Here is a 57,671-nt window from a genome sequence, read left to right on the forward strand (position 1 = left end):
CTGGCCTGCGTCCGCTCAGCATCTTACCGGATACGAGCCATCTGGAGCGCCAATTAACGAGGTCCGATGCGGCGACACTTCAGCTGCTGATGGTTCATGGTCAGCTGACGATGTCTGAGCTGGCCGAGCTTTTGGGGGCGCCCCTAAGCACAGCAACCAGCATTTCTAAACGGCTTGTCCGCAAAGGTTACCTTTCCCGAGAGAAATCCGAGTCCGATCAACGGATAATCGTCAATCGATTGACACCAGCCGGCGCTTCGGTTGCTGCCGAAATGGTGGAGCTAATGGAGGAGGCGTTCTCTCGAGTCCAGTCTGCGTTAACCCCGGAAGAGATTCAGCAGTTCATCGGTCTGGCTCTCAAGGTCGCTAAATCGCTGCAGCAGGAAACTGAGCCGGTTGACCAAAACAGGGTACCCGATGTTCGATCGATAGAGATAGAAGGCGAATAATAGAAATTTTTTTACTCTATTACTACGAAATCGTATTAAATGTCGGAGGTGGATCTATGCGAATCATTATTTATACGGGTAAAGGCGGCGTAGGGAAGACGAGTATCGCGGCGGCGACTGCCTACCAGCTTGCGGAGGAAGGGAAGCGGACTATTGTGCTCAGCACTGATGCGGCCCACAGCTTATCGGATTCGTTAGGAATCCGGATTGGCGGCGAGCCCCAGCAAATCAATGACCTTCTATGGGCCCAGGAAATTGACAGCCTGAAGGAAACAGAAAGACATTGGGGCAGGGTCACCCGTTGGTTTGCCACTTTTACACAGTGGGCCAAGCTGGATGATATCGCTACGCAGGATTTGATGATTTTCCCCGGCTTTGAAGAGCTGTTCAGCTTGCTGCGAATTAAGGAGCACGTGGAAAGCGGTCGTTATGACGCCATCATCGTCGATTGCGCGCCTACGGGGGAGACGCTGCGTCTGCTGAGCTATCCTAATTTACTGCGCTGGTGGGTGCAAAATATTTTTCCATACGAACGCAAGCTGTTAAAGGTGGCACGACCAATCGTCAAGTTAACGAAAGGACTGGAGCTTCCCAATGACGAGACGATGGAAAGCCTGGCCCACGTTGTTCTGGAGCTGGAGCAGCTTCAGAAAGTCATTCTGGATTCCCAAAGGACATCGGTGCGCCTCGTACTTAATCCGGAGAAAATGGTCATCTCCGAAGCGAGGAGGGCTTTCACTCATTTGAATCTGTATGGATTTCATACCGACGCCGTCATTGTCAATAAGATCCTTCCCAAGGAGGCGGCCGAAGGCTATCTGGCTCAATGGCAGAAGATCCATCAATCCTACGAACAGGAAATTGAAGATTGCTTTCGTCCACTGCCGATTCTGAAGGTTCCGTTGATGAGCAGGGAAGTGATAGGCAGAGAAATGCTGGGACGGGTAGCGGCTGCCGCGTTTCCTGAAGGGCAGTGCGGAAGCATGCTCTATCACGGGAAGACGGAGGAAATTGACAAGACCGAAAGCGGTTATGTGATGACCCTCGCTTTGCCGTTTGCCGAGAAGCAGCAGGTGAAGCTGAATCAGAAGGGAGACGAGCTTACTCTTCAGGTGGGCAGCTACAAGCGAATTGTGACGCTGCCCCGAATGCTTCTTAGCCAACAGGTCAGAAGCGCTAAGCTTGCGAATGGCCGATTGACGATATATTTCAATGAGAACGAAGGGGATGAGGGACAATGAAACAGCGATTCCAACAGTCCGATTTGGAGCAAATAGCGGGTCATTTAGCCGACATTCACCAGCTAGTCTCAGACAGGCTGATTCCTGAAGCGAGCCGGGCGCATTGGAGGAGAGCGGAGATAGAAGCAATGCTTGGAATCCGCTCGTGGCTAGACGATAAAATAAATCGAATAGGGAAAGAGCAACGCAATTCGCCGTTCAAGGCCTCCCAGAAGTCCAGTAGACAATCTTCCTCGCAGTCAATCCCGATAGAAGAAGAGACCGATTAAATAAAGAGACCTTTAACGGAGAAAGGTTAAGATGGAAATCATGACGGATAGCACCAAGAAGGCTTAAGGAGGAGATGATTGAAGTGTCCAGGATCTTGATGCCGGTATCCGGGCGTTCGACTTGCCAACGTTATCAATTAAGGTTACTATGCCTAAGATAGGTTAAAATGAAAGGTCGCCATAAAGGAGCTCAGGTTGCTCATGAATATGAAAGTTTATGTTTTGGCGCTATCCGCTTTCGTTGTAGGAATGGTTGAATTAGTGATTGGCGGGCTTTTGCCGCTCATTGCCCGGGATTTACAGATTTCCGTCAGCGCCGCCGGGCAGCTGATCACCGTCTTTGCGCTTGTCTTGGCGATTGCCGGGCCGGTTATGCTGGCCCTGACCTCGCGAGTGGAACGCAAAAAACTGTACCTATGGTCGCTGTTCCTTTTCTTTATTGGGAATCTTCTGGCGTTTATCAGCCCGAATTATGAATGGCTTATGGCATCGCGTGTTTTCACGGCTTTTAGTGCGGCCCTGATCATTGTGCTATCGTTGACGATCGCAGCTAAAATCGTTGATGTCCAATATCAGGCAAGAGCTCTAGGCATCATTAGTATGGGGATCAGCGGAGCCTTGGTGCTGGGCGTTCCGGTGGGCGTATTAATCGGGGATGCCGTTGGCTGGCGGGCTCCCTTCCTGCTCATTGCTTGTTTAACAGGGATCGTCATGGTCATCATTTATCGCTTTCTGACGGCCCTTCCCCCGGAGAATAGAACTCCTTTAATGAAGCAGCTCGCTTCATTAAAAAGCTTCAAGATAGCCAGCGCCCATCTTGTAACCGTTCTGATGTTAGCGGGCCATTACAGTCTTTATGCCTACTTTACTCCATTTTTGCAAACGACGTTGCAGCTGGATTCGTTATGGATCAGTATCGCTTATTTTGTTTTCGGAGTCGCGGCTGTCGTAGGAGGCGGAGTAGGCGGTTGGCTGTCAGATCGTTGGGGAGCAGGCAGAAGCATTCTTCTGGTGGTGTCCTTGTTTGCGCTAACCCTGTTTTTATTGCCCTTCTCCACTTATTTGCCGTTAGCATTCCTGGCAGGCTTAGTGGCTTGGGGGATGTTAAGCTGGGCGCTCAATCCGCCTCAGCAAAGCTATTTAATTCAGACCGCCCCGGAATCTTCGAAAATTCAACAAAGCCTCAATACGTCGTCCCTGCAAATCGGAATTGCTTTAGGATCAGCCGTTGGCGGGCTAGTGGTCGGCGTGTATCCTGTCATGTATAATGCTTGGTTTGGCGCCGGCTTCGTTATCCTAGCTCTGCTGTGTGCCGCCTACTCGCTAACCAGGACGATGCCTGTCAGCCATTATGGAAAAGTCTCCTAGCGGAGTGTTTCAAGGAAGCATGGGGATCTAAATGGATTTCATGCAGCTAGTTTGCTCCGTTTGAGGTTAAAAACGAAAACTAAATGGAAAACCTCCATCTATTTTAGGCCAAAAGAGGGGTGCCAGGAAAAAAACTCCATTTTAAATGCAGTTTTTCCATCTAATTTGTCCATTTACGCCATTCGCTTCAATTTACCTACATAAAATACAGTTAGACGCTACCCTTTACCCTTCTCCCAGGCGAAAAAAAGTAAGGTACCTGATCTCTTCGCTTCTCCAGTCACTGCAAGGTTTACAGCCGATTTTCGCTCTGGTCGAGTAGACGTGAGCCTCACGACTCACGCCCCTCATAGATCCGTACGTGCCCAAGTCGGGATAGAATTTCAGCTGCGCCTATAGGTTTCCAATACATCTGTTCCTACATTATCATTGACAGTGAGATTGTAGGATACCTACTGTCGGCATTTTTTTTTTCTTCTTACCATCGAAGAATTTCAGTGTTTATCTACCTATCACGTTTTCTGAAGCCTCCCTGCGATCCCGGACGGTCGGATTTCCCGAGTCCGGTTCTGGTCTTGGCTCTGCACCCATTTGCCACGGCTAAGCCTTCCTGCATGCCATTTGGTTTAAGTTTTAGCCAACATACGCCTCTATGACATGTAGTTTACTTATCCGCTAGCTTCTCAATCCTTACTGAAGGTATCGACACTGAGTTCGATTTGATGTATTTTGTTGAAGCCACCAAGTACCCAGAGCCCCTTTGCCCATTATTGACTGGAATGGTTTGATACCATTTCATTGGAAATTACCCCAACTTCATCACTACTACGGGCTCATGCGCCAGTCCTAAATCCTCCCATCTCTTTCGTCTCCCTTATAAGACGGGTCTTTGCAGGTTGTTGCTAATCCCTGCTGGAAGTAGGACCTTCCCGAAGTTATCTCTGCAATCATTCGAAAGGTGCTTGTACCCTTACCCCGGGAAAGGTTTGCAGTGCTTTTGTCCATTTCTTCCTGCAAACTGCCAGCTTTTCCTCACCTTAAACAGGATTTGCCTTTCCGATATGGTTCCGAACGCAACTTTGCGGAACGCCGTATTTCGAGGCTGCAGTAATTCCTTTATGTTCAGGCTCCTATCTTTGCTCGATCCCCTAGTTGCTCCCACCTTCTATGAGGCGGCAAGACCTTTTTCGCCGCGCAGTACTTGGTTTGTTACCTCTCCAAGCAGCGGTATAGCTACGTACCCGTGTATGGACAATTGGTACGACCGGACTTCCACCGGTTTGATTGCAGCCTTATCGGCTGCTCCTTAAGGCATACGGCTCCTCATATCATCATTTACAGAATTGCAATGATTAGCCATAGATACTCACATAAATTTTGGGCTCAGGTAAAGGGTTACGTTTCAGAAAGAGGTTAAATTTGTCATACGTGAAGCTTCTTCTCTGGCTTCTGCGATTCAACCATTTAAATAATGCTTTGGTAATCTGAAATTTGTATACGGACAGCGCTCGGCTATTGTCGGTGATCCCATAATAGCGGTAATGTCCTGTTAGCTTCGCCCGCATCGTTTTCATTAATTCCTTCACGTCTTGATGGCGTTCTGCTTTCAACCATTCTTTGAATCCTCTCACTTTCGACTTAAACTTCTTTCCGCTTGTTTTCCTCTTTACTCTGAATTTACCCTTGCTGCTTTTGCTGCAATAGTGAGTGAATCCTAGAAAGTCAAACGTCTTGGGCTTCCCCAGTCCTTTTCGTTTTCGGTTTTCTTCGGCGAAGCGTCCAAATTCCAGAATTTTCGTCTTCTCTTCTGCAATTTGCAGGTCGAATTTGGCCAATCGCTTGATTAGTGCTGCATAGAATCGTTCTGCATCGTCCTTGTATTGAAAACAGCATACGTAATCATCGGCATATCTGATCATACTTGCTTCGCCGCGGCACGCTCTCTTTACTGCGATCTCAAACCATAAGTCCAAAGCATAATGCAGATAGAGATTCGCAAGTATCGGTGAAATCAGGGACCCCTGAGGAGTGCCGGTTTCAGTCGGTTCCCACGTGCCCTGTTCCATAACCCCGGCTTTCAAAAAGCGCCAGATCAGCCTTTGAATATTAGGGTCTGCTATTCTCTCCCCAAGGAATTTCATGAGCCATTCGTGATTGACATTCGTGAAGAAACTACGGATGTCAGCATCCACGATGTAGCTGGTTTTTCCATACTCGATGATGCGATTCACTGCTTTCAGCGCATCGTGGCAGCTTCTTCCTGGTCGGAAACCGTAAGATAGGTTTAGAAAATCCTGCTCGTAGATGGCCTGTAGAATCTTGTTCAATCCCAACTGCACGATTTTGTCCTCATAAGAAGGGATGCCGAGCGGTCTTTTGCTCTTTTCATCCTTTGGTATATATGTTTTTCTTACGGGCTGCGGTTGGTAGCTTTTCCTTTTTAGCCGTTCTACCAGGTCCTTGATGTTGGATTCCAGATTTTCCTCGTATGCTGCTTTCGTGACTCGATCGACACCTGTTGCTTTGCTGCCATCCAGTTCCCGATGGCATTGTGTCAGCAGTTCCTCGTTCAAGAGGTGATACAGCGATGTGAATTGCTCTTTTGGCTTTTCTTTTGCAATCTCTGCTATTCTTGCTAGTTTTGTTTGCATTTTTCGACCTACCCCTGTGTGTAGAAAATGTGTCTCTATCAAGAGTGATGATATGTCACTGCCTTCCCTCTACCGACGTTACTCGGTTTCATCGGTAGTACGCAGTGATCCGACTCCCTGTCCATCATTTGACATCCTCCCTTATGATCGGTTGTTTGTCATACTTCTTCAGAAGAATAGGCAGGGCCTCCCAAGTTGCTGTGAAGTCATTGTATAGCATGCCTGGCTCTACGACCCCGGGAGAGCTCATTCATCCTCGCCCTTGACGCATGAATGAGTGTTGTCTTCCGTACTTTCGAAAACGTCGACCTCTCCGTTTTACTCTTTTCGTGGCTCAATCACTTTCAGGCCTACTACCTGACTGTCTACGCTTAACGTTTAGAATTACTTCCAGCCATCCAAGACTCGCTATTGGTGGCTTGGCTTTGCCTTTCCAAGCAGGATTTCCACCTGCTAAACTTCACAACCTAGGCTTGGTCGCACCGAAAGTTGAGTTATAAAATTATAGTTTATCAACACATCCTTCTAAATTAAATGAAATTCTTCAGTCAGTGAATAGGGCATTCACTGGCTTTTTTACTAAGTATTTACAGTAATTTCCTTCCTGCACGACTCTGAGTCTGGTCTGTTCATCTATTTATTACGTCATATATAAAATAATGTTGCTTTATATAGAGTGTAATAATATATTTATTACATACTATATAAATGGGGGGTGAATAGATGAGAATCGGATTAAGTGGAACCGGAAGGATTGGAAGATTGTGCATTCGAAAGCTGTTGTCCGCTCCGAATCGTACTCTTGAGCTGGCCGTTATCAACTCTACCAGTCCTGTCGCTACCTTGGCGCATTTGCTCAAATATGATTCCGTCCATGGCACTTGGGATGCGGAGGTCAGTTGTGACGAAACCGGCCTTATAGTGAATGGCCGTCATTTGCCGGTTATTTCGGAGTGGCAGCCTGAGCAAATTCACTGGAAGCATTACAATGTGGACCTGGTTATTGATGCTACAGGGAAATTCAACGATCGTGACGGAGCAAACAAGCATTTGCTGGCGGGGGCCGAGAGGGTGTTGGTTACAGCTCCCGGACGCGGGATGGATTTGACCGTAGTCATGGGGGTCAATGAACAGCTCTATCATCCGGAGAGTCATCGCCTTCTATCGACAGCCTCTTGTACAACGAATTGTATAGCTCCGATTCTAAATTTGTTGGACCATACGTTTGGTGTGCGTAGGGGCTGGATGACGACTGTCCATTCATTTACTAGCGATCAGAATCACCTCGATAATCCGCATAAAGATCTGCGACGAGCCCGCTCCTGCACGAATGCAATTATTCCGACCTCGACTGGAGTGGGCAAAGCTCTAGCCGACATTCTTCCTCATCTGGCTCCGCATTTGAAAGGGCTTTCGGTTCGGGTTCCTACCCAGAATGTTTCTTTGCTGGATCTGCAGGTTCAGCTAGCTTGCAAGCCTGGGCCTACTGACATCCGGGAATGCTTTCAACAAGCTGCACAGGGGACGCTTGGAAAGTATGTAGGCTATAATGAGCTGCCGCTTGTATCCTCCGACTATATCGGGAATGAGAAATCGGCGACGGTGGACGGCCTGAGCATGATGCTTAACGGGGATCAGTTGAAAATTTTAGCGTGGTACGACAATGAGTGGGCCTATTCCTGCCGGGTCATTGATTTTGCCATGCACATGGCCGAAACCGGGTACAGCAGCAGAAAAGTGACATGCAGCTAAAGTATGATTTATTGTTAAGGGAGGGAGTAAGAAAACGAGCCTATATTTAGGGCTGACGCGGCCAGTGAGCTTTTTGCTTGCTGGTTTTTTCGTTGTGAAAGTAAGCCAACTATCGAAAATCCGTAAATAGTAAAGCCGAGTATGACAATGTAAAAATGCGTATATTGAGCGGGGGGGTCAGCCCGATTATAATAGTTGCAAGAAACCGGTTTCTTCAAAGAATACGAAATATGGGGGAAAGAGATGAATCGCATATGGAAAACGGGTACGTCCATTTCATTAGTTATGGCCTTGGGGATTGTGACCGCCTGCGGCAGCCAAAACACATCGCCAGGCGAGAATGCTCAGGGTCAGCCAGTGAAGTCTAATGAGGCAATTGCCGATCCAACGGCCAAGTATGATCCTCCCATTGAAGTGACGACGGTGCGGGCAGTATCGAACATCCAGTTCGACGACGGAGAAACGATCGATCATAATGCTGTCTATGACGCCTACGAGCAAGATCTCGGCATTAAGATCAAAAATAAGTGGGTCTCGGACAAATATTCGGAGAAGTTGAAGATCAGCATCGCATCGAACGATATCCCCGATTTTTTCAAAGTATCGGCTAGCGAGCTGCAGCAATTATATGAAGCGGATATGATTATGGATCTTACGGAAGTGTTTGAGCAGTACGCTACCCAGACAACGAAGGACTGGTTCCGGCTTGATGGAGGCCGTCAATTAAGTACGGCTACCTTTGATAACCAACTAATGGCCATTCCAGCAACGGATAATCCGTACAACTCCTCCAACTATTTATGGATTCGCCAGGATTGGCTGGACAAGCTCGGTTTGCCGGCACCGCAAACGATGCAGGACGTGCTGAACATTGCGAAGGAGTTCGCGGTCAAGGATCCGGGAGGAAGCGGTAAAAATTATGCATTCGCGATCAACGGCAGCTTTATTAAAGGCGGAGCTTACGACTTGCAAGGCTTCTTTAACGGTTATCATGCCCATCCGGGGATTTGGGTCAAAGATGACGACGGCAAGCTGATATACGGTACAATCATGCCCGAGATGAAAGAAGCTCTAAAGCAATTGCAGGAATTGTACAATGCGGGTCTGATCGATCCGGAATTCTCAGTGAAGGACGGCGACAAGGTCAATGAATTGGTTGCCGCCAACCAGATAGGAATGGCGTATGGAGCCTTCTGGCTAAGTATTTGGCCGCTTCAGGCCGCAGCGGTGCAGAATAAGCAATTGGTGCAGGATTGGCAGGCGTTCCCGATCGTCTCGGTGGATGACCAGCCGGCGAAGAGCTCAACCGACACCGGTGTAAGCTCCTACTATGTCATATCGAAAAAAGCGAAAAATCCGGAAGCCGTCATTAAAATTATTAATAAATGGATCGAAGTTCAGATGAACCTGACAGACGATAATAAAGTATACATGTTCGGCAAGTCCGGAATCGATAAGAGCGCGTTGTTGTGGAAGATTAACCCGACCGTCTTCTTTGCCCAGGACGAAAATCTGCCCGCTGGCCAATTGCTGCCGCAAGCGATCGAAGCAAAGGACCCGTCCTTAATCGGCCCCAACCCCGAGATGAATTCCCGATACAAACGAGTGGAGCAATATTTGGCAGGAGACACGAACATGTGGAACGAATGGGCGATTTCCAAGCCGGGCGGTTCCTTTGCCATTATGCATCAATATCACGAAGAGAATCGTTATCAGATGGACGAATTCTACGGTACGTTAACGCCAACCATGCTCGAGAAAAAAGGCCTGCTGGATGAAAAGGCAAAAGAATTTTTCACCAAAATCATCATGAACAGCATCCCTGTGGACGACTTCGATAAATTCGTTGATGAGTGGAATAAGCTTGGCGGGGAGCAGATGACCCGGGAAGTCAATGAATGGTACGAAACCGTGAAGAAATAGCAAAGGGTAAGTGTCCGGGAAGCACGAATCAACGTTTTTCGGGCACTTTTCAATCTCTACGCTTACGGTCAATAAGGAGAGTGAAAGATGTTCAAGTTTTGGATGAGCGAGAAATTTCCTCTGCATCTGATGCTGCTGCCAAGCTTGGTGATTTTGGCGGTTTACAGCTACTGGCCAATGGTCGGAGTCTCCATTGCCTTCCAGAAATATATTCCTACCAAAGGGATCTTCGGTTCTCCCTGGGTAGGTTGGAATCATTTCGAGTATTTATTTCAGCTTCCTGATACCAAGCGGGTCATTATCAACACACTGGCTATCGCTTCGATGAAAATTGTAGCTGGATTGATTGTGCCGATCATCGTTTCCTTACTCTTGAACGAAGTGAGAAAGAACGTGTTTAAAAGAACCTTTCAAACGCTTGTCTATTTGCCCCATTTTCTGTCCTGGGTCATCCTCGGCGGAATATTAATTGATCTGCTCTCGCCTTCACACGGATTGGTTAATCAATTTTTGGGTGTGTTCGGCATTCAGCCGATCTTCTTTCTCGGTGACAATCACTGGTTCCGTTTTATTCTGGTAGTTTCCGATGTATGGAAAGAGTTCGGCTTCAATACGATTGTTTACTTGGCTGCACTGACGGGGATTAATCCTGCCTTATACGAAGCCGCCGAGATGGACGGCGCCAGCCGTCTCAGGCAGACGTGGCATATTACGCTTCCCGGCATGCTGCCCATCGTCATTCTGATGGCGACGCTCAGCCTGGGCAACATTCTGAACGCCGGCTTCGACCAAGTCTTCAACCTGTACAGCTCAACTGTCTACGAAAGCGGCGATATCATTGATACATTGGTGTATCGTCTCGGTATTTTGCAAGCACAGTATGGGCTCGCAACCGCAGTCGGACTGCTGAAGTCCGTCGTATCTCTGATCATGATTTCCTGCTCCTATTTTCTGGCCTATCGGTTTGCCAACTATCGGATTTTTTAAAGAACAGGGGGTAATAAAACGTGGTATCCCGATTATCTACGGGCAGCAAACTATTTGCGGCTTGCAACTATACTTTCTTGTTGCTGCTCTCTGTAGCTTGCGTGCTGCCGCTCATCCATATCTTGGCGCTTTCACTTAGCTCGGGGGCCGCGGCATCTGCCGGCATCGTCAAATTTTGGCCCGTCGATTTTACAACTTCGGCCTATGAAAATATTTTAGGCAAGAAAGAGTACGTTACTGCCTTCTCGGTTTCTATCCAACGGGTTGTGTTGGGAACGGGACTCAATCTGCTCCTGACTGTGACAGCGGCCTATCCTTTATCCAAAGAATCTTCCTATTTTCGTTATCGAACTTTTTATGTATGGATTTTTGTAATCACGATGCTGTTTAGCGGCGGGCTAATTCCGTGGTTCATGACGATTAAATCAACGGGATTGTTAGATACGATTTGGGCATTGATTATTCCGTCGGCGGTCCCTGTGTTTCATGTCATTTTACTGTTGAATTTTTTTCGCAGCCTGCCGAAGGAACTGGACGAATCGGCCAGAATGGACGGAGCCGGGCATTTTACAATCTTGTGGAAAATCTTCGTTCCGTTGTCTCTACCGGCTCTGGCCACGATTACCCTATTCAGTATGGTGGGGCACTGGAACAGTTGGTTTGACGGCTTGATCTTGATGAATAATCCGGAGAACTACCCGATGCAGACCTTCCTGCAGACGATCGTTATCAGTAAAGATCCGCGGTTTTTGTCTGCCCAGGAAGCGGAGTTGCTGCAGCAAATGTCCGACCGGACGAGCGCAGCGGCTCAAATTTTTGTTGCGGCTCTGCCCATTCTGTTAGTTTATCCTTTCCTGCAGAGATTCTTTGTTAAAGGAATTGTGATGGGCAGCGTGAAGGAATAAGCTATATAATTGAACTAAAAAATTGATAGATCATGGAGTGGAGAAAGAAAGATGCTTCCAGGGCGAGTTTTGGCTTTGTATTCCTACTATCCGAGGGCCCATCCCATAAATAAGGAATCTGTTGGTTCGGGGTTCCCGAAAAGTAAATGGAAATCAATTCGAATCCAATCTACACTTTTGGGGGAATGAGTATGATGTTTGAAGCTTCGGAGGCACTTTCCTTCGGAACGGAATGAGCGCTTTCTTTAGTGTCACATAAATAGAATAACAGCTAGACGGTGATGGAAGGGGAGGGCGCAGGATTGAGAGGATTATATAGGTCATCACCGATATTTCTTCGCTTAATAACGGCTTTTATAGTTGTCTTGGTCCCTTTATTTCTCATTATGCTTACCATCATCGATAAAGGAAAGCAGGATTTGCAAAATAAAATTTCGGAATCTATTGTAAGCAAAAATTTGAACGCATTGCAGTCATTGGAATTTGAGAATGAGAGAATGCTGCGGCTTCTGCTGGAGTTTGTGTTGGATAAAGATTTGCTCGAATTGGCTGCGAGCGGAGATCAAATGGACGGGTATGAGAAGATCGACAAGATCAAACAGATTCAACGCCGCCTCCATCTTATCAAGCAGTCGAGCCCCTTTATTGCTGAGGTTAAGACCTACGTTCCTTCCATTGACCGGACGATCCTCAGCACCGAGTTTCTGACCTCGGTACCTGTCACGGAGATGGCGGCTATGACGAAGGTGAGCCCCGAGCATGAGGGCTCCTGGAAATTCTGGGACGAGCGGGTCTGGATCCGGTTTTATTATGGAGGTACGAAGAATAGCGAGCCCTTATTCGTCCAGAGCATCGAACTTGCGCTGCCACAGCTGCATCAGACGCTGCTGAACGTTCACGGGGAAATGGGGGGGACGGCGGCCTTCATACATGCGTTTGAAGGATGGTCCATCTCCATCGAGGACGATCCGGAGCTGACCGGATGGTTATCCGCTTATTTGCAGTCTCGGCAGGAGGAGGCAGGGATTGAATCGGTCACCTATCAGGACGAGCCCTATTGGGTTGCCTATCGTTATTCTCCATCCATTGGGATTTTTCTGGTCGATTTCGTTCCCGAGAGAAGTATTCTGGGAGAAATGAAAAAATATGAAGCGAGACTGTGGATGCTGTTCCTTGCCTCATTGGCGCTAATCGTTCTTTTCTCCTACTCTATCTATCGGATTATTCACCGGCCTTTGAGAAAACTGCTGTTGCAATTCAGAAGTACTCGTCATGGCCACTTGCAGCCCATGGAGCTGCCGAGCCACGAGGATGAGTTTGCCTACCTGTATAAAGGTTTTAACGATATGGTTGAGAGATTACAAGAGCTGATCAGTGAGGTGTACCAGCAGAAGATCATCAGTCAGCGTCATGAATTGAAACGGTTGCAGTCGCAAATTAACCCTCATTTTCTATATAACTGTCTGTTTGTGTTAAATCAGCTTATTTTATCGGGAGATATGGAAACGGCGTATCGGTTCTCGCTTTCTATCGGGCAATACTTTCAATTTATGACCAAGGACGGGGCTGATGAAATTCCGCTCGAATTAGAGCTTGCTCACAGCTGCACATATGTCGAGATTCAAAAAATATGCTTTGCCGATCGCGTCGAGGTATGCTTCTCCGATTCTGTCCCGTGCAGCCAACCGGTAACCGTTCCTCGCTTAATCCTTCAGCCAGTGATCGAGAACAGCTATAAATATGCTTTTGGAAATAAGCGTTCCGGTGGCCGGCTTCGTATTCATAGCGCGACGGAAGGGACGTTCCTGTCTATAGTTGTGGAGGATAACGGAGATCAACTGAGCGATGATGAAATTGTCAACTTAAGTGAGCGAATTACCGGCTTCCCGGCGGAAAACGAAGATATATCGGGACTGCATAACGTCCATAGGCGAATTCAACTGAAGTTCGGACAGCGAAGCGGACTTGTGCTAAGCCGGTCGCATATGGGCGGCTTGCAGGTGAAGCTCCTGCTCGAGTGCAAACCATAGGTCCATCGATTCGGTTGTCCTAAAAGGAATAACTATTTGGGAATTTCCATCTGTCGGACACACTTTTAGTACTAGGCGGGATATAGATGATGTATCGTTTATTGATCGTGGATGACGTTCCGATCATTGTTGATGGCTTGACGGACTTGCTGTTGGAGCAAGAACGCTTTGACGCTGAAATCTATCAGGCGTATTCCGGGATGGAAGCGGTTGAAATCTTGAAAATCCATAAAATCGATGTAGTCTTGTCCGATATAAAAATGCCGAATATGGAAGGCATTGCTCTGCTGCGCGAAATCAAATCGCAATGGCCAGGCTGCAAGGTCATCTTCCTGACCAGCTATAACGATTTCGATTACGTTCAAAGCGCTCTAAGCTTGGGGGCGTTTGATTACATTTTGAAGACGGAAGAACAGGCCAAAATTGTGCGTGTCGTATCCAGAGCTATCGAGGAATTGGAAGAGGAATTTTCCTCGAAGAAGCTTGTGGAGAAGGCGGAGCACCATATGCTGATGGCTATCCCGTCGCTGCAGATGGAATTCATGAGATCGCTATTGTACGGGAAGAGGAGAGACCACGAGCGGATCGAAGCCTATTTCTCGGAAATACAGCTTCCCCTTCACGGGAAGGATCGGGCATTACTGCTGATGGCACGCATCGATAGCTGGCGCGATATTTCGATGAGACCTGACCAAGAGCTCCTCGTCTATGCCGTCCAGAATATTACAGAAGAGTGTTTGGGGCCAAATGTCGCCTTCTTTGCCATCGTATATGATCAGTCCCGGATTGTCTGGTTCATCCAGCCTAAGAAGACCGATCCGTCTGTATATTCGGAAGAGGATAGGTGGCAGCGGACGTTCTATTTCGTCAAAGGAACATTGGAAACGGTTCAGAACGCGTGCCGGCAATTGCTGCAACTGCCTGTTTCCTTCGTATTAAGCAGGCAGCCATCCGAATGGACAGCTGTTTCTGAGAAGTTCGATCAACTGCTCTCGTTATGGGTTCAAGATATTGGCCTGCAGAGCGAAGTGCTGCTGGTGGAAGGTGACCGGCCGACTCCCCCGCATCTATCGGCGGATAACGTTGGCAAAGCAGTAGGATTCTCTTTGCAAAGGAAAATGCAGCTTCTTGGATATCATCTGGAGAATGGTGAGGTTGAATCGTTCTCTACTGAGCTTTCAGCCGTTTTGCAAAGTTTGAAGTACGAGGACATTCATGATTTTGTCAAAATGGAAATTTACCATTCGGTCTCCTCCATCCTGATGTCTTATATGAACAGACACGGTTTGATGCATAAGGTGATCAATCAGATTCCGGTTGGCAAGCTGCTGAATACAAGCGAAATTGCTTCCTGGGTTGATTTGGCCGACTACTTTCAGCGGCTGGCGGAGCAGATCCTGAGGTGCCAGAAGAACGGAAGGGATGAAAGTACACATATCATTGTCCATAAGATTCATGAGTATGTCCAAGCTCATATCGCCAGCAGCATCTCATTAACGGATCTGGCCGAACACGTTTATCTGAATGCTTCCTATTTGTCCCGATTATATAAAAATGTTGAAGGGATCGGCATCTCCGAATATATAGCTTCGGTTCGCAACGAGAAAGCCAAAAGACTGCTCCGGGAGACCCCTATGCAGATTCAGGAAATAGCCAAAGCGGTCGGGTATCAATCCGGACTCGCTTTTACCCGCTTTTTCAAAAAATACAATAAGGTTACACCTCAGGAATATCGAAACGGAAAATAAAATTATGGTTTGTTTACTAAGGAGGAAGAAAGGCATGTGGGTGAATGCGGAACAATTCGGCGCCAAGCCGGAGTCAGGATACGATAATACGTTAGCGGTCAAGTCGGCGCTGGAATATTGCAAGACGTTGGAGGGAGCTACGCTTGTTTTCCCGCAGGGAACGTACCATTTTTGGCCCGATAAAGCATTCGAGCAGCAGCTGTTCATTTCTAATCATGATCAGGAAGGCTTGCGCCGGATCGCTTTTCGTTTGGAAGGAATGAAGGATTTGACGATCGACGGGCAGGGATCGGAATTGATTTTTCATGGTCCGATCATTCCTTTTATGATCGATTGCTGTCACGGGGTGACGATACGCCGCATGACTGTGGATTGGCAGGAGCCGATGTTCGCTCAAGGAGTCGTCCTTCGCGCAGAATCCGGTTCGTTCGACATCAGGGTTCCGGAAGGTAGGAGCTATCAAGTGGAAAACGAAACATTATCGTTTCATTTTGGAGGCCGCATGGAGCACGTATGGGGCTTGAACGAATTCGATCCCCGGACGAAAGCGCCCGCCTATCAAAGCGGCGACAGGTTAAGCTGGGGAGCTTACGGGAAGCTGCGCGCCGAAGAATCGAGCCCTGGTGTCATTACTTTTCACGGCGTCACAGCACATATGCCGCAAGTCGGAAACATCGTTGTTATGCGATTCGGACGCAGGGAGAACCCGGCTTTCTTCGTGCAGGGAGGGGAGGAGATTCACCTGGAGTCGATCCTCATCCATCATGCTCCGGGCATGGGACTCATAGCTCAGCGGTGTACAAATATCCATTTGGAAAGATTTGATGTCATGCTGAGGAGCGGCACGGATCGGTTGGTGACGGCTACTGCGGACGCCACCCATTTTGTCTACTGCCGCGGCCAGGTGACGATCGATCATTGCTTGTTCGAGAATCAGTTGGACGATCCGTGCAATGTGCACGGCATTTATGCCAGAATCGCTGAACAATGGGGCGATAACCAACTCCTCGTAGAGCTTGTCCACGGTATGGCCAAAGGGATCAATATCGCCGCCTCCGGAGATCGGATCGGCTTTGTCCGCCGGGACTCGTTGTTGACCTATGCAAGCTCGAGGGTCATTGCGGTGGAAAGTCTGAATAAAGATTATATTCTGTTTACATTCGAGCAGCCGCTGACTGATGAGATTCAGGTTCATGACGTGATCGAGAATCAGGAATGGTCTCCCGATTTGACGGTCTCTCACAGCGTCGTTCGGGCCAACCGGGCAAGAGGCTTCTTGATTACGACTTCCGGGAACGTGCTGCTGGAGCATAACCGGATCAGTGCCCCTGGCTCCGGTGTGAAAATTTCCGGGGACGCCAAGAGTTGGTTCGAGTCGGGAGCGGTGAAGCAGGTAACGATTCGCCATAACGAGTTTACAGATTGCAATTATTGCTGCCCTGACTGGGGGAGGGCGGTCATTGATATCGATCCCGAAATCGAGCATCCCGATCGGTATGCAGAGTGCTATCACCGTAATATTCGCATAGAGGACAACCGATTCGCCACCTTCGATGTCGGAATCGTATACGGGCTCTCTATCGACGGATTCACTTTCACCCGGAATGTGATAGAATCGAGTGATAGTTATCCGCCGCATCAGGTGATGAAATATCCGATTGAACTAAAAGCGTGCAAAAATATCAGTATTTCCCAGAATCAATGGGAGAAGAATACATCGCCTGCCGCTTGCATAGATGATCGCCTTATAGAAATCAGCTAGAATGTCGGCAGCAAAGATTGTTCCTGAAGCTGAAGAAAGGTTCTATTGGGAGGGGCTCCGGTTTGGTATCTCGGCTCCCTAGAATTGTCCCATCATATTTCACCGAATAATTCTGACGTATTCCCGCGGCTGATAAGGGGGGAATCCATCGGACTCATGCTCTGCAAAATAGGCGCGCAGAATATAGCTGTCTTCGGGGGAGTTAGGGGAGGAATCCGGAAAATGCCGGCTTGCGATGTATTGATCCAATAATCCTCCGCCAAGCACAAGGGTCAGAAAGAGAAGAGCGCAAGGCAGTATTTTTTTAAGTAACATGAGAACCACTCCTTTACTAAAAAGTGATCCCCACATCAACACAATTTATACAGCAGGGGACTATTGACTTCCGTTCAAACTTGCCAGGGCATTCGCGATAAGCATTCTTGTTTGTCATATTTGTTTTGACAAGAAACCCAATAATCGATATACTAATTGATGTGAATATTAATTTAATAATAAGTTTTTCTTTAGGAGGAGCCTGCGCAAGCGGGTTCCTCCTGTTTTTTTTCAGCTTTAAGGGGGCGAGAGCACTATTTTGGACAAATTAGGCAATGCTGAGGAGTAACAATACGAATGGTTAAGGAGGAACTAGCTTGTCATTGCTGCATGTCGCTATCATGGTACCTTTCATACTTGCTATTCTGGTACCTCTGTCTTACCGAATCCTGAGTCGCATTCATACAGGGTGGCTTATTTTGCCGGGACCGGCCGTCCTTTTTGCCTACTTCCTGGGACAGATTCCGACCGTAAAAGAAGGGAGTACGGTGACCGCGTCCATTCCGTGGATCCCTTCCTTAGGAATCGAGATTACGGTCCATCTGGATGGATTGGGCTTGTTATTCGCTTTACTGATTACCGGAATCGGTTCATTGGTCGTCCTTTATTCCATTTTTTATTTGCATAAAAGCAAAGAGGCCATACATCATTTTTACGTTTATTTGCTTATGTTTATGGGAGCGATGCTCGGCGTTGTGCTGTCGGACAACCTGATGGTTCTCTATGGTTTCTGGGAGCTCACGAGCATTTCCTCATTCTTGCTGATCGCCTTCTGGCACCATAGGGAAAAATCCCGATACGGCGCACAAAAATCGATGATCATCACAATCTTCGGAGGCTTGGCGATGTTCGCCGGATTCCTCCTGGTCTATGTGATGACGGGCACGTTCAGCATTCGCGAAATCATCGGCCAGTTGGACCTCATGGCGGGTCATGCCTTGTTTCTGCCCGCCATGCTGCTTATCCTATTGGGGGCTTTCACTAAATCGGCGCAATTTCCATTCCACATCTGGCTGCCGGATGCTATGGAAGCACCGACTCCGGTAAGTGCCTATCTTCACTCGGCGACGATGGTTAAAGCCGGCCTGTATTTGGTGGCCCGGTTCAGTCCTGTTTTTGCCGGGCAACCGGAATGGTTCTGGCTCGTTTCCGGATTCGGGATAGGCACGTTAATTTATGGTTCCTATCGGGCGATCAAACAAACAGATTTAAAAGCGATGCTGGCCTTCTCCACCATCAGTCAGCTGGGGCTGATCATGAGCTTGCTCGGCCTTGGCTCCGCGTCCGCTTTTTATTCCGGAATTAACGAATCGCTTTTCTATACGGTAGCGACTACGGCTGCTATTTTTCATCTGATCAATCACGCTGTTTTTAAAGGGGCCCTCTTTATGGTCGTTGGAATTGTGGACCATGAAACCGGAACCCGCGACATTCGCAAGCTCGGCGGGCTGATGTCGTTAATGCCCGTTACGTTCTCGATTGCACTGATCGGAACGTTCTCCATGGCCGGCCTGCCGCCATTCAACGGCTTTTTGAGCAAGGAAATGTTTTTTACCGCGGTGCTGAACATTTTGCAAATGGATCTGTTGAACATGCAAACCTGGGGGGCTCTATTCCCGGTCATCGCTTGGGCGGCCAGTGTATTTACGTTTATCTACAGCATGATTCTGCTGTTCAGAACGTTTACAGGCAAGCTGCAGTCCGACAAACTGGACCGCAAGCCGCACGAGGCTCCGATGGGCATGCTGATCTCTCCAGTCGTTCTGGCGTCCTTGGCCGTCGTCTTCGGGCTGTTCCCGAATCTGCTCTCCTACTCTCTCATTGAACCGGCGATGGCGTCGATTCTTCCCGGCTTATTGGCTCCCGGGGAACATTTTCTCGTTTCCATAGACTTCTGGCATGGCTGGAATACGGAAATTTTCATGACGATGGGCGTAGTCGCAGTCGGAAGTTTAGTCTACTACTGGCTGAGACGCACCGATAGAATGCACCGGGGTGCCGAATCCAGCCGGATCTCGCTGAATCGCACTTATGATTGGGGGCTGAGGTCGCTGGAACAGTCTTCCCATCGACTGACGAACGGCTACATGACCGGCTCTATCCGGCACTATTTAATTTATATTTTCGCGTTCTTCATTGTCATTCTGACGGTAGCCATGATTCGTTCCGGCGGGATTCGTCTGGACACGTCAGGCTATGCACCCGTTTCCCTCTACGAAACGGTTGTCGCCATCGTCATGATTCTGGCGGCGCTCGCTGTCCCGTTTGCCCGATCGCGCATGATGGCCATTATATTTACCGGCGCTGCCGGATACATGGTCAGCTTGTTTTTTGTTCTTTTCCGGGCACCGGATCTGGCCTTGACGCAATTAATCGTGGAGACGGTGTCGGTCACGCTGTTCCTGCTATGCTTCTATCATCTGCCTAAATTAAGAAAAGAAGTAACAGCAATGCGCTTCAGACTGTCCAATTTTGTGATCTCTATTGGAGTAGGGGCCGTTGTAACATTAATTGCTTTTGGAGCGTTAAGCGGCAAATCATTCGATTCGATCTCCGATTATTATCTCAAGGAAAGCTATACTTCCGCCGGCGGGAAGAACGTGGTCAACGTCATTCTCGTAGATTTCAGGGGCTTTGATACGATGCTGGAAATCGTTGTTCTCGGCATAGCGTCCTTGGGAATTTATGCCTTGATTAAACTAAGGCTGGATTCGGGTGAACTGGGAGTCAAGCTTCTGAAGGGAAGAGGGGGAAGAGCGGATAGAGCCGATGCACGGCAGCCTCTCTATGCCAGAAGCAATGATGTTATGCTGATCACGGTTTCCAAAATCGCGATTTTCATCATTTTGACGTTTTCCTGGTATTTATTTTTCGCAGGTCACAACGACCCGGGAGGCGGCTTCATCGGCGGACTCATGACCTCCGCTGCGTTGGTGCTGCTTTCCATTGCCTTTGGTTTGAAGCTGTTTGATAAAGTCTTTCCGATCGACTTCAAAAAAGTGATGGCGTCAGGGCTGTTGACGGCGCTGCTTACAGCGATGGGCTCCTTCCTGTTTAACGTTCCATTCCTGAGTCATGCCTTCGGACACGTTAATTTGCCGTTATTGGGAGAGACGGAGCTGGCCACCGCTGTACTATTTGACCTGGGCGTCTATTTGGCCGTCGTTGGCGTCACCATGACCATCATATTTACGATTGGGAGGGACAACTAGCCGTGGAATTGATAATGTCTTTAGCCATCGGCATCCTATTTGCCATCGGGGTTTATTTGATCTTGTCCAGGAGCTTGCTGCGAATCATTCTAGGCACGTCTCTGCTTACTCACGCCGTCCATCTGCTGCTGCTTACGATGGCAGGGCTTAAAAGAGGGGCCGCACCGCTGCTCGGCAAAGGAGCGGAAGCTTTCGTCGACCCATTGCCGCAAGCGTTAATTCTGACTTCGATCGTCATCAACTTCGGAGTCACGTCCTTCTTTTTCGTATTGGCGTACCGCTCCTACAAAACTTTGGGAACAGACGATATGGAACAGCTGAGGGGGACAGAAGATGAATAATGTAATCGTGCTCCCGCTCCTTATTCCTTTGTTCACCGCTGTCATTCTCATCTTTTTCAAGGAAAAGATCACGGCGCAGAAATGGATCAGCGCGCTGAGCGGCCTATTGAATATGGCCGTGGCCGGCTTCATTGTGTATCAGGTCCGGACCGAAGGCATTCAAACGCTGAATATGAGCGGCTGGCTGCCGCCTTTTGGCATCGTGTTCGTCGTCGATATGTTTGCCGCGCTGCTCGTCCTCACTACAACGGTAGTCGGGATCGCCTGCTTGTTCTATGCGTTTCGCAGTATCGGCGAAGAGAGAGAGCGAAATTATTTTTATCCGTTCTATCATTTTTTGCTGACGGGGGTGCTAGGTTCCTTCCTGACCGGCGATTTATTCAATCTGTTCGTTTGCTTCGAGGTCATGCTTATCGCTTCCTATGCGTTGATTGTGCTGGGAGGAACGAAGCGTCAGCTTAGGGAAACGTTAAAGTATATTTTGATCAATATCGTTTCTTCCACTTTATTCGTCGCGTCCGTCGCCTACCTGTATGCTGCTGTCGGGACTTTGAATATGGCGCATCTCTCTCTTCGTGTGGCAGAGGTGGGGCAAGGCGGAATTTTGACAGTGATCGCTATTTTGTTTCTAATCGTCTTTTCCTTGAAGGCCGGGTTGTTCCTGTTTTTCTGGCTCCCGGGCTCCTACAGCGCGCCTCCCGCCGCAGTAACCGCCTTGTTTGGTGCGCTGCTAACCAAAGTCGGACTCTATGCGATCATTCGCATGTTTACGCTGATTTTCCATCATGATTCGAGCTTTTCTCATACGTCGATTGGTTGGATGGCCGCGGCGACGATGCTCCTGGGCGGGCTTGGAGCGGTAGCCTATTCCGATATTAATCGCATTCTAAACTACAATGTCGTAGTCAGTGTCGGATTTATCGCTTTTGGTTTAGCCGCCGCTACACAGGATTCATTGGACGGAGTCGTATTCTATCTGATGCACGATATGGTCGCCAAAGCTTTAATGTTCTTCCTAGGGGGCATGATCATTGCGGCGGCCGGGACTTCTCGGCTGCAGGAGATGGGCGGCCTGATTAAACGGTATCCGTGGATGGGCTGGATGTTCTTCGTCACGGCGCTAACGCTTGTCGGTGTACCTCCGCTGAGCGGATTTACCGGGAAGCTGCTGATCGTCCGGGGCGGGCTGGATGCGCAATTGTATGGATTGACCGCGCTCGGTCTCGCATCAAGCTTGATCGTTCTGTATTCTATGATGAAAATATTTATGCAAGCGTTCTGGGGAGAAGAGAAGCTGAATCCGGACCGTCCACGCACGAAGGTAAGTGGAATGGGAAGTGCGGCGGCAGGAATGTTTATTGTCATGATCTTGCTTGGGCTTGGTTCCGAATGGGTCTACTCGTTGGTTTCACAGGCGGGGGAAGGACTGTTCAGACCGGAACTGTATATCGAAGCTGTATTAAAAGGAGTAGGATGAAATGGCAATCCAAATTCTGCTAAATTTATGTATCGCGCTGCTGTGGATGTTTCTGAACAATAGCGCTTCCGCTTCTCAATTCCTCATGGGGTATTTAATAGGGCTCATTTTTATAGGTGCTTTAAGACGCTTCTGGCCGCAGCCATTCTATGTGCAGAAAATATGGGCCATTGTGAAGCTGTTGGTCCTGTTTCTGAAAGAATTGATTTTATCCAGCTTTTCGGTCATTCGTCAAGTGATTCGGCCGAAGCTTAATATTCGTCCGGGTATTTTTGCTTATACGACGAATTTAAAGACGGATTGGGAAGTGACTTTGCTGTCCTGTTTGATTTGTCTGACACCGGGAACGCTCACTCTGGAGGTTTCCCGGGACCAACGAACGTTATATATTCATGCTATGGATATGGATGACGCGGAAGTCATTTCGCAGCAGATTAAAGATTCGTTTGAAAAAGCGATAGTGGAGGTGACGCGGTGATGATAACCCCTATATTGCTGGTGTCGCTGCTCATTATTGCTCTTTCCATCCTGGCCTGCATGTATCGTTTGCTTAAAGGCCCTTCCATGGCAGACCGAATTGCGGCTCTGGATACGATTGGTGTCAATCTGTTGGCGATGGTGGCCATCATTTGTATGCTGCAGAAGACACAAGCCTACATGGATACGATTCTGTTAATTGGAATCCTTTCTTTTATCGGGACGACGGCTTTGGCGAGATACATTGAAAGAGGTGTTGTCATTGAACGCGGGGACGATGAGCATGATCATTGAATGGTTGGTAGCCTTGTTAATATTGTTCGGCGCTTTGCTTAGCGGGCTTAGTTCATTTGGACTCGTTCGTTTGCCGGATGTCTATTTGAGATCGCATGCCGCTACCAAAAGCGCTACGCTCGGCGTGCTCTGCATTTTGACGGGGGCATTCCTGTATTTCATGCTATTCCTGGATCAGATCAGCGCGAAGCTTCTGCTCGGAATTGTCTTTATCTTCATTACTTCTCCGATAGCGGGGCATTTAAACGGAAGAGCTGCATACAGAACGGGTGTTCCGCTGTGGGAGAAAAGCGTACAGGATGATCTGAAGGACGCGCTCAAGCGCGAGCGGGACGCCCAGTCTTAATCCATTAAGCCGGGAGCTTATCTATTCCCGGCTCGCAGTGGTTGGAGGCTGCGCGGACAGGTTGTAACTTATTCAATTCATTCAAAAAACCGGGTTCCCCTGCGGGAATCCGGTTTTCATATAACAGCGATCGGAAGTCCAAACTTGGCTTGCAGCGATGACTAAATCACCGGTCTTTTAAGCTCGGTGACAAAGGAAGGCGCTATCGCACCTGGTAGCGTTTTTCAACGCGTTTGCCCGCATACCATAGAATGAATAATACGGCTGCGACTAGCACAATACGCCACGGATAGTAAAATAGCCCCTGCCAGTCATGGCCTATGAAGGACATCATAAAAACCATCACTGACTTGCCGAGCAGAACGGAAGCTACATAAGTTCGCAACGGAACCGTGCTGATTCCCGCGGCAATATTAACGAAAAAAGAAGGAGTAAACGGAAAACAGTACATGACAAACAGAGGAGTAAACCCTTTGCGCTCAATCCAGCTAAAAAAACGATCCGCCTTCGGATATTTGTCCGCTATGTACCGGCTGAATCGTCCTCCAAACCGGCGGGCCAACAGAAAAATGAGACAGGCTCCAATGACCGTCCCTATCCAGGAGTATAGAAATCCCAGCCATAACCCATAAGCAGACGCGTTGCCTGCGACAATTATGAACAATGGTAAAAAAGGAAGGAGGGCCTCGATCGCTGGAAGTCCGATGCCCGGAATCGGGCCAAGGGAAGAGTAATCGTGCAACAGTTCTTGAATTTGCTTCATGTCTAATTGTGAAAGAAATTTATAAATGCGCTCAAACCACTCTATCATTTATGCACCTTACCCTTATGATTATTCTGATTGTACCTGCACGGGTACTTGGCTGCGAAAGCTCTCTGGGAGAACCGGCTTCCCATCCGGTGCCCCGTTCCACTACGTTCTTTACCTGACCCGCTCATCCACTTATTATTTCCATTATAAAGGATGGATAGACTTTATTAAACTATCCCCTGGCGGGCCCTGCTCTTGGACCTTCGTCGGGAAACTTCCCGGACTATAGTCGGATAAAAAGGGGGGGTCAGATATTCGTTTCTGCCACTCTATTATTCTAAAGCTATTGGAGGGTCGGTGAAAGGTGAAATCCTGGCAAATTATAGAAGGAGATTCTCAAGACGAGGGATTCTCATTGCCTAAAGCTCTCGGATAGAGTCCCAGTTGCAGGGAAGTAAAGGTAAATCTCAAACTGTTGAAAAAAGCATCTATGTCGCTCGTATCCGTCCTATAGTAAAATAGAATGCGAGAATGATCTGATGCGAATGAGTGCATTTTGTACGAAAAATCGTACAAAAGGGCGCGCGAGATCCGAGTACAGTGAAATAAAAGTAAAAATAGAGTGCATTTTTATTCGCGAATGCCTCGGGTGTCGAGTGTAAACGATAACCGACTTTCAACAGTCTGAAATCTGCATCCGTTTCGTCTGAAAATCTTAGGTGGCAATTGGAACAATGGATAAAATACTTTTTTAGAGGCTTTTTTACAGACTTTTAAAGGCAGAAAATCATAAAATCAACCCTGAAATAGGTATAAAATGGTATACTATACTAAAATCAAATTAGTCTATACATACGGTTCCAATAGATGTTAGCCAGACCAATACTATCATTCCTTGGAGAGAATATGAAAAGTCCTTATAAAAAAATAATGAAAATCATAGGGGCAGCTGCCATCATTGCCATATTGCTATTGTTTGCGATTTTGTGCATTTTTCAGATCGTCTTCGTACTTGGCGTATGGTATCAGGATTACTATATGTAGAACAGTCCTCTAGGCAGAGACTAACCGAGAATAAGCGAATAAATTGAAAGGGGTTTCATTAAGCATGGCTAAGGAATGGAAAATAGTGTTCGATGCCCCGGCCACCTTGGAAGGACATAACACTGAGGAAAGCTGGTACCTGGGGGATAGTTTAGATGTTTGAAGTTTCTGGGGCCCTTTCTTGTGAACCTAACAATCTGGAAATCTTTATTGCCGGATATATAATAGACTAAAATGGAATTCATTAGATGGGAGAGGGATTAAGATGGGAGCCATGAGGCGTCTGGTTGGATTTGGAGACAGTCTCACTGCCGGTGTATTTATACAGCCGGAAGAAAGCTTTCTATACCGGTTGGGTCAGCGTTTCAGTTTGGAGACCGTGAATGCCGGAGTTCCCGGCAATACGAGCACACAAGGTCTTAAGCGGATGAAGGAAGATGTGCTGGACCGCCATCCCGACTTTTGTACTGTTGTGTTCGGAATGAACGATCATTATGCGATAGGACCGAACCAGCCGAATGTCTCCGTGGAGGATTTCCGGCTGAACCTCGAAAGAATCATTCAGGCTTTGCGAACTATCAAGTGTGTGCCGATTTTGTGTACGGTTCATTCGATACTCGAAGGAACCGACACCTCCTATTATTATGGCCGCCATCCACGCGTATGGTACGAAAATCCGGTTGGAGCACAAGCATGGATTGATCGGTATAACGAGATGGTAAGAGAGGTATCGCTCAAGACAGATACGACACTTGCGGATGTCGCAGAGCGCTGGCGAAATGAACTGCTTTCCGGCGTGAAGCTGGGTGATCTTCTGCGCACGATGGAGAACAGCGGCAGTGACGACGGGACTCATCCCACCGCTCTCGGTCATGCAGTCTATGCCGATTGTATAGGAGAAAGCTTATCTGCAATATTAAATGAATTAATTAAATAATGAATGACGTATAGGCTGCAGAAGTAGTCCTATAAACAATAAAACTACGGAGAATGTTATGGTTATTAAAACGATTAATGTAAACGCGAATAAGATTGAAATTAGGCAAGCGGCATTTGGAGATAAATCTGTTTTCCGCAATTTAATGCAATTGTATCAATATGACACAAGTGACTTCGCCCAGCTCGATCCGGATTCGCACGGGTTATTTGAATATCGTTATCTGGATCATTATTGGACGGATTATGGTATAGAGGCGGAGGGAAGGATTGCATTGCTTGTCAAAGTCAATGATCAATTGGCAGGATTTGCATTGATAAACAACTTTAGTATGCTGCTCGAGCGAAACTCAACCACACGAAGCATGGCTGAATTTTTTATATTGAAAAAATGGAGAAGGCAGTCGATCGGCAAGACGTTTGCCACGGAAATTTTCGATCTATTTCCTGGACATTGGGAAATCAAGCAAGAAAGAGATAATGTTCAAGCTCACTCCTTTTGGCGAAATGTTATTAATCATTATACCAATGGAATTTATAGAGAGTTCGATATGAAAGAGGAAAGATGGGACGGGCCCATGCAAGTATTCGATAATGGGAGATAATGCAGAACTATGTCCGACGAACCGGGAAATTGGAATGGCACCATTGATTAGCAGGCTTATAAATGCTGCGGTGCGGTAAAACCAGCCTAGAAGAAGCGACTCCTGAAGCAGCTCAAACGATCCGACAAGGATATTATTTTTATTCGTTAGCTAAGCGAGAGTTTTTATAAAGGAGAGAGCAGTATGCGTTTACTTGGTAAATCGGCGATTATTACAGGAGCTAGCCGGGGAATTGGCAAGGCGATAGCGATGAAGTTTTTGCGGGAAGGGGCCAAGGTGCTCTTATGCGACATAGACGAAGCAAGATTGAATGCTGCGCGTGATGAGCTATCCTCTCTCGGGGAGACACACCGTTATGCCGTCGACGTGACGAGCAGGGAGGAAGTCCAAGCGATGACGGATTATGCCGTCCGCGAGTTCGGCGGGGTAGATGTGCTGGTCAACAATGCGGGGATCGCCCGCTTCGAGCCCTTTCTTGAGATTACCGATGCAAGCTGGAATGCGACGCTTAATGTCAATTTGACCGGCACCTTCCTTTGTTCGCAAATTGTCGCGAGATACATGGCCAAGGAGCAGAAGGGCTGCATCGTTAATATGGCCTCTACCAACGGGATTCTGGGAGAAGCGGAGCTGGCCCATTACAATGCCAGTAAGGCCGGGGTTGTGCTATTAACGAAGACGATGGCGATTGAATTGGCCCCTTACCATATAAGGGTTAATTCGGTATGTCCCGGCTCTATTAGAACCGAGCTTGCCGCTGAGGGCGGACAAAGTGAGCAGAACCTTCATCAATACACGAGCAAAATTCCGTTAAACCGGCATGGGCATGCGGAAGAGGTCGCCAATGCCTTCGCTTTTTTAGCTTCTGATGAAGCCTCTTTTATTACGGGAACGGAATTGGTCGTCGATGGCGGACAAATTTGTCAGGAGTAAAGAAAGGGAGAAGAGCATGTATCATACCATTATCCATCGTTGGGTGGAAGCCAATCGGGAGCGTCTGCTGGATTGGAATCGGCAGGAATGAGATTGAGGCCTTTTTTCATTTAGTGGAATGTTTCGCTATGACGATGATCGATTGGTGCGGTGTGGCCCAAGATATTAACAGTTAACGTAATAGATAGCAACCAGAAAGCAGGCAGTTTACGGCTGCGCATTTGTCCGGGCTCAATAATAAAAGAGAGGTACCGGCTGTTATTCCAAGGGGAGTTTTTAACGCCCAATATTACTGAAAACAACCCTAAAGCCAGATTGAGTAGCAGATCGCGACATTATACAATGATTTCAAGCCATAGTTATCGATTGACTATTGGACACTACAATGAAGGAAGGTCGTTATGGTTCTCAATTTGTCCTTGTTTGTTTTATTGCTTTTGCTTTCTGCTTTTTTTGTGGCGACGGAGTTTGCGATTGTAAGGGTGCGTTCCAGTCGTGTCGATCAGCTCGTGTTGGAAGGCAATAAGGGGGCGCTCGCCGTTCAACGGGTTACGTCGAATCTGGACGGATATTTGGCCGCCTGTCAGCTGGGGATTACGATTACCGCAGTGGGGCTGGGCTGGTTGGGTGAGCCGACGGTTGAACGGGCTTTGCTTCCGGTATTTGAATATTTCAAAATTAACGAAAACGTCAGTCATCTCCTGTCCTTCGCCATTGCCTTTGTATCCGTCACCTTCTTCCACGTTGTTCTGGGAGAGCTGGCTCCCAAAACGATCGCCATTCAAAAGGCGGAACAGGTATCCGCTTATTGCGCGCCGATCATAATCATGTTCTACAAAATGCTGTATCCTTTTATATGGATTATGAACGGAACGGCTAACGCTCTTGTCAAAATATTCGGGATTAACCCGGCCAGCGAGCTGGAGGAGGCGCATTCGGAAGAAGAGATCCGCATCATTCTGTCGGAAAGCTATCAGAGCGGTAAAATAAATAAGACGGAATTCGGTTATGTGAATCGAATTTTTACCTTTGATGAATTGCTGGCACGGGAAATTATGGTGCCGCGAACCGATATGATCTGCCTGTATGCGAATAAATCACTGGAAGATAACCTGAAGATTATTAAGAAAGAACAATTTACCCGCTTCCCTGTTGCCATGGAAGACAAGGATCATATTATCGGGATTGTCAATACGAAACAGTTTTTCCTGCAATATGACAGTAATAAACAGCTCGATTTTCAATCGCTGCTGCAGCCGGTTATGACGGTTCCTGAAGTGATGCCGGTTAAAGCGCTGCTCAAAAAAATGCAGCAGGAGCAAGTCCAAATGGCCTTGCTGCTCGATGAATACGGCGGCACGTCGGGATTGATCACTATTGAAGATATTTTGGAGGAAATCGTCGGGGAAATCCGTGATGAGTTCGACAAGGATGAAAAGAAAGAAATCGAAAGCCTTGGCGATAATCGCTACTTGGTTGCAGGGGTTTTGCTGGTCGATGAGCTTAACGAAATTATGGGCACTAACATCCAGGATGAGGATGTGGATTCGATAGGGGGCTGGCTGTACAATCGCAAGCCTGATTTACAGAAAGGGGAACCGTTTCATTATGATTCCCTTACCTTCATCGTAAGAGAGCGCGACCAAAATCGGATTCGCAAAATCGAAATCATTCAGCAGAAGGAAGGAAGGGACGCTCCTTCCAATTAACCGAAGCTTAAGACAAGCTGGTTGCTGTCCATAGCCTATACTTTGGGGCCCCAATAAGGGCCCTTTCTTGTTGACACTGCCCTGGATCATGAACATAATAACAATATGGAAAGCGCTCTAAGCTTAAGGAAGTTGCTATGGTAGGAGGTTGCTATCGTGAGTCATACACTGGAATCTATCGCCAAGCTGGCAGGTGTATCCAGAGGAACGGTCTCCAGAGTCGTGAATAATCAGCCAGGGGTTAAGGCCTGTGTACGCGATAAGGTTCTAAGAATCATTAAGGAAACCGGCTACCATCCCAATGCGCAAGCTCGCAGCTTGGCGGGAGGCAAGACCCATAATATCGGTGTGGTCGTGTTTGGCGATGAACCGAATTTTTTGACCCATCATATTTTCTATGAAGTGCTGCAAGGAATTCAGGGTCATTTGACCTCGCAGGATTATGATCTGCTGCTGTTTTCGAATCGTTCGGAGTCCGATCAACAATATTGGAGACGGATCGGGGACAGACGCAAAGTCGACGGCTTAATCGTGATGGGCGAGCATATACGGGAGGAGTATCTTGTTTATTATTACGAGAAACAGCTTCCTTTTGTAACGGTGGGGAAACGTTACTTTCACCAGATTCCTTTAGTATGTGTCACATCAGATTACAGGCAAGGGGCCTACAGCGCAACAAGACATTTGCTGGAGCAGGGAAGAACGAACATCATGTTCTTGCGGGGCTATCCGGATACGTATCATGAAGAGGAGAAGAGGGCGGGCTACGAGCAGGCCTTGAGGGAAGCCGGGAAGGTCTTGAATCCTGCTCTAATAATTGACGGACAAGCTCGGCAGGAACCCGCCTGCGCAGCTGTCCATTCAGCAATGGAAGCCGGTCTTTCGTTCGATGCCGTGTTTGCGGGCAATGATCTGATGGCTTTCGGCGCTATCGAAGCCCTGAAGGAGCACAATCTCGCAGTTCCAAGAGACATATCTGTCGTTGGATATGACGATATCCAGACGGCCGCTTATTTCACTCCGAAGCTGACTACCGTTTCCCAGAACAAGCAGCTGCTGGGAGCACAGGCAGCCGAGTTATTAATGAAGCTGCTGAATTCCGAGCTTGACGTGAATCAAGCGCATGATCGGTTAGTCCATAACGAATTAATTGTACGTGAAAGCTCTGTCCTCCTGACATCCTGACAGCAGGAGGGCAGTTTGATTAAGAAGGCGCTATTGGGCCGCGGTTCTTGAAGAAGAATGAGAAACATCCAGTATAAGATTGACAGAATCGGCTAAATAAAAGATAATTTTATTAAATGTGGGAGCGCTCCCGAAAATTATTTGCTTACGGAGCGAATATTTAGAGGATTGGTAAACTAAAGATGGATAGAATAGTTGGAGGCCATGGGATCATTCTTCCATTTTAATCATTATTCTGGGAGCGCTCCATAACTATTGGAGGTAGAAACGATTGATAAACATATCGCAACATTATGATGTAGCCGTTCTGGGCGGAGGACCTGCGGGAATTACCGCTGCCCTTTCGGCGGCCCGAGCGGGAGCCAGAACCATTATCGTGGAAAGATACGGGTACCTGGGAGGAATGTCGACGTTAGCGATGGTCTATCCCTGGATGACCTTCCATGCCCCCTCCGGCGAACAGGTGATTCATGGGACAGCCCAAGAAATTGTGGACCAATTAATCAAGCGTAAAGCTTCGCCGGGCCATTTAAGAGACACGATCGGCTTTGTATACTCTGTTACCCCCTATGAAGCTGAAGCCTATAAAGTGCTGGCTAACGAAATGCTGCAGGAGGCTGGGGTCGATTTATTGTTCCATTCTTTGGTAACCGGAGTTGAAATGGATGATAAGGCAATAAGGAAAGTCCAGGTCCATCATAAAGGAGGGCGATCCGATATTTGTGCTTCCGTTTACGTCGATGCGACTGGAGACGGGGATGTCGCGTACATGGCTGGAGCGGAATGGGAACAAGGGAATAAGGATAACAAAGTTCAGCCGATGACGATGAAATTCCGTATGAAGGGGGTTTCCCTGGAGGAAGTCAAGCAATACATGAAGGAACATCCCGAACAATTTTATGAGAAGACGATGATCGATGAGCTGGATCAATATCCTTTAACAAGTGTGATGGGGTTCTATAAACAATGGAAGGAAGCCAATCTTTCGATTCCGCGAGAAGGCATTTTATTTTTTGCCGGACCGAGAGAGGATGAAGTACTGGTTAATGTAAGCCGGGTATCCGGATTGGATCCAACCCAGGTCGAAGGATTAACCCAGGGGGAGATCGAGGGACGCAAGCAAGTGATGGAGCTGGAGAATTTCTTTCAAAAGTCGGTTCCCGGCTTTCAGAATTCTTATGTTTCCCATGTTGGAACTCAAATCGGAATTCGTGAATCGCGGAGGATAATGGGCGAGTATACGCTGACTGGACAGGATGTGCTGGATGCCCGCAAATTTGAAGATGTCATCGCGAGGAGCGCCTACCCGATAGATATTCATAATCCTGAAGGCAAGGGGATAACGGCTAACTTTATTAAGGAAGATGGCATTTACGATATTCCTTATCGATCCCTTGTACCCAGAGGAATGCCTAATTTATTGCTTGCCGGCAGATGCATTTCAACCACTCACGAAGCCCAGGCCACCGCACGTTTAACCCCGAGCTGTATGGCGATCGGCCAAGCCGCCGGAACCGCCGCGGCCATTGCTTCTAAGGGAAATTATCGTACATCCGACGTTCCCATGGCCGAATTGCATCGTCAACTGATAGAGCATAACGCCAATTTAGGATTTAATTAGATCAAAGGTACCGATAGGAAATAAACTGGAAAAATGATGTTATCGTCCTGACAATAATGATTTTTAGCAGGATGAAGACGGTATTCCGTCCAACCGATACCAATAACCCGGAGCGCTAATGGCTTCGGGTTTTGTTTTCAGTTTTGTATCTAGTTTTATCTTAAGCTGCAGAGTCATGACGCCGGTCATTGACATCCGCTCCATAAGTTTTTAATATTTATACAATAGAAACAAAAATCGGCTGGTCATCAATGGGCAGAATTGTCTACTAGATAAAGGAGGGAGCGGGAGATGCAACGAATAGAAGACAGTGGGGGAAAGAATAAAATTTCCGTTATAGATGACATTGATTTCGAGGAGGGCCAGCTATGCGAAACGACACGACGAATTGTCATCGTTAGTCCACAACCCGCCTCTATCCGCTCTTTGTTTGTTGCGCTTTCGATTCGCTGTTATGATGTCCTTGTCTTTCACCATGAGCATGATCCCCTTTTGCTGACGATTGAGAGTGACTTGTTTATCGTTGATCGGACCCTGGGGGTTTCTTCAGAGCCAATCGAAGAGTCCGAAGTGAATCGCACCATTTTATATTTGTGCAAACCAGGTGATGAGAATAATGGTCATGCCCACGTCCTTGAGTGGCCATGCACTATTGAAAGGGCGGTTGAGAAGATCGAAAAGCTGGTCAGTCGCAACCCCTCTGCTTATGGTTCGCAGGGATCAGGCGAGCTGCTGAGGCTTAAAGATCTCGTTGTCGATCTGAAAAGGATTATCGTTCGCAAAGCCGGCTCCAAAGTGGAGCTGACAAAAACCGAATTTGATCTGCTTAAAGGGCTGCTTTTGAACGGAGGAGGTGTCATGACTCGGGAAGAAATGATGTCTTTTGTCTGGGGTGACAGCTATTTCGGCGGCAGCAACTCGATTGATGTTCATATTAAAAGCTTGCGGCGTAAATTAGACGATAACCCTAGAAATCCAAAGTATATTGCGACAGTGCGAGGAGTCGGTTACCGGATCGCCGATTGATTGCGTGCGCTAGGAGCAGGTCTTTCTACGATAGGCTTGATCAGAAGAGGAACCCTTCATGAATATTCATGAAGGGTTTACTATTTCTTCATCAAACCTTCATGAATCGTCATGAAAGAGATGCTATAATTATTTTATAATCATTTTCAGTTTATAATAATTATAATAAAAGGGGCGGTTATATGTATAAATCCGTTATTATTGGAACAGGCCCTGCAGGATTAACAGCGGCTATTTATTTGGCGCGGGCGAACTTAAAGCCATTAATTATCGAAGGGCCGGAGCCTGGAGGTCAGCTGACAACGACGACCGATGTCGAGAATTTCCCCGGGTTTCCCGAAGGGATTCTCGGGCCGCAATTGATGGACAATATGCGTAAGCAGGCCGAAAGGTTCGGAGCTGAGTTTCGCACGGGGTGGGTAAACAAGGCAGACCTGTCCAGACGGCCATTCACGCTTTCGGTTGAGGGGCTTGGAGAAATTCAGGCGGAAACGGTCATCGTCTCGACGGGGGCATCCGCCAAATATCTCGGTATTCCAGGCGAAAGGGAGAACGTCGGCCGTGGTGTCAGCACATGTGCGACTTGCGACGGATTTTTCTTCCGCAATAAGAAGATCATTGTCGTAGGTGGAGGAGATTCGGCCATGGAGGAAGCGAACTTCCTGACCCGATTTGCGTCTGAAGTCGTTCTGGTTCACCGCCGCAATGAGCTTCGCGCATCCAAAATTATGCAGGATCGGGCCCGCGCTAATGAGAAGATTACCTGGGCGTTGAATCGAACTCCGCTGGAGGTAGTGGCAGGGGAGTCCGGAGTCACGGGCCTCAAGGTTAAAGATAATGAAACCGGCCGGGAAGAAATAATCGAGACCGATGGCGTATTCGTAGCGATTGGACATACACCCAATACCGGATTTCTGGAGGGGCAATTAACTGCGGACGAACAAGGATACCTGCTCGTTAATCCGGGTACGACAGAAACGAATATTCCAGGAGTGTTTGCTTGTGGAGATGTACAGGATAACAGGTACCGCCAGGCGATCAGCGCAGCGGGTACAGGCTGTATGGCCGCGTTGGACTGCGAACGATTCCTGGAAGCGACAGAGCTGGAAGCTGTTGTCCGCTAAGAGGCAAGTTGCTGAGAAATATCAGTAACACGTGAGAATGTGCTGTTCAGGCAGCACAGTTCAGAGATGAATGATTAATTGCTAAGGAGTGGTCCATATGTCAGTTAATAATAAAGTAGTCGTTTACACTAGCGCACATTGTCCTTATTGCACTCAGGTTAAAAACTACTTAACCGAGAAAGGCATTGAATTCGAAGAACGGAATATCAGCAAGGACGAGAAATACGCAGAGGAGCTGTGGAATACGGGCGTGCGCTCGGTTCCGTTAACCATCATTGGCGATGAGAAAATACTTGGCTTTAATCAAGCCCAATTAAACTATGCTTTGGCTTAACCGCAGCAAGAAAAAATGCAAGAGACGTAAAAAACCGCCGTCATCGGCGGTTTTTTGTTTTTTCATCCCTTCTATTTCGGCAGAGTCGAATAAATTGGATAAAATTACAATTTCAGCGAACGATTTTCCAATATCCCATTTTTTCCTTGCCGTATAATGGGTGAAGAAAACCAGCTCAACAAAAGTTTAACGTCCTGTACAGCATAGAGAACGGTTGCATAAAAGGGGGGGGAATCAGTTTTAAAAATTGAATGAATCGGAACGAGCCTGAATTAAGCAGGCAGTGAGGGTGAAGGAGATGTGAAACCGCAACTTTGTAAGCGCTTGAACTGACCATCCTCACATTACAGCACCACGTATGCGGGGAGAACAGGCTCCCGGAGAGAACGTGATAAAGAAGGGCTCGCGTAACCTAATGGATGAAAATCTAAGGCGGGGAGGAATAGAAATGGAACGAAAATCGGTGGGATCGCTAGGTGCTGCGGCCATATTGGCTGTATCTTTATTGGCGGGCTGTTCGGGCGGACAGACCGGGCCGGGGCCATCGGGAAAAGACCAAGATACGGGGGATAAAGGGAAGGATAAGGTCGAAATCAGCTTCTGGTACGGCTGGGGAGGACCGGAAGAGCAGGTCATCAAGAAGCTGATTGACAAATTTAACGCCAGTCAGGACCGTATAATCGTCAAAGGAACGTTAGAAGCCGATTACAGCAAGCAGCTTACCGCTATTACGGCTGGCAGTCCCCCGGACGTGGCCTCCCAGTTTGGAAGCAATAGTGTCCCCTATGGTGTGGACGGTGCCATGACGCCGCTGGATGATTATATGAAGAAGAGCGGGGTAGCCGCGACGGATTTTGTTAATGGCGCTCTTGAGCAGAACCAATATGATGGAGTCACCTATGCATTGCCCGTGGCCATGCATATCTCGATGCTGCTTTACAATAAAGATCTGTTGGCTGAGGCCGGTTACGACAAGCCGCCTGAGACAGTTCAGCAGCTTGCCGAATATTTCGATAAGCTGAACAAGATTGAAGCGAACGGCGAAATCAAGCGTCTCGCTATTAATCCGAATCTGCCGATCTATGATTTTGCTTATCTTTTCGGCGGGCGCTTCTATGATGAAGAGAATAATGAAATCACTCCGCAGGACCCCGGTTTTCTGCAAGCAATGAAGTATAACGTAAGTTTGTGGAAGAAGGCCGGGGGCAATGAGAAGCTCAGTCCTTTCTTAAACTCGCTGGGAACGCCCAATACGGTGGACGATCCCTTCTTCACAGGGAAATACGCGATGATGATCGCAGGGGAATGGGTTCCAAGCTTTATCAAGCGGTTCGCACCGCCGAATTTCAGCTATGGCATTGCCCCTCTACCCTACGACGAGAATCATCCGGATAAACAAGGCTCTGTTTCCGTTAACACCAGCACGTTTTATATCCCTAAAGGAGCCAAACATCCGGAGGAGGCTTGGGAATTTATCCGGTGGTTCCTGGAACCGGATAACACGGCCGAATTCAATGCCGGCATAGGCAATCTGCCCCCGGTGCTCAAATCTATTGACAGTGAAGCCTTCGCTGGAGTTCCCGGCTTTAAAGAATATTTGGAAGCTTCCAAAAATCCCAATCTGTTTACATTTCCATCCATGCCCTTCACGCCGCAGTATAGGAATGAAATTGGTGCTGCTTATACAGAAGTGCTCAATGGTAACCTGACTCCGGAGGTGGCCGGCAAGCAAATTGCGGACAAAATGAAGCCGATTCTGGAAAAGTATAAGAAGTAATGGGGGGTCCGCAGCCAAGCTATGAAGGATAATCGCAAGCTACCGGGTAGGGAGAATAAATCCATTTTTCGGCGACGGGCATCATGGGCGGTCATAGTCAGCCTGGTTTTGTTAATATCGGCGGTGCCGTCCAAGGACATTGGCGCTTCACAGAAGCTGGCGGATAAGTATAAAGATGCCCTTCAACTTAAGCCCATTGAATTTACCTCCTACTCCGAGGATCAGTTGCCTGTCTATGCTGCTGTCATCCGTAAGCAGCGGGAGGAAGGAAAAGAAGATGCGAGCGGCACAAGAATCGATATTCCCGCCGTTCAATACAGCAGGTATGGAGACGACGCCGGGAAAGCGCCGCAAGTTAAGACGGGTATAGGGGGAAGTCCCGAGCCCGTCCTGATCTGGCACGAGGAGACGGCTTGGATCGAATGGACAGCGGAGATCGAGAAGAGAGGATTTTATCAAATTGAGGTGACTTATTATCCGATAGAAGGCAAAAGATCGACGATAGACCGCAGCTTGAAAATGGATCGGCAGTTTCCCTTCAACGAAGCCCAGCGTTTGTCCTTCTATCGATTTTGGCAAGACGCCGCAGAACCGGTCCGCAACCGCAAGGGAGACGATGTCCGGCCGAGGCAGATAGAAGCCCCACACTGGGAGACGGTTCGCTTGAGCGATAATGAAGGCAAGCATTCCGAGCCGTTCCGTTTTTACCTGGAACCGGGAAAGCACACTCTGAGAATGGAAATGATCAAGGAGCCGATCGCTTTATCTCAAATTTCGCTGATTCCCCCCGAGGATCCACCGGAATATGCCGACATAAAGCGGCAATACGAAGCGAAAGGCTACTCCCGGACGGAGAATGTAGAAATTAAAATTCAGGCGGAGCAGGCCCGCTATAAAACCGATCCGACCATCCGCAGGGAGACGAACTCCGATCCTCTGGCAGAGCCGGCCGCGGAAGGAAACATCCGTTTGAATGTCATCGGTGATTATCGCTGGCGCAAGGGTGGACAGTCGATCGCCTGGTCCTTCACGGTGCCCCAATCCGGGCTGTACAAAATTGGCATCAAAGCGGGTCAATGGTGGGGGGATGGCTTGCCCGGTTATCGTAAAATCGAGCTGGATGGCCGAGTCCCATTCCAAGAGCTCGCGGAATTTGCGTTTCCCTATGACAAACACTGGAGAATCGAGCGACTAGGCGATGGCGAAGAGGATTACTTGTTTTTCCTTGAGGAGGGCGAGCATACGATACGGATGACGGTCCAATTGGGTCCTTACCGGGAAGTTCTGCAATCACTGATGGAGACGATCCGTCAGATTTCGGATCTCAATCGCAAGATTATTCTGGTGACCGGGACGAAGCCCGATCTCAATTACCGTTACGATCTGGATCGGCGAATTCCAAATCTGCTTGATGATTTGTCTGCGATTACCGAGCAGCTTCGGTTCCAGGTGAACGAAATTCAGCAATTGTCCGGCAAAAATCCGGCGATTGTGCAAAGCTTGAAAATGATCGAAGATCAATTCGAGCGAATGATTCGCAACCCTGACAGTATCCCGGCACAGTTGGAAGATATGACAAACAGTCAGGCACAGCTCGGGAATTGGTTGTTGAGCTTGAAGGAAGCCCCTCTCGTGGTCGATTACCTGATCATTGCTTCTTCCGACACGGCATGGCCGAAGGCTATGTCCAACGTTTTCCAGCGATCGCTCTCAACATTCCAAAACTTCTTGAATTCGTTCACCAAAGATTACAACAGCATCGGAGATGCCTTTGCTGTAGGAGAAGAGGGCGAAGATACCGTCGTTATTGACGTATGGGTCGGCAATGGCAGGGAATGGGCGGAGCTGATCAAAGATTTGGCGGACGAAGCCTTCACCCCTGAAACCGGAATCTCCGTCAACATGAATACAATTCCGGCAGGCCAGCTTGCCGTGGGGGGAGTGAATACATTGCTGCTGGCCGCAAGCTCTGGCAAAGCGCCAGACGTAGCTGTCAGTGTAGACGGGCTGCTGCCGGTTGAGTTCGCCATTCGAGATGCCGTAGTCAACCTTAATCAATTCGCTGATTACGAAGAAGTTTCACAATGGTTTCTGCCCGGCGCCTTAATTCCGTTTCATTATAACGGGGGCGACTATGCCTTGCCGGAAACGCAAGATTTTAACATACTGATCTTTCGAAAGGATATCCTGGCCGAACTGAATTTAGGCATTCCCGATACGTGGGAGGATCTATATCAAATCTTGCCCATTCTCCAAAGAAATGGAATGAATGCCTACGTTCCGCCAGTGATCGATCCGTTCCTGTATCAGCACGGAGGCAACTTCTACAACGAGGAAAGAACCGAATCAGGCTTGTCTTCCGGGGAAGCTTATCGCGCATTCAAAGAATGGACCGATTTGTACACGAATTACCGGATTCCGATTCAAGCCGATTTTTTCAATCGAATGCGCTCTGGTGAAATGCCGATAGGTCTGGCCGGCTATCAGCACTATGTGCTTCTATCCACGGCGGCTCCGGAATTGGCGGGACGCTGGGGAATCGCACCGGCGCCCGGCAGGAAGCAGCTTAACGGGACGGTAGATCGTTCGGCCGGAGGGGCATTGAACGCGGCGGTTATCTTCCGGCAATCGGAGCATCCGAATGAAGCGTGGCAGTTTCTGAAATGGTGGATGAGCAAGGAGACGCAGCAGAGATTCGGACAAGAGCTGGAGTCGCTGCTTGGTGTTGAAGCAAGATGGAACAGCGCCAATGTCGAAGCGTTCGAGGAGCTGCCTTGGCCGCAAGAAGACTTATTGACCTTCCAGGAGCAGTGGAGATGGTTCAAGGAGCCCCCGGTCGTTCTGGGCGGCTACTTCACGAACCGTCATTTGACCAACGCCTGGAACCGGGTTGTAATGTCTGGTATGAATCCGCGGGAATCGCTGGAGCAGGCAGTCAAAGATATAAACCGGGAGCTGAAGGCGAAGCAGGAGGAATATGGCGTTCATTCCTCTCATGACTAAGTCGCAAGAGTTCTTTATGCTAAGCGAATAAGTCTTCGCTGCCAGTCGGCCGGTGATAGGAAGGAGGAATCGGATGACGGGAAAAACCGCAACAGCCAAAGAACGCGCTCTTATTTCCGAAAAAAGGGAGCTGGGCAGATTCGGATTCGCGCACTTACATAGGCATAAACTGCAATACTTGATGCTCGCTCCTTTTGTTCTGCTCTTCACTCTCTTTGTTGTTGTGCCGGTACTATGGTCGATCGGATTAAGCTTTGCCTACTACAACATGCTGCAGCCAGCGCACTGGGTCGGGTTAACCAACTACAAGCTGCTATTTCTGGAGGATGATATTTTTTTGACGGCGGTGAAAAACACTCTTGCTTTTGCTGTCGTCACCGGTCCGCTCAGTTATTTTCTATCCTTCTTTTTCGCCTGGATCATCAATAATTTGAGATTCAGCAATGGCTTCGCTCTTGCTTTTTACGCGCCGTCGATTACCAGCTCCGTCGCTTTATCGGTCGTCTGGCTCTATGTGTTTTCCGGAGACCGGTACGGTTTAATCAACAATCTGCTTATCCATAACGGGATGCTGGAACGCCCGATCATCTGGCTCGGCAATCCGGATACGATGCTGTACGTCATCATGTTTGTATCCCTCTGGATGAGTATGGGCGCGGGCTTCCTCGTCTTCCTCGCCGGCTTGCGTAATGTGCCGACCGATATTTACGAAGCGGGAGCGATCGACGGAATTCGCAGCAGGTTTCAAGAGATGTGGCTGCTAACGCTGCCGATGATGAAGCCTCAATTATTGTTCGGAGCCGTGAACGCCATTGTCAGTTCCTTTGCCGTCTTCGATATCGCCACAGTGTTGGCCGGCATGCCGAGCCCGAACTATGCGGCTCATACAATTGTAGCCCATTTGTATGACTATGCTTTTATCCGTTTTGATCTGGGCTATTCCTCGGCGATTGCCGTGGTGTTGTTTCTGTTCACGCTCACTCTCGGGCGAATCTGCATGCGTCTGCTATCCTCTAAGGATCAGTAGATAATGATCGATTTACTGCACTTTGCAGTAGATGAATAGAAAGGAGGGAACCTGCTTTGTCGGCACTAACCGATCAACTGGTCAAGCCTCTGTGGCGAATGATTCGCCGGGCTCGATTGATCCAACCCAGGCAGATGATCTTGCATCTGGTCATGCTGGTGCTCGTCCTCTTGACCTCTGCTCCAATCGTCTATGTCATTTCTACCGCTTTCAAGCCTCTTGACGAGTTGTTTATGTATCCTCCGCGCTTCTTCGTTATGAAGCCGACTTTCAAAAATTTCAGCGACCTGTTCATCGCCACGGACGGTATGCTGGTGCCGTTCACCCGCTATGTTTTTAACAGCGTATTAACGACAGTGGCGACCGTTATGGGCAGTGTCATTATCTGTTCTATGGGCGCCTTCATTGTATCCAAGTATAAATTGCCGGGAAGCGGTCTGTTGTTCGCGTTAATTATATCCGCTCTAATGTTTTCACCTCAGGTGACGCAAATTCCGACCTATTTCGTCATCTCTAACCTGAATTTGATTGACAGCTATTGGGCCCTTATATTGCCGAAGCTGGCCGTTCCGTACAATTTTTTCCTAATGAAGCAATTCATTGATCAAGTGCCCGAAGCGACGCTGGAGGCGGCAAGAGTGGATGGGACGAACGAATGGACGACGTTCTGGAAAATCGTTATGCCGATTGTTAAGCCGGCCTGGATCACCGTTGTGATCTTTACGTTTATCGCCAATTGGAACGATTTTTTCACTCCGTTGATTTATACGACCAGTGAAGCGATGAAGACTCTTCCATTGGCTATGGCGGGCGTGTCTAACGGCACCGTTGGCCGGATGGGGGCTGCGGCTGCCGGGGCATTCGTCACGACCATCCCGACCATTCTTCTGTTCATCATTCTGCAGCGGCAGGTTATGGACACGATGGCGCATTCCGGTATCAAGTCTTAGCAGAGGAGGGATTGGGTGAAATCGTGGATTCAAAGGATCGGAATAATCGCGCTCGGCTTCATCGTACTCGGGTGGACAGGAGGCTCTCCTGTCTTGGCCGATCCGGCGGAAAGCTATGTGATCGACAAGGAAGGTTATAAGATCCCTTCCCCTCTCGGCTATTCGGTAGAACGGGTGCTCATCGGAGATTATCATTATGGAATGCTGAAAAATCCGGAGGATTTGTTCATCGATGCCGCCGATCGGTTATACATTGCAGATACGGACAACAACCGGGTGGTAATGATGGATAAGTTCGGCAGCATACTGCGGGTCTTCGGCACGAAAGAAGATGGACTTGAGCTGATGACACCGAGAGGTGTGTTCGTAGAGAATGACGGGGACATCTATATCGCGGATTCGGGCAATGCCAGAATCGTTCATTTGTCGCCGGAGGGCGAACTTGTCGAGCAATTTGTTGCGCCCGAATCAGAGCTGATCGATCCGGACTTTCCATTTATGCCAATGAAGCTCGTCATCGATAAAGGCGGAAACCTGTACGTGCAAAGCGGCAACGATTACCACGGGCTGATGGTGATCGACGGCACCAATCGCTTCCAAGGGTATATTGCCCCGAACAAGCTGAATTTTAATCTTCGGGATTGGATTTTGCGGGAGTTCGCAACGAGAGAACAGAGGGAGGCATTGGGTAAAAAAGTGCCGCCCAATCACCGGAACGTTACGATCGATCCGCTGGAGGGACATCTGTATACGGTGATCGAAAATACGGCTTCAGATGAAATAAAGCAGTTCAACTTCGTCGGCATTAATATGTACCCATCCGCCAGATATGGAGAATACAGCGGAAAGAACGGTATTTATACTTCAGCCAATCTGGTGGATGCAGCCGTCGATGCCGGCGGTATTCTGAGCGTGGTAGATTCAAACCAGCGGAAGGTTTACCAATATGATCAGGAGGGCAATAATCTGCTTGTATTTGGAGGTAGAGGAGCCCAAACAGGCTTCTTCCAGGAGCCGGTCGGCATCGACGTTGATTCCGAAGGTCTGTTGTATGTGTTGGACCGGGCCCGGGGTGATATTCAAGTCTTTCGCGCTAACCATTTCGCAAGCCTGGTTCAGGAAGGAAGCCGGCTATTTCACGAAGGCAGATACGAAGAAGCGATGCTGCCCTGGCAGCAGGTGCTGGCGATTCATTCCAATTACAACCTGGCGCACCGGGGAGTAGGAAAGGCGCTCTACAAGCAGGGAGAATGGAAGGAGGCGATGAAGCATTTCCGTTTGGGAGAGGACAAAGCAAATTATTCCAAAGCCTTTCAGGAGTACCGACACGATCTGATGAGGCGGCAATTCGGATGGGTCCTGCTTGCAGCGGGCTTAATCGCGGTTGGATTGTACGTCTCTGTTATCCGGCTTGAGCGCTTTGTCAGGAAGGTAAACATCTCCTCTTCTTGGATACCGTCGTTGGATCATGCCGTGATGGTGCTGTTTGCGCCATCCGAAGCATTCGCTCGTATCCAGAGCCGTCCGCGGTGGACTCCAGCCATTGTCCTTATTCTTATGCTTGTTGCTGCCCGTTTTATTGAAATTTACTTTACAAGCTTTCACTTTGCCGGCACGCGTCCGGAATTCGCCAATTTGTGGCTGGAAACGTCACAAATGGTTGTGCCCTTTGCCGCTTGGGTTGTATCTGCTTGGGCGATTACTTCGATCATGGACGGGGAATCGAAGCTTAAGCAAATCGCTGTCGCTTCCGCTTATGCAATGATCCCTCTGATTATCGGGATAGTACTGTCCACGCTGCTGAGCGGCATTCTAACCTTGGATGAACAAGCTATTTTCGAAGGGGTCCGGGTATGCGTATGGATTTGGACAGGATGGATGTTTCTGATTCAGCTCAAAGAGATGAATGATTATTCATTTGCCAAAACAATCTGGGTAATACTGGTTACCCTGTTTACTATGCTTGCGTTATTGGTCGCTGCTATTTTGTTCTATGTGCTTTTGAACCATATTTTCAAATTTATTAAGGAATTATTTCTTGAGATTTACATCCGAAGCCAGTAAGACAGCAGGAAAGGAGGGGAAAGCTTGATGCCTCGACGTGTGCTGCGATCAATCTCCTGGGCCTTGGTGCTCGGGCTCATGATCTTTTTTATATATGTTCTTGAGAATTATGCGGTCGAACAAGGAGTGATGGGGGAAGGGGCTGGCCAGGCGAACGCCGAATTTCCAAGAGCGATTTTGGAGAAGTTGAACGATCTTTCCGTCTATGAAAAAGTCGCGGATAACGGGAGATTAGCGCTTTATTTTGAACCGGTTACCTCCTCCATCGCCGTAGAGGATAAGGACACGGGAACGGTATGGGCGTCCGCTTCCGATGTTTCCGATGAGGCGGCAGGCGGGAGCCAATTGCTTAAGGACAGCCTGAAATCGCCGTTTAACTTCTCCTATGCCGATATTGGCCGTCCCACCCACGAAGTGGTTACTTCGAACCTGATTTCCAGCTTTCCTCATATCGAAAAGGCAGCGGTTACGGACGGAATAAGCGTTACTTACCGGTTTGATCAACTCAGCTTACAATTTACGATTCAATTCACTCTGGACGATAACCGGCTCGTCGTCTATGTTCCGGTTTCGGAAATTAAGGAGGAAGGAAATTACGCGCTCGTTTCCATCGAACCCGTCCCCAATCTGGCAGCGGGAACAGATCTGGACGAAGGCTATATATTCTACCCGGATGGCAGCGGGGCGATCTCTTATTTTAAAACGAGCCATCCGCAGTACAGGGAGAGGTATTCAGCCCTTGTATACGGCTCGGAAGATATTTTCGGGAAGAACGGACAGCGGGCGGAGAACGCTTATTTGCCAGTGTTCGGTATTCATAAGAACGGACGCGGCTTAGTGGCCTATATTACGGAAGGGGAGTATGAGTCGCGGCTCCACTACTCTCCGAGCGGATACCTCGTTAATGTGAACCGGGCTTCCGCGGAATTCCTCTACCGGCGCGAATACTCTGCAGCCATCCGCAGAGGGGAGTCCGCCAGACGAGTGGAGTCTGAAATAAGGGCCTTCGATCATCGGATGGTCTATCATTTTTTGCCACAAGAGTATTCGGACTATTCAGGTATGGCGGGCGCCTATCGGGAATATCTTCTCCAGGCAGGGAAGCTGCACAAAATCATAGATGAGGCTCAGACGCTCCCCCTCGCGCTTACTCTGTTTATGGGGATAAAGGAGGAGCGCGTACTGAAGGACCGGTTCGTGCAGGCGACAAGCTTTGAGCAAGCGGAACACATCATTCAGGAGCTGAATGCAGCCGGAGTGGAAGAGATGAGCGTTATTATAAAAGGCTGGATGAGAGGGGGATATGGCGACTATCCGGATCAGGCCTCTGCGGCTGCCGAACTGGGTGGGGTCTCTAAGCTGATAAAGCTTACCCGTTCGGCCAAAGAGAGTGGAATCGATCTGTTTCTGAATTTCAACAATATGGATGCGAATTCAAAAAATCTTGGTTTCAAGAAAATGACGGCGGTCATGAAGGACCCCAGCAAGCTGCCGCTGCAAAATTATTACGGAGATTCGTTGCTGCTGAATGCGGCAACGGCCGCAAGCCGGTTCAGGTCCAGTCAAAAGCAGACATTGGCCGGCTACGGCGCAGCTGGTATCGATTTTGCAGGGTATGGAGCCGTAGCTCTTGCGGATCACAGTGAATGGAATCCGTCGACGCGCAAAGAAACGGTCGAGCAATGGCTCTCTATGCTGCAGGAATCGCGTGAGATGAACGGTAAAGCGGCGGTTCAGGGTGGAAATCAATATGTTCTTAATCGGGTCGACCGCATATCGGATCTTCCGCTTGAGGATTCCAGATACGTGTTCACGGACGAAGCCGTACCTTTTTACCCGATGATTGTTCACGGTTACATTCCATACAGCGGGAATATTCCGCTCAATATCCATTACGACCAATCGAAGGGGTTATTGAAATGGGTGGAATACGGCAGCATGCCGTTCTATGAATTAACCTGGCATGAGCCGGATGAGCTTCGTTACACCGAATACCGGAAGCTGTTTAGCTCCGCATTCGAGCAATGGTCGCCTGTGATCGTTGAGCAATACAAAGAGATGAACGAGAGGCTCGGATTCACCTGGAAGCTCGCGATGACCTCTCATCGCAAGCTGGAGCGGGATGTGTATGAGACGACTTATGAGGACGGGACGAGAGTAATCGTTAATTATGGCTCTATTCCTTATGAGGTGGAAGGAACGCAGGTTAAGCCGCTGGATTACGCCGTATTGGTTAAGGAGGTGCGGGAATGAAGCTCGGTTTGGAAAGAAGAAAGATGGTTAGCGGATTTCTCTTTATTTCTCCTTGGTTAGTCGGCTTTATCGCCTTCCTCGTTTTTCCGTTGGTCAAATCCCTGTATATGAGCTTTCGCGAAATCCATGCGGTGGCCGACATGCAAATGACCTTCGTCGGATGGGACAATTATTCCAAAGCGATCTTGAAGGATACGCAGTTTATCCCGTTTTTTTACAACGCGATCCAAGACGCGATTATTGAGATTCCGCTTATTCTCGTGTTTTCTTTCTTCATCGCCACTTTGTTAAATCAGGAGACCGTGGGCCGAATGTTCTTCCGCGGGGCCTTTTTCCTGCCAGTCATTATCGGATCGGGCTTTGTGATGCAGCAACTGCTCGGTCAAGGCATTGGGGGACTGGATGCGGTGAAGGATCCGACGGAAATGATGCGCGAGGGTGTTGCCAACGGGCTGGCGGTTCCCGGGGCTATCGCCATGTACTTGCCTCAAGATTTAGTAGGAACGCTATCTGACATAATGGGAAGGTTAACGATTATTTTCTGGAAGACGGGCATCCAAATTCTGCTCTTTTTGGCCGGGCTGCAGGGCATCTCGGATTCACTCTACGAATCTGCCAAATGCGACGGCGCCACCCCATGGGAAATGTTTTGGAAAATTACGTTCCCGCTAATGACTCCAGTTCTTCTGCTCAACGGCATTTTTACGCTGGTGGACTCGTTCACAGATATGCGTAACAACGTTATGCGCTATATACAGAGGGTCGCTTTCACCAATATCGAGTTCGGCTATGCCGCGGCGCTGGGATGGATCTATTTTCTGCTCGTGTTTCTGCTCATCGTGCTGATTTTTGCCTTAACCCGCAAAAGGGTGTTTTACGCCGGCGACCGATGAGGCGAATGCCAGCCAGCCGGCTCGCCCCGCAAGCCATAAGGAGGTTTAAACATGCAGACTGTTCGCACGAGTGCCCGGGGCCGTAGGATGGCCTTGTCCGTAGAGAGAATTCGCAGGTGGAGAATCGGATACCGAATTTACCGATTGTTCATTTACCTGTTTCTAATCGGACTCTCGTTTGTTTTTCTATACCCGTTTCTGTTTATGATCACGACCTCGTTTAAATCACCGGGAGATCTTGTGGATCCGACGGTGTATTGGCTGCCGAAGCAGTTTAGTCTACAAGGGTATTTCGATGCCTATGCGGCGCTCAATTACTTGCCCTATTTGAAAAACACAGTCGTGCTCACACTGTTCACCGTCACGGGTCAAATGCTGTCCTGTGCGGTCGTCGGTTACGGCTTCGCCCGCTTCCGTTTCCCGGGAAGAGAAATATGGTTTGCTCTCGCCATGTTTACGATGATCGTCCCGCCGCAAACGATTATCGTCCCTATGTTTATTCAATACAAAGAATTAAATTGGATTAATACGATTCTGCCGATGGTCGTGCCAAGCTTTTTTGCTAATGGTCTTCGCGGGGCCTTGTTTATTTTCATTTTCCGTCAATTTTTTCGCGGTTTGCCCCATGAGCTGGAAGATGCGGCCCGCGTAGATGGTTGCGGATCACTGCGAACCTTCATCCGCATCGTCCTGCCTGTGTCTATTCCGCCGCTGCTCGTATCGACCATTCTGTCGGTAGTATGGCACTGGAACGATTTTTTCGAGCCGGCCATCTTCCTGGTCGACCGCGACAAATTTACGCTTCCGATGATGCTGCCTTTCCTCGGGCAATCCTTGAACTCGATGTCGGGCGGCACCGCCAACGCCAACGTAGATCAGGCTACGATCATGGCAGGCTGTATGCTGGTCGTTCTTCCCATCCTGATCCTCTATCTCGAAATCCAGAGATACTTTATGAAGAGTATCGAACGCTCGGGAATTGTAGGCTAAGCGGAACAGATAGAAAACTATATTGTCGGCAATATGATTAACAGTCCATGGAGTGGAGAAATGTCCTCATCTATAGACAAGAGAGCAGCTAACAAAGCAGTCAAGAATGAATGATAACAATACTTTCCCTTTGTGAAAAAAGCTGGATATGCTACGCTGGAAGGAACTATTTATAGGAGGCGATGTTTATGGTTAGCAGTGTATATGTCGTTCAGGGGCCAATTAGAGGGGGAACCGCATCCTTCGCCCTATAAACTGCGTGATCCCCCTCAGAATCTGGAAGGGGTATCCATTTGGACAACCATAAGCAAGTAAATGTGCGGCCGGCGAGAAGCCGCTGTCAGTCGCAGAGTTTTAACCATGGCGTCGAATCCGTCGACGCCCTTTGGACTGCCGTCCAATCGGTTCAACGTATAGGCTTGGATAAGACAAGACCGGTCTGTTCAGGAACAAGCCCTGGCATGGAGGGGGCCGGACATGGAGCTTCCTAGAGAATTACGGCAGGCTATGGAGTCCGAGCTTGCTTCGCGATCCTCCAAGAAGCTTGCTGCTATTGCGGCAAAGCTCTCCGAACGCTATCGTGCCGGCTTGCCGCCGGGCGGCGGCAAGCTCCTGCAATCGCAAGAGGATGTAGCTGCTTATGCAGCGTTCCGGCTTCCGGCAACATATGCTGCGGTGTATGCCGCAGTCGGCCAGGTTCAAGACCGGCTTCCGGGCTGGCATCCGAATACGGTGTTAGATGTAGGGGCCGGACCCGGTACGGCGATGTGGGCTGCAGCCGCTTTATGGCCGCGGCTGATCAATCGGATTACACTTATTGAACGCGAGGAAGACATGATTGACCTTGGCCAACGGTTGGCTGCTCATTCCTCCTTCTCCGCTGTTCAGGAAGCAACTTGGCGGAGGTTCGACCTAAGGGGGAAATGGGCCTTTACTCCGCATGATCTGGTGATCGCATCGTATGTACTGGGAGAGATGCCTTCAAGCCATAGCGAGGCCTTCATTCGCAAACTTTGGGAGACAACCTCTCATACTTTAGTGATAATCGAGCCGGGCACACCGGCAGGGTTTACCCGTATCCGGCAAGCGCGGGAACAACTGCTGGACTTAGGAGGGCAACTAACGGCTCCTTGTCCTCATGACAAGCCGTGTCCAATGTCCGGTCGGGATTGGTGTCATTTTGCTGCGAGAGTATCCCGCTCCCGGCTTCACCGTCAGATCAAAGCGGGCGAGCTGGCCTACGAGGATGAGAAATTTTCCTTCATCAGCATGTCCCGAAGCAGCGGTACGCCGATTCAAGGAAGGGTGATCCGTCATCCTCAGGTCCGCACAGGGTTAATTCGACTCGAACTTTGTACCCCGCAAGGACTTAGGAATACTGTTGTAACCCGGAAGGATCGTGAGCCGTTTCGCAGGGCGCGTAATCTTCGCTGGGGATCGGCAGTATTGGAGCCGGACGATCAGGAGTAGTCAGAGTACGAGTTAGAGAGTATCTGCTCATTTAAGCGAAGGTGTGGTCTGCCTGCGCGTGTTCCTGCAGATTTAGCAGCATCGTTGCCATAAAGAGTCAGACTCCATTATTCCGATGCTCCATGAAAGAGGCAGTTCCCGTTGCGGGAACTGCCTCTTCTGGGTGTGGTAAAAACAACCTTTAAACGCAGACGCTCACCATCGAAGGACCTCAATAGGCGATTCTCATGGAACCCCAATCAAACCTAGTCTATACTGGGTTCATGAAAGCATGTTACATTTTATATAGTCTATGAAGAGGGGCATGAAGTCCTTGAGCTATGTGCTGGATTAGTGGTACGATGGCGGGAATATCGTTTGCCAAGCAGCTATGGACGGAAGTTCTTGCAAGATGAAAAATAAGAAAGAGGGGAAGGCAAATGGCTAGTATCCATACGTTAAGTACAGCCCAATTGAAAGAACGCCGGCAGAAATTACAGGAACAATATAATCGCTTTAAAAGCCAGAAGCTGAGACTGGACATGTCCAGAGGGAAGCCTTGTCCGGAGCAGCTGGATCTTGCCAACGGCATGCTGGAGCTGATTCGGCCCGAGGACGGCTTTCAGGCGAAGAACGGGATGGATACCCGCAATTATGGCGGTCTGGACGGAATTCCCGAAGCCAAGGAATTGTTCGCTCCAATGCTTGAAGTCAGCACACGAGAATTGATCATAGGCGGAAATTCCAGTCTCAGCATGATGCATGATACGATAGCGAGAGCTATGTTTCACGGTGTTTACGGCAGCCTTATCCCATGGGGAAAGCTTCCAGTTGTTAAATTTATAGCTCCAACCCCGGGGTATGATCGGCATTTTGCCATTTGTGAGCTTTTCCATATCGAGATGATAACTGTCGATATGTTGGATGATGGGCCGGATATGGAAATTGTGGAAAAGCTGGTCCGCGAAGACGAAGCCATTAAAGGGATTTGGTGCGTTCCCAAGTACAGCAATCCGCAGGGAATCACTTATTCGGATGAAGTGGTGGATCGACTGGCCTCCATGCCAACGAAAGCAGAAGATTTTAGAATTTTTTGGGATGACGCTTATGCCGTCCATCATTTAACAGAAGAGCCTGATTCGCTGAAAAATATTTTAGCAGCCTGCAAAGAGGCGGGGAATCCGAACCGTGTGTTTCAGTTCAGCTCGACATCGAAGATTAGTTTCTCTGGAGCGGGCGTAGCTATGATGGCAGCGAGTGAATCCAATGTCGACTTTATCCTCAAACAGCTTTCCGTGCAAACAATCGGCCCGGATAAGATTAACCAGCTGCGGCATGTTCGTTTTTTCAAAAGCATGGATGGGATTCAGGAGCATATGAGAAAGCATGCCGCCATTATCCGTCCTAAATTTGAACGCGTATTGAGCATACTCGAGGCCGAATTAGGAGATCGGCAGATGGCCTCCTGGAGCCAACCGAACGGAGGGTATTTTATTAGCTTGAACACGATGGACGGCTGTGCCAAAGCAGTGGTCGAGATGGCGGCAGAAGCAGGGGTCGTGTTGACTAAGGCGGGAGCCACGTATCCATACGGCATCGACCCGCGGGACCGAAATATTCGTCTCGCTCCTACATACCCGTCATTGGAAGAGCTTACGACCGCCATTGAAGTGCTTTGCCTGTGCGTCCAGATAGTGGGCATTAACAAGCTTTTGTCGGATAAGGAAGAGTATAGTGCATGATGAAAGCTTTAGCGGTTCAAGCCTGTGTAGAGGTCCGGAGGGAAATCCAGGGCACCGAAGAAATGATTACGGAAATTTATTATGATATGAAGCTTTTTGAGAACGAAATTCAAGTCAGAAATGAGCGAATTCCGTTAAAGTCGGTTTTCGACATTTCTTATTTCATCAAAGATCGGGAGAAGGATGTCATCGGTTTTCTTTATTTGCATACAAAGAGCGGAGTCCAAACTTACTATGTTAAAGAAAAGCCAATTAAACTAATAGAGATTTACAAAAAACTGATAGCTGACCGCTAGCAGCGCAAAAACACCTGGATGCAGGTGTTTTTGCGGGCTTATGCAGCAGGAAAATTATTGAGGCTTTCGTGGCGAAATAAGTACATTTGTACCCTAATTTTCCTTTTAAGCCATTTATGCGATTAAGGTATAAAAATGAACTCTATTTTTTACATTTATTTCTCTGTAGTTTGGAATCCGGCATGGGAAGTGGAATAGGGGCCTCCCAGGCTCAACCATATAACACATCCGACGCAACCTGGCGAGGGTTGCGTTCTATATTGGATTTCTTAGGGGGAAAATGTTCTTCTGTTAGCGTCCCTATTATTTCCATTGACATCAATTCTAATACAAGTTATGATAATTGCAAATATTCACTTAAACGTATAAGTGCTTAAACGATTAAGTGAGATTCAAAAGGGGGATTAAGCATGTCTAAACGTCTGTTCATCGGCACCATTCTTTCTATTTTTTGCATGGTTTCTGTTTTGAGCGCATGCGGCAAGAACGCCGGCACCGAGACGAGTCCGCCAGCGGCACAAGGTCAGGGTGGTCAACAAGGAGAGGCCGCCAAACCAGGAGAGCTGAAGCCGGAAGAAGGCGCACAGCTGCTTGTTTGGGAATCGAAAGGGCAGGATCTGGACTATTTGAAAGCGGTCGCAGAACAGTTCCAGAAGGAATACGGGGTCCAAGTAAAGGTAGATGCGGTTCCCGCAATCGATTCTGTGAAGAAGCTGACAACGGACGGACCGGCCGGAATCGGCGCCGATGTGTTCTCCGCTCCACACGATCAGCTGGGCAATGCCATTATGGCAGGGCTCGTACTGGAAAATGATGTGTACGACGAAAAAGTGAAAGACGAATTTATGGCATCGGCGATCGAAGGGGTCAGCAACCAAGGCACGTTATACGGATTTCCGACGGCAATCGATACGTATGCGTTGTTCTACAACAAAAGCCTCATGCCGGAGGCTCCGAAAACGTACGAGGACATTGTTAAGTTCGCGGCAACGTACAACGATCCGAAAAACAAGAAGTATGCGTTTATGTGGAACGTCGGCCAATTGTACCAGTCGTATTCGTTTCTTGCCGGATATGGGGGTTATGTGTTCGGGAACAATGGCAGCGATCCAAGCAACATCGGATTAAACAATGAGCAATCGGTCGAAGGAGCCAAATATTTGCAATCGCTCAAACAAATACTACCTGTAAACACAAACGACATTAACGACAATATCATTACGGGTTTTTTCCAGGAAGGGAAGACGGCAGCCGTCATTAACGGACCGTGGCTGCAATCCAGCTTGACCGAAGCAAATTTTGAATACGGCGTTGCGCCACTGCCGCTGCTGCCGTACGGACAGCATCCGGTCAGCTTCTCAGGCATACGCGGGCTGTACGTAAATTCGTATACAAAATATCCCGCCGCGGCCAAATTGTTTGCGAGCTACGCGACAAACAAGGCTAATTTGCTCAAACGATTCGAAATGACAAAGCAACTTCCTCCGAGAAATGATTTGATGGACGATCCGGTCATCACGAAGGACGTCAACGCTGCCGCGTTCCTGGAGCAAGCGAAGCACTCCACCCCGATGCCGTCCATTCCGGAAATGGGCAATGTGTGGGTGCCGGCAGGCACTGCGCTCGCCAGCTTATGGAATGACAATCAAGATCCGGCCGCTGTTTTGAACAGCGCGGTCGATCAAATTAAAACAGCAATCAAGACGACGAAATAAGGCGGATTAACGTATGTACTCCAATCAAGGCGCTTTACGATACCGCACGAAAGCCGCGATATGCTCCGCGGTCTTCATCGGACTAGGCCAGCTCTATAATAGACAGTACGTCAAAGGGCTCTTGTTCATGATGATGACGCAGCTGTTTTTCTGGAACTATTATCCGATAGCCAGCAAAGGCATCTTAGGTCTGTTAACACTGGGGGAAACGCCTACCCGAATTATCGGCGGGAAAATCGTTCAAGGAGATCACTCCATCTTTCTGCTCATCAACGGTCTCATTACGCTGGTTATTGTCCTGCTCTTCCTGGGCTTCTACGTATTAAATATTGTGGATGCACGCAAAAATGGGGAGCTTAGGGACGAAGGGGCCCGCATTCCGGGGATACTCGATTCGTTCAAAAAAGCGAAGTTCCGGCACCTGCCTTATTTGCTGCTGCTGCCAGCCGCCGGTTTCGCACTGTTCGTTACGGTCATCCCGCTGGTGTTCAACGTGCTCATCGCTTTCACGAATTATTCGGCGCCGGCGCACATTCCGGACCGGTCGCTGGTCGACTGGGTCGGCCTCCGGACGTTTGCCGATTTGTTTACCCAAGAGGCATGGCGGTCAACATTTTTCGGCATAACTATCTGGAATATCGTCTGGGCGGCAGCTTCGACCGGTACGACCTTCTTCGGCGGCCTGCTGCTGGCAATGATGGTTAACCATCCGGGTATCCGCTTCAAGCGGTTCTGGAGAACCGTGTTCATCCTGCCGTGGGCGGTACCGCAATTTATTGCGATTCTTACGTTCCGGGTGTTGCTTAACGGATCGTTTGGTCCTATTAATGACATGCTGGCAAAGCTCGGCATCTCACCCGTACCTTGGCTGTCCGACCCGATGATGGCGAAGCTGTCGATTTTGCTCGTCAACTTATGGTTCTCGACTCCGTTTCTGATGGCGCTGATGTCGGGTGTATTAACGACGCTGCCTCGCGATTTGTACGAAGCGGCCGAGGTGGACGGAGCCTCCGGGCGGCACAAGTTTTTCGGCATTACGCTGCCGCTTGTACTGACAGCTACGGCGCCGATTCTCATTATGCAGTTTGCTTTTAACTTCAATAACTTCAACCTGATTTATTTACTGACGGACGGGCAGCCGAACAATCCTGATTATTATTATGCGGGGAGCACCGATATTTTGATTTCGTGGATCTTTAAGATGACGTTAAATCAGAGTCAGTTCAACATGGCTTCGGCGGTATCCATCCTGATGTTTTTGTTCATCGCAGCCTTTTCCATCTGGAATTACAGGCGAATGAAGTCAATACGAGAAGAGGATTTGGTCTGATGTCCATGCTGAAAAATAAACTGGTCGTTGCCGGTATTTATGCGGTTTTTGCCATTCTGCTAGCCGCAATCTTTTATCCGATGCTTTGGGTTGTCGGAACGTCGCTGAATCCGGGGACGACGCTGCTGGTCAGCAACATGTTTCCCTCCGATCCAACGATCGGCCATTACACCGAATTGATCCGCAATACCGATTTTATGCTATGGTACGGCAACACGATCAAGATCGCAGCCGTAAGCGCGGTTGTATCGACAGCTTTGGTATCGTTGACGGCATATGTTTTCTCCCGGTTCCGGTTCGCCGGCAGGAAACTAGGCTTGATTGTGCTGCTAATTTTGCAGATGTTCCCGGGCTTCCTGTCCATTATGGCGATTTTTGTTCTGCTGTTACAGTTAAAAATGCTCGACACTCATCTTGGCATCATTGTTGTGTATGCCGGCGGAGCGGTTTCGATGGGAACATGGGTCATGAAAGGCCACTTTGATACCATCCCCCGCAGTCTGGAGGAAGCGGCCTTTCTAGATGGAGCAACCCATAAGGACATTTTTTTCAAAATCATTTTGCCGTTGTCGCTGCCGGCCGTAACTTTTGTGGCGCTGAACAGTTTTATTACGCCGTTCATGGATTTTATTTTGCCGCAAATTATATTAAGATCGTACGACAAAATGACGCTGGCTCAAGGACTGTACAATATGGTTGCCAACGAAACGAATTCCAGCTTTACCTTATTCGCCGCCGGGGCCGTGCTCGTAGCGCTGCCTATTACGATTCTTTATATGTATTTCCAAAAATATTTGGTTGGCGGGCTTGCATCGGGTGCAGATAAAGGCTGATGGGAGAAATGACGGGGCAGAAAAGAGGCAGCACAACAATTAGAGAATGGATGGAGGGGAGAGATCATGCTCGTTGAAGCGATTTATCACCGCTCTGCGGACAGCTACTGCTACGCTTACGACGACCGTACCGTTCATATTCGGCTGCGCGCCCGGAAAGGCGATCTTCAAACCGTAAAAGCTTTACACGGGGACAAGTACGATTGGAACAACACGGTCACGGAAAAGAATATGCGTATTATGGCGTCCGACGAGCTGTTCGATTATTGGCAGGCGGAGCTGACGCCGCCGCACTTCAGGCTCCGGTATGCATTCGAGCTTATTTCCGGGGGACGGAAGCTGTGGTATACGGAGCAAGGCTTTACAGAGCGCAAGCCGCAAGATCCGTTGACCTTTTTCGACTACCCGTTTATATGGCCGGACGAAGTATTGAAGCCGCCGGCTTGGGTTAAAGAAGCGATTTTTTATCAAATATTTACCGAACGGTTTGCTAACGGCGACTTGTCAAACGATCCCGTCGGAGTTCGCTCCTGGGAGGAGGACAATCCGGGACCGCACGATTATTACGGCGGAGATTTGCAAGGGGTGCTGGACCGGATCGAGTATATTCAGTCGCTTGGCGTCAATGCCGTTTACTTTACGCCTCTATTCGAAGCCAACACCAATCATAAATACGATACGACCGATTATTACCGGATCGATCCGCATTTTGGCGATGTCAGCTTGATGAAAAAGCTTGTTAAAGCCTTTCATGAGCGGGGGATACGTGTTGTGCTCGACGCCGTGTTCAATCATAGCGGCTCCGGGTTCGCTCCTTTCCGCGATGTGCTTGAGAAGGGGCGGGCATCGGCTTATTGGGACTGGTTTCTGATGAAGGACGAACAGCTTGAAGATACAGACAGGCCGCTTTATCATTGCTTTGCGTTCGAAGCGCATATGCCCAAGCTGAATACGGCTAACCCGGAAGTGCGAGATTATTTGCTCGGGGTAGCTCAATTTTGGGTCAAGGAATGTGATATCGACGGCTGGAGACTGGATGTGGCCAACGAGGTCGATCACAATTTCTGGCGCGAGTTCCGCAAATCATTAAAAGCGCTTAAGCCCGACTTTTATATATTGGGCGAAACTTGGCATGATGCGATGCCGTGGCTGCGCGGAGACCAGTTCGATGCTGTGATGAACTATCCTGCAACCGAGGCAGTCCTTCAGTTTTGCGCACAAGACACCATTGATGCTCAAATGTTAGCTTCCCGAATCAGCCGGCTTCTGGCAAGCTACCCGCAGCAAGTAAATGAAGCGGCGTTTAATATTATCGGGAGCCACGATACGCCAAGGGTGCTCACTGTCGCGGGAGATGTACGCAAGGTCATGCAAGCCGCATTGCTGCAATTTATATTGCCGGGGGCGCCATGCATTTACTACGGAGATGAAATCGGAATGACTGGCGGTGCCGACCCCGATTGCCGGAAACCGATGGTTTGGGACGAGGCGCGCCAAGATGCAGTGCTGCTCGGCTTTTACCGCCGGCTTATTGAATTGCGCAAGAAACATCCCGCACTGCAGAAAGGTTCTTTCGAATTTGTTTATGCACATAGCCGCCAGCTAGTCGTGCGCAGAACGCATGCCGGCGAACAGATGTATATTTGTTTTAATCACGAGGAAGCCGGAAAAACGATTACGTTCAATGCGGAACCGGCGGAATCGTTCGTTATGGCAGGCGGCAACGGGACATTTCGGATGGCTGATGGAGCAATAACCGTTACCTTGCCCGGGTTCGGATGGCTTGTATTGGCCGGGGTATCCTTGAGCGCTTGACAAATCAAATAGCGTATGGTTAAATCGACCGAAACGTTTAAGTGAGGGCGGATGATAACGATGAAAAAAGCGACAATCAAAGATATCGCGAAGGCAGCGGGCGTATCGATCGCAACCGTTTCATATATTTTGAACGACGTGAAGACGCAGTCGATTTCCGACGAGACACGCATGAAGGTATTGAAAATCGCGCAGCAGCTTCACTATGTCACGAACCGCAGTGCCCGTTCCTTAAAGCTTCAGAAAACCGGTCTGATCGGCATCTTATTGTTTCGGGATTTGGTGTCTCAGCCGTGGTCGGATTTAAAATACGTCAAAACGCTGTATACGCTCGAACGTTTGTGCGGCGAGCTTGGATATCACGTTATTTTTATGCAGGTTGACGGTGACGCCCCGTCGTATGACATGATCCGGGAGCGAAATCTGGACGGCGTCTTTCTGATTAATGTAGATCAGGAGCGATTTTCGACGGTTTCCCGTTTTTTCGGTTTCGGGATTCCTGTCTTTGTCATTGACAGCTGGATCGAAGATACGTTGTTTCATAAAGTTTTGCCCGATTTTGAAAGCAGCTTCCGGATCGCAGGTACGCTGCTCGGCAGTGCTCCGGATTTCCTTGTGATGGACGCGTACAATAATGCGGAGTTTGTCGATACCATCAAACAACTGTCCGGATTGGACGAAGAACGGATTCATAGATATGAGAGTAAAGAGGGATTGGA

46 protein-coding genes (2 of these 46 running past the window's edge) are annotated in these 57,671 nt (G+C 48.7%); 43 read left to right on the forward strand and 3 right to left on the reverse strand.

What is annotated here, in order from left to right:
- The 4 genes from KJS69_RS05315 to KJS69_RS05330 form a co-directional block, all read left to right on the forward strand.
- Nucleotides 1–449 carry the 3' portion of a MarR family winged helix-turn-helix transcriptional regulator gene (locus tag KJS69_RS05315; protein ID WP_213582304.1) on the forward strand. It extends 31 nt beyond the left edge of the window, so 449 of the gene's 480 nt are visible here — the last part of the coding sequence; its start codon lies off the left edge, out of view; it ends in the stop codon at nucleotides 447–449.
- A gap of 56 nt (nucleotides 450–505) precedes the next feature.
- On the forward strand, nucleotides 506–1,690 hold the full coding sequence (locus KJS69_RS05320; RefSeq protein WP_213582314.1) for an ArsA family ATPase: 1,185 nt from the start codon (nucleotides 506–508) through the stop codon (nucleotides 1,688–1,690).
- Entirely contained in the window at nucleotides 1,687–1,959 is a 273-nt protein-coding gene (locus tag KJS69_RS05325; RefSeq protein ID WP_213582315.1) for a hypothetical protein, read from the forward strand. Before KJS69_RS05320 ends, KJS69_RS05325 begins: the two co-directional genes overlap by 4 nt.
- 201 nt (nucleotides 1,960–2,160) lie before the next feature.
- Nucleotides 2,161–3,327 carry an MFS transporter gene (locus tag KJS69_RS05330; RefSeq protein ID WP_213582316.1) on the forward strand — a complete coding sequence of 389 codons (1,167 nt, stop codon included), beginning with the start codon at nucleotides 2,161–2,163 and terminating at the stop codon, nucleotides 3,325–3,327.
- Between the two features lie 1,352 nt (nucleotides 3,328–4,679).
- On the opposite strand, the gene ltrA is transcribed toward KJS69_RS05330, so the two are convergent.
- Nucleotides 4,680–5,978, reverse strand: a complete 1,299-nt coding sequence (gene ltrA / locus KJS69_RS05335) for a group II intron reverse transcriptase/maturase (RefSeq protein WP_213582317.1) — start codon at nucleotides 5,976–5,978, stop codon at nucleotides 4,680–4,682.
- Nucleotides 5,979–6,701: 723 nt separating this feature from the next.
- Here ltrA and gap point away from each other — a divergent pair.
- The 7 genes from gap to KJS69_RS05370 all read left to right on the forward strand — a co-directional run bounded on the left by gap (nucleotide 6,702) and on the right by KJS69_RS05370 (nucleotide 17,085).
- A complete protein-coding gene (gene gap / locus KJS69_RS05340; RefSeq protein WP_213582318.1) occupies nucleotides 6,702–7,730 on the forward strand; it encodes a type I glyceraldehyde-3-phosphate dehydrogenase in 1,029 nt (342 codons plus the stop codon).
- A 243-nt stretch (nucleotides 7,731–7,973) separates the two neighbouring features.
- Nucleotides 7,974–9,653 (forward strand): extracellular solute-binding protein, encoded by a 1,680-nt coding sequence (locus KJS69_RS05345; RefSeq protein WP_213582319.1) that lies wholly within the window; start codon nucleotides 7,974–7,976, stop codon nucleotides 9,651–9,653.
- Nucleotides 9,654–9,740: 87 nt separating this feature from the next.
- Nucleotides 9,741–10,640: an ABC transporter permease gene (locus KJS69_RS05350; protein ID WP_213582320.1), complete on the forward strand. Its 900-nt coding sequence runs from the start codon at nucleotides 9,741–9,743 to the stop codon at nucleotides 10,638–10,640.
- Nucleotides 10,641–10,660: 20 nt separating this feature from the next.
- Nucleotides 10,661–11,545, forward strand: a complete 885-nt coding sequence (locus tag KJS69_RS05355; protein ID WP_213582321.1) for a carbohydrate ABC transporter permease — start codon at nucleotides 10,661–10,663, stop codon at nucleotides 11,543–11,545.
- 302 nt (nucleotides 11,546–11,847) lie between these two features.
- Nucleotides 11,848–13,575, forward strand: coding sequence for a sensor histidine kinase (locus KJS69_RS05360; RefSeq protein ID WP_213582322.1), 1,728 nt, complete (start codon nucleotides 11,848–11,850; stop codon nucleotides 13,573–13,575).
- An 86-nt stretch (nucleotides 13,576–13,661) separates the two neighbouring features.
- Nucleotides 13,662–15,323 (forward strand): response regulator, encoded by a 1,662-nt coding sequence (locus KJS69_RS05365; protein WP_213582323.1) that lies wholly within the window; start codon nucleotides 13,662–13,664, stop codon nucleotides 15,321–15,323.
- 34 nt (nucleotides 15,324–15,357) lie between these two features.
- A complete protein-coding gene (locus tag KJS69_RS05370; RefSeq protein ID WP_213582324.1) occupies nucleotides 15,358–17,085 on the forward strand; it encodes a right-handed parallel beta-helix repeat-containing protein in 1,728 nt (575 codons plus the stop codon).
- A gap of 99 nt (nucleotides 17,086–17,184) precedes the next feature.
- On the opposite strand, the gene KJS69_RS05375 is transcribed toward KJS69_RS05370, so the two are convergent.
- Nucleotides 17,185–17,400 carry a hypothetical protein gene (locus KJS69_RS05375; RefSeq protein WP_213582333.1) on the reverse strand — a complete coding sequence of 72 codons (216 nt, stop codon included), beginning with the start codon at nucleotides 17,398–17,400 and terminating at the stop codon, nucleotides 17,185–17,187.
- Nucleotides 17,401–17,717: 317 nt separating this feature from the next.
- Between KJS69_RS05375 and KJS69_RS05380 the strand changes: the two genes are divergently transcribed.
- The 6 genes from KJS69_RS05380 to mnhG are packed head-to-tail and all read left to right on the forward strand — an operon-like array spanning nucleotide 17,718 to nucleotide 23,547.
- Nucleotides 17,718–20,612, forward strand: a complete 2,895-nt coding sequence (locus tag KJS69_RS05380; protein ID WP_213582335.1) for a Na+/H+ antiporter subunit A — start codon at nucleotides 17,718–17,720, stop codon at nucleotides 20,610–20,612.
- Between the two features lie 2 nt (nucleotides 20,613–20,614).
- Nucleotides 20,615–20,953, forward strand: a complete 339-nt coding sequence (locus KJS69_RS05385) for a Na(+)/H(+) antiporter subunit C (RefSeq protein WP_213582337.1) — start codon at nucleotides 20,615–20,617, stop codon at nucleotides 20,951–20,953.
- A complete protein-coding gene (locus tag KJS69_RS05390) occupies nucleotides 20,946–22,430 on the forward strand; it encodes a Na+/H+ antiporter subunit D (RefSeq protein WP_213582339.1) in 1,485 nt (494 codons plus the stop codon). Before KJS69_RS05385 ends, KJS69_RS05390 begins: the two co-directional genes overlap by 8 nt.
- A gap of 1 nt (nucleotide 22,431) precedes the next feature.
- Complete coding sequence (locus tag KJS69_RS05395; RefSeq protein ID WP_213582341.1) at nucleotides 22,432–22,908, forward strand: Na+/H+ antiporter subunit E; 477 nt, start codon at nucleotides 22,432–22,434, stop codon at nucleotides 22,906–22,908.
- Nucleotides 22,908–23,201: a Na(+)/H(+) antiporter subunit F1 gene (locus KJS69_RS05400; RefSeq protein ID WP_213582343.1), complete on the forward strand. Its 294-nt coding sequence runs from the start codon at nucleotides 22,908–22,910 to the stop codon at nucleotides 23,199–23,201. The genes KJS69_RS05395 and KJS69_RS05400 overlap by 1 nt, the downstream gene beginning before the upstream one ends.
- The gene (gene mnhG, locus KJS69_RS05405; protein ID WP_213583051.1) at nucleotides 23,185–23,547 is read left to right on the forward strand and encodes a monovalent cation/H(+) antiporter subunit G; all 363 of its coding nucleotides are present in this window, start codon (nucleotides 23,185–23,187) and stop codon (nucleotides 23,545–23,547) included. The genes KJS69_RS05400 and mnhG overlap by 17 nt, the downstream gene beginning before the upstream one ends.
- Before the next feature lie 202 nt (nucleotides 23,548–23,749).
- Here mnhG and KJS69_RS05410 read toward each other — a convergent pair whose 3' ends face one another.
- On the reverse strand, nucleotides 23,750–24,358 hold the full coding sequence (locus KJS69_RS05410; protein WP_213582345.1) for a TVP38/TMEM64 family protein: 609 nt from the start codon (nucleotides 24,356–24,358) through the stop codon (nucleotides 23,750–23,752).
- Between the two features lie 1,249 nt (nucleotides 24,359–25,607).
- On the opposite strand from KJS69_RS05410, the gene KJS69_RS05415 reads away from it, so the two are divergent.
- The 26 genes from KJS69_RS05415 to KJS69_RS05540 form a co-directional block, all read left to right on the forward strand.
- The gene (locus tag KJS69_RS05415; protein ID WP_213582347.1) at nucleotides 25,608–26,279 is read left to right on the forward strand and encodes an SGNH/GDSL hydrolase family protein; all 672 of its coding nucleotides are present in this window, start codon (nucleotides 25,608–25,610) and stop codon (nucleotides 26,277–26,279) included.
- A 58-nt stretch (nucleotides 26,280–26,337) separates the two neighbouring features.
- Nucleotides 26,338–26,883, forward strand: coding sequence for a GNAT family N-acetyltransferase (locus KJS69_RS05420; protein ID WP_213582349.1), 546 nt, complete (start codon nucleotides 26,338–26,340; stop codon nucleotides 26,881–26,883).
- Nucleotides 26,884–27,066: 183 nt separating this feature from the next.
- Entirely contained in the window at nucleotides 27,067–27,816 is a 750-nt protein-coding gene (locus tag KJS69_RS05425; protein WP_213582351.1) for an SDR family NAD(P)-dependent oxidoreductase, read from the forward strand.
- A 401-nt stretch (nucleotides 27,817–28,217) separates the two neighbouring features.
- Nucleotides 28,218–29,525 (forward strand): hemolysin family protein, encoded by a 1,308-nt coding sequence (locus tag KJS69_RS05430; RefSeq protein ID WP_213582354.1) that lies wholly within the window; start codon nucleotides 28,218–28,220, stop codon nucleotides 29,523–29,525.
- A 156-nt stretch (nucleotides 29,526–29,681) separates the two neighbouring features.
- Nucleotides 29,682–30,710: a LacI family DNA-binding transcriptional regulator gene (locus KJS69_RS05435; protein WP_213582356.1), complete on the forward strand. Its 1,029-nt coding sequence runs from the start codon at nucleotides 29,682–29,684 to the stop codon at nucleotides 30,708–30,710.
- Between the two features lie 274 nt (nucleotides 30,711–30,984).
- The gene (locus KJS69_RS05440; RefSeq protein WP_213583052.1) at nucleotides 30,985–32,331 is read left to right on the forward strand and encodes an FAD-dependent oxidoreductase; all 1,347 of its coding nucleotides are present in this window, start codon (nucleotides 30,985–30,987) and stop codon (nucleotides 32,329–32,331) included.
- Nucleotides 32,332–32,622: 291 nt separating this feature from the next.
- Complete coding sequence (locus KJS69_RS05445; RefSeq protein WP_213582358.1) at nucleotides 32,623–33,357, forward strand: response regulator transcription factor; 735 nt, start codon at nucleotides 32,623–32,625, stop codon at nucleotides 33,355–33,357.
- A gap of 182 nt (nucleotides 33,358–33,539) precedes the next feature.
- The gene (trxB, locus tag KJS69_RS05450) at nucleotides 33,540–34,481 is read left to right on the forward strand and encodes a thioredoxin-disulfide reductase (protein WP_213582360.1); all 942 of its coding nucleotides are present in this window, start codon (nucleotides 33,540–33,542) and stop codon (nucleotides 34,479–34,481) included.
- A 97-nt stretch (nucleotides 34,482–34,578) separates the two neighbouring features.
- Nucleotides 34,579–34,815 (forward strand): glutaredoxin family protein, encoded by a 237-nt coding sequence (locus tag KJS69_RS05455; RefSeq protein WP_213582362.1) that lies wholly within the window; start codon nucleotides 34,579–34,581, stop codon nucleotides 34,813–34,815.
- 448 nt (nucleotides 34,816–35,263) lie between these two features.
- A complete protein-coding gene (locus tag KJS69_RS05460) occupies nucleotides 35,264–36,592 on the forward strand; it encodes an ABC transporter substrate-binding protein (RefSeq protein ID WP_213582364.1) in 1,329 nt (442 codons plus the stop codon).
- Between the two features lie 21 nt (nucleotides 36,593–36,613).
- A complete protein-coding gene (locus KJS69_RS05465) occupies nucleotides 36,614–39,595 on the forward strand; it encodes an extracellular solute-binding protein (protein WP_213582366.1) in 2,982 nt (993 codons plus the stop codon).
- A gap of 73 nt (nucleotides 39,596–39,668) precedes the next feature.
- Nucleotides 39,669–40,622 (forward strand): carbohydrate ABC transporter permease, encoded by a 954-nt coding sequence (locus tag KJS69_RS05470; RefSeq protein WP_213582368.1) that lies wholly within the window; start codon nucleotides 39,669–39,671, stop codon nucleotides 40,620–40,622.
- 56 nt (nucleotides 40,623–40,678) lie between these two features.
- A complete protein-coding gene (locus KJS69_RS05475) occupies nucleotides 40,679–41,572 on the forward strand; it encodes a carbohydrate ABC transporter permease (RefSeq protein ID WP_213582370.1) in 894 nt (297 codons plus the stop codon).
- 15 nt (nucleotides 41,573–41,587) lie between these two features.
- Nucleotides 41,588–43,636 carry a YIP1 family protein gene (locus KJS69_RS05480; protein WP_213582372.1) on the forward strand — a complete coding sequence of 683 codons (2,049 nt, stop codon included), beginning with the start codon at nucleotides 41,588–41,590 and terminating at the stop codon, nucleotides 43,634–43,636.
- A gap of 27 nt (nucleotides 43,637–43,663) precedes the next feature.
- The gene (locus tag KJS69_RS05485) at nucleotides 43,664–45,889 is read left to right on the forward strand and encodes a DUF5696 domain-containing protein (protein ID WP_249730406.1); all 2,226 of its coding nucleotides are present in this window, start codon (nucleotides 43,664–43,666) and stop codon (nucleotides 45,887–45,889) included.
- Nucleotides 45,886–46,782 carry a carbohydrate ABC transporter permease gene (locus KJS69_RS05490; protein WP_213582376.1) on the forward strand — a complete coding sequence of 299 codons (897 nt, stop codon included), beginning with the start codon at nucleotides 45,886–45,888 and terminating at the stop codon, nucleotides 46,780–46,782. Before KJS69_RS05485 ends, KJS69_RS05490 begins: the two co-directional genes overlap by 4 nt.
- A gap of 51 nt (nucleotides 46,783–46,833) precedes the next feature.
- Nucleotides 46,834–47,772, forward strand: a complete 939-nt coding sequence (locus KJS69_RS05495; protein WP_213582378.1) for a carbohydrate ABC transporter permease — start codon at nucleotides 46,834–46,836, stop codon at nucleotides 47,770–47,772.
- A 293-nt stretch (nucleotides 47,773–48,065) separates the two neighbouring features.
- The gene (locus KJS69_RS05500) at nucleotides 48,066–48,263 is read left to right on the forward strand and encodes a hypothetical protein (protein ID WP_213582380.1); all 198 of its coding nucleotides are present in this window, start codon (nucleotides 48,066–48,068) and stop codon (nucleotides 48,261–48,263) included.
- Nucleotides 48,250–49,242: a small ribosomal subunit Rsm22 family protein gene (locus tag KJS69_RS05505; protein WP_213582382.1), complete on the forward strand. Its 993-nt coding sequence runs from the start codon at nucleotides 48,250–48,252 to the stop codon at nucleotides 49,240–49,242. The genes KJS69_RS05500 and KJS69_RS05505 overlap by 14 nt, the downstream gene beginning before the upstream one ends.
- 419 nt (nucleotides 49,243–49,661) lie before the next feature.
- On the forward strand, nucleotides 49,662–50,963 hold the full coding sequence (locus tag KJS69_RS05510) for an aspartate aminotransferase type Ic (RefSeq protein WP_213582384.1): 1,302 nt from the start codon (nucleotides 49,662–49,664) through the stop codon (nucleotides 50,961–50,963).
- Nucleotides 50,960–51,259 (forward strand): hypothetical protein, encoded by a 300-nt coding sequence (locus KJS69_RS05515; protein ID WP_249730381.1) that lies wholly within the window; start codon nucleotides 50,960–50,962, stop codon nucleotides 51,257–51,259. The genes KJS69_RS05510 and KJS69_RS05515 overlap by 4 nt, the downstream gene beginning before the upstream one ends.
- Before the next feature lie 410 nt (nucleotides 51,260–51,669).
- Nucleotides 51,670–52,974 carry a sugar ABC transporter substrate-binding protein gene (locus tag KJS69_RS05520; protein WP_213582386.1) on the forward strand — a complete coding sequence of 435 codons (1,305 nt, stop codon included), beginning with the start codon at nucleotides 51,670–51,672 and terminating at the stop codon, nucleotides 52,972–52,974.
- Nucleotides 52,975–52,987: 13 nt separating this feature from the next.
- Nucleotides 52,988–54,304, forward strand: a complete 1,317-nt coding sequence (locus KJS69_RS05525; protein WP_213582388.1) for a sugar ABC transporter permease — start codon at nucleotides 52,988–52,990, stop codon at nucleotides 54,302–54,304.
- Nucleotides 54,304–55,137, forward strand: coding sequence for a sugar ABC transporter permease (locus KJS69_RS05530; protein ID WP_213582390.1), 834 nt, complete (start codon nucleotides 54,304–54,306; stop codon nucleotides 55,135–55,137). Before KJS69_RS05525 ends, KJS69_RS05530 begins: the two co-directional genes overlap by 1 nt.
- 66 nt (nucleotides 55,138–55,203) lie before the next feature.
- Nucleotides 55,204–56,952 carry a glycoside hydrolase family 13 protein gene (locus KJS69_RS05535; RefSeq protein ID WP_213582392.1) on the forward strand — a complete coding sequence of 583 codons (1,749 nt, stop codon included), beginning with the start codon at nucleotides 55,204–55,206 and terminating at the stop codon, nucleotides 56,950–56,952.
- A 60-nt stretch (nucleotides 56,953–57,012) separates the two neighbouring features.
- Nucleotides 57,013–57,671, forward strand: partial view of a LacI family DNA-binding transcriptional regulator gene (locus KJS69_RS05540; protein WP_213582393.1) — the 5' portion only. Its footprint extends 265 nt past the window's final position; the window shows 659 of its 924 coding nt (coding positions 1–659); it begins with the start codon at nucleotides 57,013–57,015; the stop codon falls past the right edge of the window.

Origin of the sequence: Paenibacillus sp. J2TS4 (assembly GCF_018403245.1) — a bacterium.
Classification (GTDB): Bacteria; Bacillota; Bacilli; order Paenibacillales; family NBRC-103111; genus Paenibacillus_L.

What these genes read in the sequence shown, in the direction of transcription:
- KJS69_RS05320 (WP_213582314.1), top strand. Translation starts at nt 506, where the DNA reads ATGCGAATCATTATTTATACGGGTAAAGGCGGCGTAGGGAAGACGAGT.
- KJS69_RS05325 (WP_213582315.1), top strand. Translation starts at nt 1,687, where the DNA reads ATGAAACAGCGATTCCAACAGTCCGATTTGGAGCAAATAGCGGGTCAT.
- KJS69_RS05330 (WP_213582316.1), top strand. Translation starts at nt 2,161, where the DNA reads ATGAATATGAAAGTTTATGTTTTGGCGCTATCCGCTTTCGTTGTAGGA.
- ltrA (WP_213582317.1), bottom strand. Translation starts at nt 5,978, where the DNA reads ATGCAAACAAAACTAGCAAGAATAGCAGAGATTGCAAAAGAAAAGCCA.
- gap (WP_213582318.1), top strand. Translation starts at nt 6,702, where the DNA reads ATGAGAATCGGATTAAGTGGAACCGGAAGGATTGGAAGATTGTGCATT.
- KJS69_RS05345 (WP_213582319.1), top strand. Translation starts at nt 7,974, where the DNA reads ATGAATCGCATATGGAAAACGGGTACGTCCATTTCATTAGTTATGGCC.
- KJS69_RS05350 (WP_213582320.1), top strand. Translation starts at nt 9,741, where the DNA reads ATGTTCAAGTTTTGGATGAGCGAGAAATTTCCTCTGCATCTGATGCTG.
- KJS69_RS05365 (WP_213582323.1), top strand. Translation starts at nt 13,662, where the DNA reads ATGATGTATCGTTTATTGATCGTGGATGACGTTCCGATCATTGTTGAT.
- KJS69_RS05370 (WP_213582324.1), top strand. Translation starts at nt 15,358, where the DNA reads ATGTGGGTGAATGCGGAACAATTCGGCGCCAAGCCGGAGTCAGGATAC.
- KJS69_RS05375 (WP_213582333.1), bottom strand. Translation starts at nt 17,400, where the DNA reads ATGTTACTTAAAAAAATACTGCCTTGCGCTCTTCTCTTTCTGACCCTT.
- KJS69_RS05390 (WP_213582339.1), top strand. Translation starts at nt 20,946, where the DNA reads ATGAATAATGTAATCGTGCTCCCGCTCCTTATTCCTTTGTTCACCGCT.
- KJS69_RS05395 (WP_213582341.1), top strand. Translation starts at nt 22,432, where the DNA reads ATGGCAATCCAAATTCTGCTAAATTTATGTATCGCGCTGCTGTGGATG.
- KJS69_RS05400 (WP_213582343.1), top strand. Translation starts at nt 22,908, where the DNA reads ATGATAACCCCTATATTGCTGGTGTCGCTGCTCATTATTGCTCTTTCC.
- mnhG (WP_213583051.1), top strand. Translation starts at nt 23,185, where the DNA reads ATGAGCATGATCATTGAATGGTTGGTAGCCTTGTTAATATTGTTCGGC.
- KJS69_RS05410 (WP_213582345.1), bottom strand. Translation starts at nt 24,358, where the DNA reads ATGATAGAGTGGTTTGAGCGCATTTATAAATTTCTTTCACAATTAGAC.
- KJS69_RS05415 (WP_213582347.1), top strand. Translation starts at nt 25,608, where the DNA reads ATGGGAGCCATGAGGCGTCTGGTTGGATTTGGAGACAGTCTCACTGCC.
- KJS69_RS05420 (WP_213582349.1), top strand. Translation starts at nt 26,338, where the DNA reads ATGGTTATTAAAACGATTAATGTAAACGCGAATAAGATTGAAATTAGG.
- KJS69_RS05425 (WP_213582351.1), top strand. Translation starts at nt 27,067, where the DNA reads ATGCGTTTACTTGGTAAATCGGCGATTATTACAGGAGCTAGCCGGGGA.
- KJS69_RS05430 (WP_213582354.1), top strand. Translation starts at nt 28,218, where the DNA reads ATGGTTCTCAATTTGTCCTTGTTTGTTTTATTGCTTTTGCTTTCTGCT.
- KJS69_RS05445 (WP_213582358.1), top strand. Translation starts at nt 32,623, where the DNA reads ATGCAACGAATAGAAGACAGTGGGGGAAAGAATAAAATTTCCGTTATA.
- trxB (WP_213582360.1), top strand. Translation starts at nt 33,540, where the DNA reads ATGTATAAATCCGTTATTATTGGAACAGGCCCTGCAGGATTAACAGCG.
- KJS69_RS05455 (WP_213582362.1), top strand. Translation starts at nt 34,579, where the DNA reads ATGTCAGTTAATAATAAAGTAGTCGTTTACACTAGCGCACATTGTCCT.
- KJS69_RS05460 (WP_213582364.1), top strand. Translation starts at nt 35,264, where the DNA reads ATGGAACGAAAATCGGTGGGATCGCTAGGTGCTGCGGCCATATTGGCT.
- KJS69_RS05465 (WP_213582366.1), top strand. Translation starts at nt 36,614, where the DNA reads ATGAAGGATAATCGCAAGCTACCGGGTAGGGAGAATAAATCCATTTTT.
- KJS69_RS05470 (WP_213582368.1), top strand. Translation starts at nt 39,669, where the DNA reads ATGACGGGAAAAACCGCAACAGCCAAAGAACGCGCTCTTATTTCCGAA.
- KJS69_RS05485 (WP_249730406.1), top strand. Translation starts at nt 43,664, where the DNA reads ATGCCTCGACGTGTGCTGCGATCAATCTCCTGGGCCTTGGTGCTCGGG.
- KJS69_RS05490 (WP_213582376.1), top strand. Translation starts at nt 45,886, where the DNA reads ATGAAGCTCGGTTTGGAAAGAAGAAAGATGGTTAGCGGATTTCTCTTT.
- KJS69_RS05495 (WP_213582378.1), top strand. Translation starts at nt 46,834, where the DNA reads ATGCAGACTGTTCGCACGAGTGCCCGGGGCCGTAGGATGGCCTTGTCC.
- KJS69_RS05505 (WP_213582382.1), top strand. Translation starts at nt 48,250, where the DNA reads ATGGAGCTTCCTAGAGAATTACGGCAGGCTATGGAGTCCGAGCTTGCT.
- KJS69_RS05510 (WP_213582384.1), top strand. Translation starts at nt 49,662, where the DNA reads ATGGCTAGTATCCATACGTTAAGTACAGCCCAATTGAAAGAACGCCGG.
- KJS69_RS05515 (WP_249730381.1), top strand. Translation starts at nt 50,960, where the DNA reads ATGATGAAAGCTTTAGCGGTTCAAGCCTGTGTAGAGGTCCGGAGGGAA.
- KJS69_RS05520 (WP_213582386.1), top strand. Translation starts at nt 51,670, where the DNA reads ATGTCTAAACGTCTGTTCATCGGCACCATTCTTTCTATTTTTTGCATG.
- KJS69_RS05525 (WP_213582388.1), top strand. Translation starts at nt 52,988, where the DNA reads ATGTACTCCAATCAAGGCGCTTTACGATACCGCACGAAAGCCGCGATA.
- KJS69_RS05530 (WP_213582390.1), top strand. Translation starts at nt 54,304, where the DNA reads ATGTCCATGCTGAAAAATAAACTGGTCGTTGCCGGTATTTATGCGGTT.
- KJS69_RS05535 (WP_213582392.1), top strand. Translation starts at nt 55,204, where the DNA reads ATGCTCGTTGAAGCGATTTATCACCGCTCTGCGGACAGCTACTGCTAC.